Below are 57496 nucleotides of genomic sequence, written 5' to 3'. Positions count from 1 at the left end.
AGATATGGCAGACGCGGCATGCATCGCACCACGGAACACGTGCCGGGCGCCATCGGGGAAAACGCGGGAGGGGTATCGCCGCGGCGAACGCGCGGCGTTGAAAAATGGTCGGTACGGGCGGCATTGCGAGGCCGCCCGTCAGTTTGCAAACGGCTTACCGTTCTACCGGATGCGGCTCCTTGCGCTTATTGGCCACCCGGATCGCGTCGAAGTAAGCCGGATTCGGCGGGCGCTTCAGATAACGCCCTGCGCCACGCACTGCCCGCAGTTCGCCTTCGGTCCATGCGAGCGCGCCGCGCGTGAGCGTGTGCTTCGCCACGCCCTGCACCGTCATGCCTTCGAACACGTTGAAGTCGACCTTCTGGTGATGCGTCTTCACCGAAATCGTCTTGCTTGCCTGCGGATCCCACACGACCAGGTCTGCATCGGCCCCCACCTGAACCGCACCTTTCCGCGGATACAGGTTGAAAATCTGCGCGGCGTTAGTTGAGGTAATGCGCACGAATTCGTTCGGCGTGAGACGCCCCGAATTCACGCCGTGATGCCAGAGCACCGCCATACGATCTTCCACGCCGCCGCAGCCGTTCGGGATCTTCGTAAAGTCCTCACGACCCATGGCCTTCTGTGACGCGCAGAACACGCAGTGGTCGGTCGCGGTGGTGTGCAATTGGCCCGCTTGCAAACCCCGCCACAATGCTTCGCGATGCTCCGCGGAACGGAACGGCGGGCTCATCACGTGCGCCGCCGCGCGGGTCCAGTCGGGATCGCGATACACCGCTTCGTCGATCACCAGATGGCCCGGCAACACTTCGCCGAATACGCGAAGGCCTTCGCTGCGGGCACGCGCAATCGCGTCGACCGCATCCTTCGCGGACACGTGGACGATATACACCGGCACGCCTAACACTTGCGCAATGCGGATCGCCCGATTGGCGGCCTCTCCTTCTACTTCAGGCGGCCGTGACAACGGATGCGCCTCCGGACCCGTAAAGCCTTTCGCCAGCAATTGACGCTGTAACTGAAACACCAGTTCACCGTTCTCCGCATGCACGGTGGGCAGCGCGCCGAGTTCGAGCGAGCGCGAGAAGCTGTTTACCAGCACTTCGTCGTCGGCCATGATGGCGTTCTTGTAGGCCATGAAGTGCTTGAAACTCGACACGCCGTGTTCGTGCACCAGCGTACCCATGTCGCGATAGACCGAATCGTCCCACCACGTCACCGCAACGTGAAAGCCATAATCTGCCGATGCTTTCTCAGCCCAGCCGCGCCATTCCTTGAAGGCATCCATCAGCGATTGCTTCGGGCTCGGAATCACGAAGTCGATGATGCTGGTCGTGCCGCCGGATAGACCCGCGGCCGTACCGGTATAGAAATCGTCGCTGGCCGTGGTGCCCATGAACGGCAACTCCATATGCGTATGCGGATCGATGCCGCCGGGCATCACATACTGCCCGCCCGCATCGACGATCGTCGCGCCGGCCGGCGCCTCCAGGTCCACTCCGATCTGCAGGATCGTGCCGCCGTCCTGCGGGTCCGCACACAACACGTCCGCACGATACGTGTTCTCCGCGTCGATAATCGTGCCGCCGCGAATCAGGGTCGTCATGGTGCCGCCTCCTTATGAACTGCTGGTTTCGGTGCTACGTACTTCATCTGCTTCGTGCGTGGCTTATGGACACTCTCAGGCACTCGCCACGCGCGCACTCGGTCCTTTGCTCAACTTCATCCACGCGCTATATACGATCGACGCCAACGCGAGTCCGACAAACCATGCATACGTATAGAGCGTGTTGAAAATCGCCGGCACGTTCGGAAACGATGCCGGAAACGCGGTGTGCAGGAAGCCCGGCAGATTCGGCAGCACGCCGACCACGAGCGCCACCACCGCGCCGATATTCCAGCCGCCCGTGTAGCTGTACTCGCCATGCTCGTCGAACAGTTCGCGCGTGTCCAGCCGTGTGCCGCGAATCAGGAAGTAGTCGACCATCAGAATGCCCGCCACCGGACCGAGCAAAGCCGAGTAACCGACCAACCAAGTAAAGATATAACCCTGCGTGGTGGCGAGAATCTTCCACGGCATCATCACGATGGCAATGGTCGCGGTAATCATGCCACCGACGCGATACGAAATACCCTTCGGCCACAGGCTCGAAAAGTCATAAGCCGGGCCGACGAGATTCGCCGCCAGATTGCAGCACATCGTATCCAGCGTCAGGATGATCAGTGCAAGGCCGACGCCTATGCCCGTCATGCGGCTCGTCAGATCGATCGGGTCCCAGATCGCCTTGCCGTAGATCACCACGGTCGCCGATGTCACCACCACGGAGATCACCGAGAGCAAGGCCATCGGCACCGGCAAACCAATCGACTGGCCGATGATCTGGTCGCGCTGCGTTTTGGCAAAGCGCGTGAAGTCGGGAATGTTCAGCGCGAGCGTCGCCCAGAAGCCCACCATTGCCGTGAGGCCGGGCCAGAAAGTCGCCCAGAACATTCCTTCTTTCTTGCCGCCCGGCACGAATTGCGACGGCGCCGACAACATCGAGCCGAGACCGCCCGCCTTCGAGGTGGCCCACCACACCAGCGCAATACACATCACGATCTTGATCGGCGCGGACCAGCTTTCGAGCCAGCGAATCGAGTCAGTGCCGTGCACAATAAAATATATCTGCAGCGCCCAGAACACGAGGAAACACGCGAGCTGCGTGAGCGAGATGTCGAGGAACGGCAAGGCCGCGCCGTGCAGCGCGTTGCCGGTCAGAATGTTCAGCAGCGTGTAGATCGCGCTGCCGCCAAGCCATGTCTGAATGCCGTACCAGCCACACGCGACGATCGCCCGCAGCATCGCCGGCAATTTCGCACCCTGCGTGCCGAAGGAAGAACGCACGAGCACCGCGTACGGAATGCCGTGTTTCGCGCCCGCATGCCCGATCAACAGCATCGGCACCAGCACGATCAGATTGCCGAGCAACACGGTTGCCACCGCCTGCCACGGCGACATGCCCTCCTCCGTCAATCCGGCCGCGAGCATGTATGACGCGATGTTCATCACCATCCCCACCCACAACGCGGCGAAGTGATACCACCGCCACGTGCGCTGTGCGACGCCGGTCGGCGCAAGGTCATCGTTGTAAAGACTGCTGCCCTGCGCGCCGGCCGCAAACTGCGGATCGACGGGTTGCGCTGTCTGCTTCATCGAAAGATCTCCACTGATCGTTGAGGCCCGCGCGGCTTCTGATGGCGCGTCAGGCCCTAAGGGAAAATTACAGGTTCAGTACAAGCGCTTCGTTTCTTTTCCTACAGGTCGCCCACGTTTCAGGCTGCTTTTGCTGCGTGGGCATGGGCATGCTCGGTGGTTTCAGCCGCGTCTGACTTGTCGCTTTCACCGGCATTCACCCGTGCAGGGTTGTTCGGATGCGTAGTCCAGTTCGCGTACTCGCCGCTGTCCACGCGCTCCATCGTGATGCACTGCTCGACCGGGCACACATGCATGCACAGATTGCAGCCGACACATTCGGAGTCCATCACTTCAAAATGCCGGACGCCATCTTTTTCTTTCATGATCGCCTGGTGCGCAGTGTCTTCGCAGGCGATATGGCAGAGGCCGCACTGAATGCACTTGTCCTGATCGATGCGCGCCTTGATGTCGTATTTGAGGTTCAGGTACTTCCAGTCGGTGACGTTAGGTACGGCGCGGCCGCGAATATCGTCGAGCGTGGCGTAGCCTTTTTCGTCCATCCAGTTCGAGAGACCATCCGCGAGATCGGAGACGATGCGGAATCCATAGTGCATTGCCGCCGTGCAGACCTGCACGCTGCCTGCTCCGAGCACCATGAATTCGGCCGCATCGCGCCACGATGAAATGCCGCCGATGCCGGAGATCGGCAGTTTCGGCGTTTCGACGTCGCGCGCAATTTCAGCCACCATGTTCAGCGCGATCGGCTTCACCGCCGGACCGCAATAGCCACCATGTGTGCCTTTGCCGTCGACCATCGGCAGCGGCGACATCGCGTCGAGATCCACCGCGACGATCGAGTTGATCGTGTTGATCAGCGACACGCCGTCCGCGCCGCCTTTATAGGCCGCACGCGAACCGAGGCGGATGTCGCTGATATTCGGCGTGAGCTTGACGAGGCAAGGCAGCTTCGAGCCTTCCTTAACCCAGCGCGTGACCATCTCGATGTACTCGGGCACCTGACCGACCGCAGCACCCATGCCGCGCTCGCTCATGCCGTGCGGACAGCCGAAATTCAATTCCACCGCGTCGGCGCCGGTGTCTTCGACGAGCGGCAAAATCCACTTCCAGTCACGCTCGTTGCACGGCACCATCAGCGAGACGATCATCGCGCGGTCCGGCCAATCGCGTTTGACCTGGGCGATTTCCTTGAGGTTGACGTCGAGCGGACGGTCCGTGATCAGTTCGATGTTGTTCAGGCCCGCGATGCGCTGGCCGTTCCATTGCACTGCACCGTAGCGCGAGCTGACGTTCACTACATGCGGGTCGAGGCCCAGCGTCTTCCACACGACCCCGCCCCAGCCCGCTTCGAACGCGCGGTTCACGTTATAGGCTTTGTCGGTCGGCGGCGCGGAAGCGAGCCAGAAAGGATTCGGCGACGTAATTCCGGCAATCGTACAGCGCAGATCGGCCATGTTCGGCTCCTTGGGGACTGCTTGTTTTATCTTGGTGTGATACGCGGCTTAAGTGGCTCTGTCCTGTCTTACGCGGCTTTGACTGCCGTGCGGGCGAACTGGGCGTCGATCGCGGCGGCGGCAATCTTGCCGTCCTGCACCGCTTGGACTGTCAGATCGATCCCGCCAGTCGCTGCACAATCGCCACCCGCCCATACGCCTGGCAGCGAGGTTTGTCCGTTTGCATCGACCGCGATGCGGCTGCCGTCCAGCGTCAACAGTTCGCGCTCGATGCCGACCGGCACCAACGTCTGTCCGATTGCCTTGAGCACCATGTCGGCTTCGACCACGAAGCGCTCCTGACTGCCATCGCCTGACGTGCGCTCGAATTCGACGCCCGTCACCACGCCGCCTTCTCCGATCAAACGCACCGGCTTTGCATGCGTGACGAGCGTGACGCCGTTGGTCTGCGCGAAATCACGCTCGGCCCACGTCGCGCTCATCGACTCGACGCCGCGCCGATACACCATCGTCACCGAGGTCGCGCCGAGCTTGTGGCTTTGCACGGCGGCATCCACTGCCGTATTGCCGCCACCGATCACGACAACTCGCCGGCCCACCGGCACCGTTCCGAAGTCGCTCGCCGTGCGCACCTGTTCGATGAAATCCACTGCGTTCATCACGCCGCTCAGGTCCTCGCCTTCCATCGCCAATGCGCGCACGCCTGTGAGACCGATCGCGAGGAAGACCGCATCGTGCTGCTTGCGCAGCGCGTCGAGCTCCACGTCACGTCCAAGCGCGACACCGTTTTCGATCTCAATGCCGCCGATCGAGCACAACCACGCCACTTCACACTGCGCAAAATCATCGACGGTTTTATAGGCAGCGATGCCGTATTCGTTCAGGCCACCCGCTTTCTCGTGGGCGTCATAGATCGTCACGTTATGGCCGGCCAATGCAAGCCGATGCGCACAGGCAAGTCCGGCCGGTCCCGCACCGACCACTGCAACATGCCGACCCGTTTCAGCCGCGCGCTTGAACAGCACTTCACCGCGCGCCATCGCCCAATCGGTCGCATGACGTTGCAACGCGCCGATCGCCACCGGCTTCGCATCCTGATGGTTGCGCACGCAAGCACCCTCGCAAAGAATCTCGGTCGGGCAAACGCGCGAGCACATGCCGCCCAGCGGATTCGCCGACAGAATGTCGACGGCCGCGCCCTTCAGATTGCCGTTGCTGATCTTGCGAATGAAACTGGGAATGTCGATCTGTGTCGGACACGCGTTCACACACGGCGCGTCGTAACAGTAATGACAGCGGCTCGCTGCTGCGGCCGCGGCACTCGGGTCGAGCAACGGTGCGATATCGGAGAACTCGCACGAGAGTTGATCGGCCGATAGGCGCTGAGGCGCAATATCGCCGGTTTGCTTGATGGCCATACACGCTCCTTCTTCGATGTGAGGACGTAGCCGGTCCCGTCGGCTGCGCTGAAGCGAAGCCGGGGCGGCATGTTTTATAGGCACTACGGTGAGGCTAGGGAATAGCTAAAACCCGCCACAACTACCGCTAAAGCGTTATGAAACCGGCTCGCACGCTCGTCCGAGCATGGCGTGCAACAAGACGTTCGCGCCCGCTTCGATCCATTCGAAGGTCGCGTCCTCGATCTCGTTGTGACTGATCCCGTCGACGCACGGGACGAACACCATCGAAGTCGGCGCGACTTGCGACAGATAGCACGCGTCATGTCCCGCACCGGACACCATGTTGCGATGCGGATAGCCGAAGCGTTCGGCCGCGGCGCGCACTGACTTCACGCAGGCTTCGTCGAAAGCGACCGGCGCGTAGTAAAAGATCTGCTCGAGTTCGGTTTCCAGACCGATGGTGCTGGTGATTTTCTTCACGCCCTCACGTAACGCGGCATCCATCTTCGCGAGTACCGCGTCGTCCGGATGACGGAAGTCGACGGTGAAGAACACGCGGCCCGGAATCACATTGCGCGAGTTCGGATAGACCTGCATCATGCCGACCGTCGCGCAGCCGAACGGCGCGTTATCCAGCCCGATGCGATTGACCAGATCGACCACACGCGCGGCCCCGAGCAACGCATCGCGACGGCGCGGCATCGGCGTCGGACCCGCATGCGCCTCCTGCCCCGTCAGCGTGATCTCGTACCAGCGTTGACCTTGCGCATCGGTCACCACGCCAATGGTTTTGTGCTCGGCTTCGAGAATCGGCCCTTGTTCGATGTGCAATTCGAACGCGGCATGCAGGGGACGTCCACCGCAAGGCAGATCGCCCGCATAACCGATACGTTTGAGTTCCTCGCCGATGGTCTTGCCGTCCACATCCTTGCGCGAGAGGCCGTAGTCCAGTGTGAAGACGCCGGCGAACACCCCCGAGGCAACCATGGCGGGCGCAAAGCGCGAGCCCTCCTCGTTGGTCCAGATCACCACTTCAACCGGATGCTCGGTCTCGATGTCGTGATCGTTGAGACTGCGGATCACTTCGAGCCCGCCTAGCACGCCGTAGATACCGTCGAAGCGGCCGCCGGTCGGCTGCGAGTCCGCATGCGAACCGGTCATAACCGGCAACGCATCAGGGTTGCGCCCGGCACGGCGCATGAACACATTGCCCATCTGATCGACACTGACCGTGCAGCCCGCTTCTTTCGCCCAACTGACGATCAGGTCACGCCCCTGTTTGTCGAGGTCGGTCAGCGCCAGCCGGCAGACGCCGCCTTTGGGCGTCGCGCCGATCTTCGCCATCGTCATCAGGCTGTCCCACAGCCGCTTGCCGTCGACCTTGATCGACGTAGCGGGTTCTGCGTGCTTCAGCGCTTCGGATACCGCGTTCATTCGTCTCGCTCCTTTCGGTGAACCGACATGAAACTGGTGCATCGGCGGCGGGTTTTGGGGCGCGGCCGCACGGCGGCGGTGCACACTCGATGCCTTTGATCGCCTCTTATACAGAGGGCAAACCCTGGGGCATCTCCCGCTCTCTCAATCCTGTCCAGTTGGACAGGTTGTAGACGATTAAGCCCGCCAAATCAACACCTTTCGTACGGTGACAAACATAGCGAGAAGCGTGCCATTGCACTGCAGCACGCATTTTTCGACAACCTCGAATGCGCGTGTCCATCCGCGCTCAAACGACTAGAATGAAGCGCGACGCGGCACACATGCCGATGCAGGCCAACATGAGAGACGACAACGTGGCTGCCGACATCACGGAAAACGACGAGACACTGGACGAAACTCGCGCGCCTTTGCGGCGGCGCAAGGCGCACATTCGCGAGTCGAATGAAGCGCATTTGCTGGCGTGCGCCGAAGCGGTTTTCGCCGAGCGAGGACTCGATGGAACCAGCACGGCGATGATTGCGGAGCGTGCAGGCTTACCGAAAGCTAACCTGCATTACTACTTCCCGACAAAGCTCGCGTTGTACCGGCGTGTGCTGGAAGACCTGTTCGAAGACTGGCATCGCGCGGCGGATACCTTCGAATGCAGTGACGATCCGGTCGAAGCGATTGGCGGATACGTACGCGCGAAAATGGAGTTATCGCGCCGCCGGCCCTTAGGCTCGAAGGTGTGGGCGAGCGAGATCATTCACGGCGCAGAGCATATGGAGGACATTCTCACCGGGCGCGTGAAGCCGTGGCTGGATAGCCGGGTGAAGGTGATCGACAACTGGATTGCGCGCGGGCTGCTGGCGCCGGTGGATGCGCAAACGCTGATGTACATGATCTGGGCAACCACGCAGCATTACGCCGACTTCGACGCGCAGATTCGCGCGCTTAAAGGCAAACGCGCGCTGACACAGAAGGCGTTTGAGGTGACGACGGAGGAAGTCGTGCAGTTGGTGATTCGTGCGTGTGGGGCGGTGTCGCCGGCGCAAGGGAAAGGGTCAGCCGTTCAATGACTACTTCCATCTAGTCATTTTGGAGTACAATAGTGACTATAGGCAAATGACTATAGGAGCTACTGTGCAAGGCAATCTGGTATCGAAGTCTGAATTCAAGGCCAAGGCGCTCGAATTGTTCCGGCAAGTGGAGGCGTCCGGTGAAAGCTTGATTGTCACCGACCACGGCAAGCCAGCGCTTGAAGTCCGGCCCTATCGCGGTGTAGAACGCAGTCCGCTAGACGTGCTACGCGGCTCGGTCGTGCGTTACGACAATCCCACCGCTCCCGTTGGAGAGGATGACTGGGAGGCGACGCAGTGATCGTTCTGGATACCCATACTTTGGTCTGGTGGGTCACCGGCGATCCGACGTTAAGCAAGAAAGCAAAGACTGCCATCGCGCACGAAATGGCCGGCGGGGAAATCGTCGTGTCGGCCATTTCCGCATGGGAAATAGCCATGCTGGTGGAGCGCGAGAGGCTCCTACTCTCGATGGATGTCAGCAGTTGGCTCGCCACCGTCTCGGCAATCGAAGCTGTGCGCTTTATACCTGTCGATGTGGAAATCGCAACGAAGTCCGTCGATCTTCCCGGTGAGTTCCACAGAGACCCAGCCGACAGGATGATCGTCGCGACCGCTCGCAAGTTTGCCGTACCGCTAGTGACAAAAGACGAAAAAATTCGCGCGTATCCACACATCAAAACGATCTGGTAAAGACCATGAGGCCCGCAGGCATGCGGGCCAATTCATGGCCAGACATCAGTCAATCAATACGTCTCCAGATGCAACCGCCCTTCCCGCTTCAGCTTCATCCATAGCGCTTCCCAGTCGAGCTGGTGCTGTTCGCCGATTTCCTTGAGCGCTTGCAGCACGCCGTCTTCCATCCCCTTCAAGCCGCACACGTAGATATGCGTGTTGTCGTCCTTGAGCATCTGTGCGACATCGACCGCACGCTCACGCATCGCGTCCTGCACGTAGCGTTTGGGCTGCCCCGGCGTGCGCGAAAACGCCAGATTCGTGTCGATGAAATCCTTCGGCAGATTCGTCAATGGACCAAAGTACGGCAACTCTTCTTTTGTACGCGCGCCGAAGAACAACATCAGCTTGCCGGTCGCGCCTTTCAGACGACGCCGCCTACGATATTCGGTCATCGCGCGCATCGGCGCCGAGCCTGTGCCCGTGCAAATCATCAGCAGATGCGAGTTCGGATGGTTCGGCATCAGGAAGGTGCCGCCGAACGGGCCTATTACGCTGACCACGTCGCCCTTCTTCAGATCGCACAGATAATTCGAGCAGACTCCATCGAGCGCATCGCCGTGCTGCTGGGACACGCGCTTCACGGTGAGAGAAACATTGTTGTAGCCGGGCCGCTCGCCATCGCGCGGACTCGCAATCGAATACTGCCGCGCGTGATGTGTGCGGCCATCTGCGGTCGCGCCCGGTGGCAGGACGCCGATCGACTGGCCCTCAAGCACAGGGAAAGGCATCGAACCGAAATCGAGCACGATGTGGTGGATGTCGCTATCCGTCGAGCCGTCCGTGAGCCGGTAGTTGCCGACCACCGTCGCGGTAGTCGGCGCCTTGTGCGTATAGAGATTCACGTACGGTTTCGCCGCGGACCATGGCGGCACGACCGACCCACGCACGGTATCGACTTCAATACCGCTTGCGTCCGCTGGCGCATCGCCTGAGGCTCCGGCCGCGACCGATTCATCTTCCGCAGCAGGCACCGCCATTGTGTTCTGCTCGGGCAGCACGTCCCATTTGAACTGCTCGTCAATGGAATACGCATCGGCTTTCAGCACAGTGCGCCAGTTATCGATCGAGCCAGTCGGACACGGTGGCACGCACGCCATGCAGCCGTTGCAGACATCCGCCTTGACCACATAATTGTTCTCGTCGTGCGTGATCGCATCGACCGGGCAAGTCTCTTCGCAGGTATTGCAGCGAATGCAGATTTCCGGATCGATCAGATGTTGCCTGAGAACTTCGATCGATACTGGACCGTTCATGACTTCCTCCACCAGATATTCGTGCGAATACGACGCCGCACGTTTTCAATCGCCGTGCTCAGTTAAAGCGCACGTATTCGAAATCGACCGGCTGACGATTCACGCCCATTGCCGGCGGCGCAATCCAGTTCGCGAACTTGCCCGGTTCGACGACGCGACCCATCAGCGAGGCGACATACGCACGATCTTCCGGCGAGGCGAGCCACTTCGCTTCATTGGCGGCCCATTCGGTCTCGCTGATCACGCGCCCGTCCGGCGACACACGCGTACCTGCAAACGTGCCGATCTGCCGGTTGAACGCTTTATGCGGCACTGTCATGCGGAAATCGATGCCAGCCTTTTCGAGCACCTTGTTCCAGCGGCCGACACCCGCCACCGAATCTTTAATGTAGTCGTCGCGCAGCACTTCATTCATCGCGTTGAGCATCGGCACTTCGCGCTCGACCAGTTTGCCGTCCTGCACGTCGAGCAGCTTGTAGCTTTGACCGTTCAATTGATGATCGTCGTCGCGCTTGTTCTCTTCATAGCGGCCCTTCAGGCCCGAGCTGTAGAACGTAGCCGCATTAGACGAATGATCGGCGCCGAACAGATCGATCGTCACCGAGTAATGGAAGTTCAGATAACGCTGGATGGTCGGCAGATCGATCACACCCGCCGCGCGAATCTTCGCGACGTCGTCCGTGCCCAGTTCGTTCATCACTTGCGCCGTGCGCTGGATCACGCGCGACACACCCGATTCGCCGACGAACATGTGATGCGCTTCTTCGGTCAGCATGAACTTGGTGGTGCGTGCAAGCGGATCGAAACCCGACTCGGCGAGCGCCGACAACTGGAATTTGCCGTCGCGGTCGGTGAAGTACGTGAACATGTAAAACGCGAGCCAGTCCGGCGTTTTCTCATTGAAGGCGCCGAGAATACGCGGATTATCTTCGTCACCCGAACGGCGGCCGAGCAGTGCCTCTGCTTCCTCGCGACCATCGCGGCCGAAGTAACGGTGCAGCAGGTACACCATCGCCCACAGGTGGCGGCCTTCTTCCACATTCACCTGAAACAGGTTGCGCAGGTCGTACATCGACGGCGCGGTCAAACCCAGATGCCGTTGCTGCTCGACCGAAGCCGGCTCCGTATCACCTTGCGTGACGATAATTCGGCGCAGATTCGCACGATGCTCGCCAGGCACGTCCTGCCACGCAGCCTCACCCTTGTGCTCGCCGAAATGAATCTTGCGGTCCTGTTCGCCGGGCGTGAGGAAAATGCCCCAGCGATAGTCCGGCATCTTCACGTGATCGAAATGCGCCCAACCGCCCGCGTCGACACTCACCGCCGTGCGCAGATACACGTCATAGCCATGCGAGCCTTCAGGGCCCATATCGCCCCACCATGACAGAAAATTCGGCTGCCATTGCTCCAGCGCGCGTTGCAGTGCACGGTCGTCGGCGAGATTGACGTTGTTCGGAATCTTTTCGCTGTAGTTGATCGTAGACATGGTCGGTTCCTTGGTCGGAATACAGAGCTTGCGGATGAGAGGCGCGTATCAGGCAGGTGGCGTCGGTTTCAGTTACGTTGCGTCGCATCGAGAAGAATCAAACGCGCGAGACGTCGAATTGCGCCTTGCTGCCTTTGCCGTACACCTTGAGCGCGCCCTTCTCACCCACTGCGTTCGGCCGGTTAAAGATCCAGTTCTGCCATGCGGTGAGACGCCCGAAAATACGCGTCTCCATCGTTTCCGGGCCGTTGAAGCGCAGATTCGCTTCCAGTCCGGTCAATGCATCCGGCGACATCGCCGCGCGCTCTTCGAGCGCGATGCGGATTTCGTCGGCCCAATCTATATCGTCGGGCGACGCCGTCACGAGGCCAAGGCGCTCGGCTTCAACTGCTTTGATCGCCTGGCCGATCTTCGAACGCACCGCGTCGAGCGGTTCGGCTTCTTCATAGAAGCGACGAGCCAAACGTGATTGATGCGTGACCATCGGATAGAGACCGAAGTTGACTTCCGAGAGCGTGATCGCCGGCTCTTCGTCTTCGTTGCTCGTCAGTGCCGCCATATAGCTGCGGTCGCAGGCAAACGCGAGTTCGGCGAAGGTGCCGGCAAAACACGAACCCGGCTCGATCAGCGCGAACAGCGAACGCGACGACACGTCGATACGTGCCAGCGTGCGGCGCAAGAGGCCGATCGTCTCGCGCACGAACCAATGGTCCTTGTGCTGCATCAGGGTAGCGTCGGTGGCGAGCAGATTACGGGCATCGCCTTCGGTCTTGAAGACCCAGGTGCCAACCTCGAGCTCGTTGGTGCGCATCGAGAGGATCGCGTCGTCGAGTTCGCGGGCGAACTGCAATGGCCACCAGCTCGTGCCGGCGGCGACGATCGCGTCGATCTCGGTAGGTTGTCCGGCTTGTGGCGCTTTCGCCGTGAAGGTGGCGATGCGCTTCGCACGATCGATCGTAACGTCGAGTGTTTTATAAGTCAGGCCGTCTTCGCGGTTGGTGCGTTCGATACGCGTGAGCATGACGCCTGGTGCGTCCGACGGGCGATCGCTTTGTTCGGCGAGTTCAAGCGCGCGCGCCTGAATCGTCTGATCGAACTGATTCGGCTTCACGACTTCATCCACGAGACGCCATGCTTTCGCCCGCTCACCGCGAATGCCTTCGACCACAGTACAGAAGATGTCCGCACGATCGTGACGCACCTTGCGTTTGTCGGTAACACGCGTCAGGCCGCCCGTACCCGGCAGCACGCCCAGCAGCGGCACCTCCGGCAGCGAAACCGACGACGAGCGGTCATCCACGAGATAGATCTCGTCGCAAGCGAGCGCGAGTTCGTAACCACCGCCGGCGCATGCACCGTTCACGGCGGCGAGAAACTTCAGACCTGAATGACGCGATGAATCTTCGAGACCGTTGCGCGTTTCGTTGGTGAATTTGCAGAAGTTGACCTTCCAGGCGTGCGTGGACAAACCCAGCATGAAGATGTTCGCGCCCGAGCAGAACACGCGATCCTTCAAGCTCGTCAGCACCACCGTTTTGACTTCAGGATGCTCGAAGCGGATGCGTTGTATCGCGTCGTGCAGTTCGATGTCGACGCCAAGGTCGTATGAATTCAGCTTCAGCTTGTAGCCGTCCCGGATCCCGCCGTCCTCGGCGATGTCGATGCCAAGGGTCGCGACAGGACCGTTGAAACTCAGCTTCCAATGCTTGTACTGCGAAGGATCGGTGCGGTAGTCGACCGGCGCGATGGCGGTTTCTGCTGTGGACATGGGGCGTCTCCTGACTGGACGATGCAAAACTTGTTTTTTGAACAATAGTGCATCGTCATCCCCGAGTAAAGCATTTTAGTGCATGTTTGCTAGTAAACCCTAGGCTCGCACTGCATTTCAGCTCACCCGTACTTCATCCGGCGATTCTGCAGCGAGCCTTGCAGCCAGCCGGTCGCGCAGCTGCAAGTAGGCGTCGGCCAAGGTTTTTTCGCTGGTGTCGAAGGTCATGTCGGCGCGGCCGTACAGTTCGCTACGCCCGGCCAGGATGCGCTTCAGGTCATCCATCGCCTCCTTGTTACCGGACATCGGCCGCAGATCGCCCTGCGCGACGACGCGGCGCATATGCTCTTCCGGCGTGGCCTGCAGCCATACGGTAAAGCAGTGTGACAGGAGTGCATTGAAGGTGCCCGACTCCGACACCAGCCCACCCGGCGACGCGATCACAGCGCGCTCATGCTCGTGAATCACCGCCTCCAGCGCGCGGTGCTCATAACGCCGGTAAGCGCTCGCACCGTAAAGCGAATGAATCTCCGACGGCGGACAGCCGGCGAGTTGCTCGATCACCCGCGTCAGCTCGACGAACGGCACTTTGCGCTCCTGCGCCAGCATCCGGCCGAAGGTCGACTTGCCGGCCCCGCGCAGGCCGATCAGCGCGATCCGGTCCTTGCGATGCGGGTCACGCGGCGCCTGCGCGAACATCTCGGCAAGCGCCACGCGGGCGCGCTGCAGCGCCGCCTGGTCGCGACCCTGCAGCAGTTCACGGATCAGCAGCCATTCGGCGGAAGCCGTGGTTTCGTCGCCGATCACTTCGGCCAGCGGGCAGTTCAGCGTCGCCGCGATTTGCCGCAACACCAGCACCGATGCGTTGCCCATGCCCGACTCCAGATTCGCCAGATGACGCTCCGACAAGCCGGTTTCAGTCGCCAGCGTCTTGCGTGTCATGCCACGGCGCGCGCGCAGCAAACGCACGCGATCACCCATCGCGGTTAGAAAAGGATCGCGCTCCTCGCGCTCCGCCCCACGCTCAGCCCCGCTGTCGGCACCGCGGCTGGCCCCGGTGGCGCGGCTCGCGTCCTCATCGGCAGGATCGTCCAGTGGCGCGGAAGAGTAATTTTGGTTCATGTTTAACTGCCTATTGAATACGTTACATGTACTATAGTGCTTGACATGGCATTGGTGAACAGTTAATTTTCGCCAAATATTGATCCAATAACAAACGCTGTCGAGGTTTTTCGGCGGCGTCACGGAGACGGCGCAACGGCACGCATGAATTAAGGTGCGTGCGCGTGCTGATCTGGAGGCTTGCATGTCCCCACATGACTTTCAACGCCTGATTGCGGGCGTGACAGAGCAACTCGCCGGCCGCCCGCTCGACGGCACGCTGACCACGTGGCTCAACGACACGTATCCCGCAAACGGCGCGACCTTCCGCGAACTGGCGGATGCCTGCCGCACCGGCGTGGCCGAAGGCTGGCTGTGCAATCGCGAAGGCGGCGGCATTCGTTATGGCCGGATCTTCAAGGCCTTGCCAGAGACCCACGGCTTTTCCGTCGACGTGGTCGATATGAAGGATATTGCCGGTCCGCATCACGTGCATCCGAACGGCGAAATCGATCTGATCATGCCGCTCACCGAAGGCGCCACCTTCGACGGTCATCCGGCCGGTTGGTGCGTGTACGGTCCCGGCAGCGCGCATCGGCCGACCGTTGCGAATGGGCAGGCGCTGGTGCTGTATCTGCTGCCGCAAGGCGCGATCGAATTCACGCCCACCGCAGCGTAGCGGCACGAGACAAGCTTCACGCGATCAGACAGTAAGCATCGAGCGGATCAAGAGCACATAACCGCCAGACCGCCCCCACCCGATGGAGGAGACATATGGAAGCCCTGCTGGAAACGGCTGCGAGTCGGCCCGCGCCGACTGTCGAAGCGCCGCCCGCGATATTCAATTTCGCGGCCTACCTGTTTGGACTGAATGAAGCGCGCGCCGCCAAGACTGCCTATATCGACGACACCGGCACGACCACCTACGGCGAACTCGAAGAACGGGCCCGGCGCTTCGCAAGCGCACTGCGCACGCTTGGCGTGCATCCGGAAGAACGCGTGCTGCTGGTGATGCTCGATACCGTCGAACTGCCGATCGCCTTTCTCGGTGCGCTCTATGCAGGCGTCGTGCCGGTCGTCGCGAACACGTTGCTCACCACGGCCGACTATGTGTACATGCTGACGCATAGCCATGCGCGCGCCGTGATCGCATCGGGCGCATTGCTGCCGAGTGTCACGCAGGCGATGGATACCACCGAACACGACGGTTGCCAGTTGATCGTTTCACAGCCGCCTGAAGGCGAGCCTGTAACGGCGCCATTGCTTAAAGATCTGATCGACGCGGCCACACCGGCCACCAAGCCTTCTGCGACAGGTTGCGACGATATCGCGTTCTGGCTGTATTCGTCCGGCTCGACGGGCAAACCGAAAGGCACCGTCCATACGCACGCAAATCTGTACTGGACTGCCGAGTTGTACGCGAAGCCGATTCTTGGCATCGTCGAAAGCGATGTGGTTTTCTCGGCGGCCAAGTTGTTCTTTGCATATGGTTTGGGCAATGGCTTGACGTTCCCGCTTTCGGTTGGCGCCACGGCTGTATTGATGGCCGAGCGTCCCACCGCCGACGCGATTTTCACGCGCCTCGTGCGGTATCGCCCGACCATTTTTTACGGCGTACCGACGCTCTACGCGAGCATGCTCGTCTCGCCCAACCTGCCCGCGCGCGCCGATGTCGCGATGCGCGTGTGCACCTCGGCGGGCGAAGCGCTGCCGCGTGAAATTGGCGAGCGCTTCACCGCGCACTTCGGCTGCGAAATTCTCGACGGCATCGGTTCGACCGAGATGCTGCATATCTTCCTGTCGAATCGCGCGGGCGAAGTCGAGTACGGCACCACGGGCCGGCCCGTTCCCGGCTATGAAGTCGAATTACGCGACGAAGCCGGACATCCGGTGCCCGACGACGAAGTCGGCGATCTGTTTATCAAAGGACCGAGCGCGGCACTCATGTACTGGAGCAATCGCGAGAAGTCGCGCGCCACGTTCCTCGGCGAGTGGATCCGCAGCGGAGATAAGTACCGTCGTCTCGCGAACGGCTGTTACGTGTACGCGGGCCGCAGCGACGACATGCTGAAAGTGAGCGGCCAGTACGTATCGCCCGTCGAAGTGGAGATGGTTCTGGTGCAGCACGACGCGGTGCTGGAAGCCGCGGTGGTCGGTGTCGATCACGGCGGCCTCGTGAAGACCCGCGCGTTCGTGGTCCTGAAGCGTGAATTCACACCGTCTGAGATACTCGCGGATGAGTTGAAGAATTTCGTCAAAGGACGGCTCGCGCCGCACAAGTATCCGCGCGATATCCTCTTCGTCGACGATTTGCCGAAAACCGCTACCGGCAAGATTCAACGCTTCAAACTGCGCGAACAGTCATAAGGTGATCCATGCAGAACCCCGCAACCGCAACCCTTGCTAGCGAATTCGCAGAACTGCCCGCCACGGCATCGCATCGGCCGTTGCGCATCGAATATCGCTGGGTGAATGAAGCGGCGGCCAATGCACCGATCGCCGTCTTCCTGCACGAAGGACTCGGCTCGATCTCGATGTGGCGCGACTGGCCGCAGGCTTTGTGCGAGCGGCTCGGCATGCGTGGTCTCGTTTATTCGCGACCCGGTTATGGACTATCCACACCGCGTGCGCACGACGTCAAATGGCCGGTCGATTTCATGACCTCACAAGCGCGCGACATCCTGCCCGCGTTGCTCGATGCGCTCGATATCAGCACGCAGGAGCGCAAGCGCATGTGGGTGATCGGCCATAGCGACGGTGGCTCGATCGCGCTGCTCTACGCGGCGCAGCATCCGGATGAATTGGCCGGCGCGATAGCAATCGCACCGCATGTATTCGTCGAAGACATCTCTGTGGAAAGCATCGCGCAAACCAAGCAACTCTACGAGACCACCGATCTGCGCAGCAAACTAGCCCGCTATCACGCCGACGTCGATTCCGCGTTCTATGGCTGGAACGATATCTGGCTGAATCCGGCGTTCAGGGAATGGCGCATCGTGGATGAACTCGCCGCCATCCGGCAACCTTTACTCGCAGTGCAAGGCCACGACGACAACTACGGCACCATGGCGCAGATCGATACGATCGGCGAGCGCGTGCCGCATGCGCAATTGGTGAAGCTCGATGCTTGCGGACACTCGCCACATCGCGATGCACCGGATGCGTTGAATGACGCGATTGCGACGTTCGTTGCAAAACAGCGCTAGCCCGAAACGACCGCACCGAAACGCCGTACAACTGCGCCGCCCCCGGTGCAGTTTTTTATGCGACATAAATAGAAAAGCGTGCCACTTGCAAAGCACCTCCACGATCAAGCGCTTTAATCCTTCGCTCTAAAAGATACCGTTGCACAAGCATTCAATATGCTTGTAGACTTCGCCACAACTTCGCTGATTTCCTTAATCACCAGAAACATAAAAAACAACAAATTCGCTTAATGATTTCGCACCGCTTCAATGCAAACGAACAAACTGGCGTTCTTTGATAACACTCGGTCATACGGTCTATTGAGTGCGCTCATCGCGCTGCGCCGGGCGGCTCAGCCAGTTCGTTCCCATTTCAGATTCGCCAAACGCTCTTTCCGCTTTCCGTCTCACCTCCGCATGAGGCCGGTCGAACGACGTGTGTAACCAACCGGTCATTCTCTCCTTTTGTGTTCTCTCACCTGAAGATCATCGACATGGGCCAGATTATTGTTGTTCTTTTCTTCGCCGCCATTATCGGCGCGGCAGCTGTATTCGCTTCTAAATCGCTGCGCAAAGACCATGAGCCGCAAATGCGCTACGGCGTTATCACATTCGTCCTGGTTGTAGCTGTCGGCATGCTGTTTTCGTGCTTTACGCAGGTCTCGCAATCGCGCATCGGCGTAGTCACAACCTTCGGGCATATCGAATCGGACACGCTGTCCGAGGGCCCTCACCTCGTCAGCCCGGTATCGCGCGTGCATGAGGTATTCATTGGACTCGACGTCGCCAAGGTAGAAGGCGCGCAAGCTGCATCGAAAGACCTGCAGTCGGTGCATACCGACCTGACGATGAACTATCGCGTTGATCCCAACAAGGTTCGCGCACTGTTTGCGATGGCGCCGTCGCTCGAATATGAGGCGTCGTATGTGCAGCCTGCGATGTTCGAAGTGTTCAAGGCGGTCGCCGCGCGCTACACCGCGGAAGAACTCGTCACAAAGCGCCAGCAGGTATCGACCGACATCATGAGCGGCTTGATCACCAAGCTCAAAGGCTACGGCTTTCTGATTCAGGACATCAACATCACCAACTTCAAGTTCAGCGCCGCATTCGATCAGGCGATCGAGGCGAAGGTCACCGCCAGCCAGCGCGCCGAACAGGCCGAGCGCGAACTCGCGCGCGTGAAGTTCGAAGCGGATCAGCAGATTGCCAAGGCACGCGGTGAAGCGGAATCGATCGCGATTCAGGCGCAGGCCGTCAAGACCAACGGCGGACAGGAGTATCTGCAGTTGCAGGCGATCAATCGCTGGGACGGCAAGCTGCCGACCTATATGGGCGCCGGTGCGCCGCTGCCTTTTCTGAACATCGAGAAGTAAGGCGCAACGTGGCCGCTGCCCGATGGATGGGCAGCGGCGTTTCTACCTCTCCCCGCTCAAATCACGGTCGAAAGTCCCAACGTCAATACGAGCGCCGTGACCGAAATGATCGTTTCGCAAACGGTCCACGTCTTGAAGGTTTGCGGCACAGTCATCCCGAAGTACTCCTTCACCAGCCAGAACCCGCCGTCGTTCACGTGCGACAGAATCAGCGATCCCGCGCCGGTGGCCAGCACCAGCAACTCGGGCCGCACACCGCCCGCCGTACCCACCGCCGCTGCCGCGATCGGTGCAATGATGCCGGCCGCCGTTGCCATTGCCACAGTCGCCGAACCCGTCGCCACACGAATCAACGCCGCCACCAGCCACGCGAGAATCAGCAGCGGCACATGCGCGCCCGTCGCGACATCGACGATCGCCTTCGACGCGCCGCTATCGATCAGGATGCGCCCGAAGCCCGCGCCCGCTCCCACCACCAGCGTGATACTTGCCGTCGGCGCCAGACACTCGTTGGTGAACTTGAGGATCTGCTCGCGATTAAAGCCACGCGACTTGCCGAACGTGTAGAAGCTCAACAACACAGCCAGCAACAAAGCCATGTCCGGATGGCCGATCAGACGCAGCGCGTTGTTCATCGACGATTTGGCCGGCACAATCAAATCCGCCCAACTGCCGACCAGCATCAACAACACCGGCAACAGCACCGTCAACAACGTAATGCCGAAGCCCGGCAGTTCCTGATGCGAGCGCTTCGCGTCCTGTTCGATGAACTGCTGCGCCATCGGGTTAAAGCCGTCGAGCACGACAAAGCGCGCGATCAGCTTCGAGAACAGCGGGCCGGCCACAGCCGCGGTCGGAATGCCGACGATCAGCGCGTAGAAAATCGTGTGACCGATATCCGCGTTGTAGGCCGTGACCGCGAGCAACGCAGCCGGGTGCGGCGGAATCAGACCGTGGACGACGGACAAACCCGCCACCATCGGAATGCCGACGCGAATCATCGACGTGCCGGTCCGCTGGGCGACGTTGAATGCAATCGGAATCAGCAGCACGAAACCGACTTCAAAAAACACCGGCAGGCCGACGAGGAACGCGATGCACATCATCGCCCAATGCACGTTCTTCGGCCCGAACAGATCGATCAGCGTACGCGCGATACGTTCGGCGCCGCCCGATTCGGCCATCATCTTGCCGAGCATCGTACCGAGCCCAACCACGATGGCAATATGGCCGAGCGTGCCGCCCACGCCGGTTTCGAACGACTTGAGAATCGACGTCGCCGGCATGCCGACGGCGAGTGCCAGCGCCACCGAAACCATCATCAACGTGATGAACGGATTCATCTTGAAGCGCGCGATCAGCACGACCAGCGCGATGATGGCAATCAATGCATAGACGAGTAACAGACTTCCTTGAACGGTCGCCATAGGTGCTCCTGAAGAGAAAGAGCCGCGCCGCAGCTTCCGTTAAGCGGAATGTTGTACGCAGCGGCGCGGGCGGCAGACTTAGAACTTGTGGCGAATGCCGGCAACGGTCACGAACTGGCCGTTGTTGCTCGACGGATTCGAAATGCCTTCGACCCATGCGTGCGAACCGGACGCGCGTTGGTAGATGCCGTTCAGGTAGAGGTCCGTGGTCTTCGACAGGAAGTACTCGCCGCCCACGCTCAGCTGGTTGTAGTGAGCGTTGGTTGCCGTAGTGCCGCTGGTGTTCTGCGTCGTGTAGATGTAGCCGAGCGCGAGCAAGGTAGCCGGCGTGAACTGATACTTCAGGCTGGCTTCGTAGTTGGCGAAACGCAGGCTGCCGCCGCTCAACAACTGGAACTGCGAGTTCGTGTACAGCAGCGCGACGGTTGCCGGGCCGAACACGTACGAACCGCCCGCGCCCCACACCTGGTTGCGCTTCACGCCGCTGATGATCGACGAACTGGTGCTGTAGTAGTTGTCAGACGGCGCCGCGCCCGCGGTGCTGGTAGCCGGCTGATTGACCAGCGAGTATGCCGCGTCCAGGTGCAGGGGACCGTTCACGTAATCGGCGCCGACGCTCCATGCGCGGTTATTGGCGAACTCGCCCGCCGTATTCGAGAACGCGTACATCGCGTTCGCGGTGAAGCCGGCATAGGTCGGCGTGGTGTACTTGACCGCATTGTTGGTGCGGTACGTGTTGTTGATATCGTCGTTGTCGTAGATCGCGTTGCCGTACTGGCTCATCGCGCCGACGCCATTGATCTGCATGTTCGACAGATAGTCCTGCACGCTGTTGTACTGACGGCCGAGCGTGATCGTACCGGCCTTGCTGTTGGAGAGCGCCACCCATGCGCTACGGCCAAAGATGCGGCCGCCCTGACCGGCTGCGCCACTCTCCAGGCTGAAGCCGTTTTCGAGCTTGAACAGAACCTTGTTGCCGCCGCCCAGATCTTCGCTGCCGAGCAGGCCCCAACGCGAGCCCTGCACATTACCCTGCGTCGCCTGATAAGCCTTCTCACCCTTCTGATTATTGGTGAAGGTAAAGCCGGCATCGACAATGCCGTACAGCGTCACGCTGCTTTGTGCGTGGGCGGCCTGCGCGGCGAGTCCGGCGGCAGCGAAAGCGATGGCCGTACGAAGAATCTGCTTGTGCATCATGGTTTCCTCAAGTCGAAAGAAAAGCGAACGCCGGTCACACAATGGTGTTCCGGCGATATGAGTAGTACTAAGCGGGCAAGTCAAAGCGGCACCGGAATGAAATCCGGCGCTACGGTCAAACAACGGTCATCGATCAATCGATATGAACCGGGAGAGAATCAACCCGGCCAATTACGGCGCGCCGTAATGCGGCGCGCGTCGCGCTGGTAAAACGGCGTAACCACGGGTTCGGGCGACTGTCGTGCGCGCTCGAGCTCGGCAGTCAGCCGCGCCAGTACGATCTGCTCTTCGCCCGGGTGCAGATTGCACGGGTCGATGAAAAAGAAATGCAGTTCCGCTTCGTGATCGCGCACGATCACCGGCGCCTCGCCTTCGGGTGGCCGCGCGAGCGCATCGGCGAGATCCCATGCAGTGATACGGGCCTGCCGGGGATCGATATGCAGTTTCAGACGATCGAGCGGATTGCCGGTCGGATCGGCGTCGATCTCAGCCCAGACGCCGTGGCAACGATTCAAGGTCTCGCGCCACAGCGTGAGATAGCCGCGTTCGCGAGCGCGAACCGCGACATGGTCGCGCTGCTGCCATTGTTCGAGCGCGGTAATCGCGCCCACCATACCTTCCTTGCCGACTTTCATGCCGCGGCCAATGCCGCCGTTCTGGAAATACGCGGCACGTACCAGCGTTTTCTTACCCGCGACGATGCCGGCAGTCAGTCCACCGAGAAATTTGTGCGCCGAATAAAGCGCAAAATCGGCGCCGGCTTCAATAAAGCGTTTGAGGTCGTATTCGGAAGCCGCGTCGACGATCACAGGCACACCCTTCGCGTGCGCAACCGCAATGAATTCTTCGAGCGGGATCATGCCGAATTGCACCGTATGATGCGAGACCACGTAGAGTGCCGCAGCCGTGCGTTCGGTGATGGCGGTATTCAGCTGATAGCCGTGCGCTTCGGTTGCAGCGCCCACCGGCACGACGCGCGCGCCGGACAAACGGATCGCCTGGTCCACCGGTGCGCCATAATTGACGAGGTGACCGGTTTGAATCACGACTTCGTTGCGCTGCAGGGCGCTCGTATCGGGCAACCGTTCGATCAGGCCGTGGTCGTCGCCCGTCATGGTCGCGGCGATGCACAACGTGATCGCCGCCGAGCACGACGCGGTGATATACCCGGCTTCGCTGCCGCACGCCTCGGCAATCGCCGCTGAGGCTCTGCGTTGCAGATCGTCGATCTCGACGAATTGCGGCAGCACCTGCGCTACCGCGTCGATTACCGGCGCGCTAACGATGGACGCGCCCAGACTCGTCATCGTGCCTGAAGCATTGATGACAGGGCGTAAGCCAAAGCGAGAGCGAATGTCCATGAAGCGCCTCCGACCGGGTATTTCTTAATTATGGAATATATGTTGTAATTGCGGATCAGTCTAGCATACAATCACCCTGCGTCAACTGGACAAAAACATCTCGCGTCAGAGGAGCACGATGGCTCGCACGTCCCGACCTTCCGCGTCCGAAGCAGTACCCGCGGCGCCTTCAGCCAGCACCGAAGCACAGGCTGAAACTGCCGCGCCGCGCACGCGCACCAGCGCGATCGAGCGCGCCGTGCAGATTCTCGACGCGCTCCAGCAGGCAAACCGCCCGGCCACCGCGTATGAAGTCGCGCGCATGGTCGGCGCGCCGCTGTCCACCGTGTATTCGATCATCAACGATCTGGTCGAGAAGAACCTGTTGGCGCGGCGCATGGACGGCACGATCTGGCTCGGCTCGCGTCTGTACGGCTACGGTTTGACGTACGCCAGCTCGCTCGACTACCTCGCGGTCGCTCATGAAGAAATGCAGCGGCTCTCCGCCGAAGTCGAAGAAACCGTGCAGGTCTGCGGACTCGAAGACGGCATGATGGTCGTCCAGCAAATGGCCGAAGGGCCGGGGCATTTCCGCGTGACCTCGCGAGTGGGCAGCCGCGTGCCGCTCAACTGGACCGCGTCCGGACGCCTGCTCGTCGGGCATCTGCCGGATGCCGAACGGGTCGCGTTTTTTGCGCAGCACGCGCAAAGCTCGCCGACCGGTCGTGCGGAAACCCGGCCGCAAGTGCTCGCGCAGATTGCCCGCGAGGCGCTGGAGGCGCGGCTGTCGATTCAGATCGGCGAATCGGATGCGTCCGTGGCGTGTCTCGCGGCGCCCGTGCTCGACAACACCGGCGCGTGCGTTTTCACGATTTCGATCGTGATGCCCGAGGCGAAAGCCGAGCTTGGCACCGAACGGTTCGCACAGGCTGTGCAGGCGGTGGCCGCCCGGATCGAAGCACGTCTCGGCTGGCGGCATCGCGAGCAGGACCCGGCGGCGTAAGGCCGCCCCGGGCCCGAAGCACGAAGAAGCATTAAAGAAGCATTAACTCCAAACCCGCGCGCAACGCTGACTCCTTAAAGACCGCTCACCATCACTTCCCCACCGATGAACTGCTACGACCGGCTGCACACGCGCGGCCTCAAGCTCCCGCAAGTGCCGACGCCGATCGGCAATTTCACGCACTGCACGCGCGAGGGCAATCTGCTGTTCCTATCCGGCCAGGGTCCGCTCGACGAATCCGGCTCGCTGATGACCGGCAAGGTCGGCGCCACCGTCAGTGCGGACGAAGCGTACCGGCACGCTCAGATGGTCGGCCTGAATCTGCTTGCCGTGCTGCATAACGAACTGGGCGATTTACGGCGCGTGAAGCAGGTCGTCAAGCTGCTGGGCATGGTCAACGCGACGCCGGATTTCACCGAGCATCCACGCGTGATCAACGGCTGCTCGGATCTGTTCGTCGATGTATTCGGCGATGCCGGTCGGCATTCCCGCTCGGCGGTCGGCGTGGGCTCCCTGCCGGGCAATATTACCGTCGAGATCGAGGCGATCGTCGCGATCCAGGATTGACCGACGCCCAATTCTCAACAAATACCCAAATTTCCACATCTTCACAAAAGTTACACAGGTAAGCGACTATTCTTGCGCATCGCTGACCTGGGCGCGTGGATGCCCTGGCGCATCCTCCCCGTGCCGGAGACATTGCCATGTCCGTTGTGTCGAAGCCGTCCATTGCCCTCTATCGCAAACGTTTGGCGGGCGCACTGGCCGCCGCGTCGCTCTGCATGCTGCTCGGCGCTTGCGGCAACGACGATCACGCACCGGACACGAGCACCACCAGTTCTACCGACAGCGCCGGCGATAACGGCGGCGCTTCACAGGTTCTGTCAGCGAATCCTTCTTCCGCTTCACCAGCGTTACCCGCAGTCACGATTCAAACCCCAGCACTGCCCGCATCAAGCGCCGACGCGGCGCTGTCCGCTGCCGCTTCGACGCCGCTCGCTACACCCGTCATCCACACCGTAGATTGAGTTCCGCGCCCCATGCGGCGCGTGGCTCACACGCCGCATGGCTCGTTCCTCTTATGAAGATCGAAAGCCAAAACCATGACTTCAAAAAATCGCCGTGATTTTCTGCGCTCCGCCGCGCACGCCGCCGGTTCCGCCACCGCGTTGAGCATGTTGCCGCTGGGCATTCGCAACGCCCTCGCCATTCCAGCCAACAATAAGACCGGCACGATCCGCGACGTCGAGCATATCGTCGTGCTGATGCAGGAAAACCGCTCGTTCGACCACTACTTCGGCACGCTCAAGGGCGTACGCGGTTTCGGCGACACGCGCGCAATCAACCTGCCCAACGGCAAGCCGGTGTGGTACCAGCCGCTTGCCGCGGACGTCGGCTACGTGTTGCCGTTCCGCCCCACCGCGCCGAACCTCGGCCTGCAATTCCTGCAGGACCTCGCACACGACTGGACCAGCACACACGCTGCATGGAACGGTGGCCGCTACGATCAATGGGTGCCGTCCAAGGGCACCACGACGATGGCCTACCTCACGCGCGACGACATTCCGTTTCACTATCAACTCGCCGACGCCTTCACGATCTGCGACGCGTACCACTGCTCGCTGATGGGCCCGACCGACCCGAACCGTTACTACATGTGGAGCGGCTGGGTCGGCAACGACGGCAACGGTGGCGGCCCGGTGATCGACAACTCGGAACTCGGCTACGGCTGGTCAACATATCCGGAAGTGCTGCAGAACGCCGGCATCACCTGGAAGATCTATCAGGACATGGGTACAGGACTCAACGCCAGCGGCTCGTGGGGCTGGACGCAGAATCCGTACATCGGTAACTACGGCGACAACTCGCTGCTCTACTTCAACCAGTACCGCAACGCGCAACCGGGCAACCCGCTGTACGACAATGCCCGCACCGGTACGAACGTGGCGAACGGCGACGGCTACTTCGACATCCTCAAGCGCGACGTGCAGAACAACGCGCTGCCGCAAGTCTCGTGGATCGTCGCGCCGGAAGCGTATTCCGAGCACCCGAACTGGCCGTCGAACTACGGTGCGTGGTATGTCGATCAGGTTCTGCAGATTCTCACGTCGAATCCTGAGGTGTGGAGCAAGACGGTACTGCTGATCAATTACGACGAAAACGACGGCTTCTTCGATCATATGGCGCCGCCGTTCGCGCCGGCATCGAGCGCAAACGGTTTGTCGACCGTCGACACCAGCAATGAAAACTATGCGGGCAGCGGCAACACGCCGGCGGGTCCGTACGGACTCGGACCGCGTGTGCCGATGCTGGTGGTCTCGCCGTGGTCGAAAGGCGGCTACGTGTGCTCGGAACTGTTCGACCATACGTCGGTGATCCGCTTTATCGAAAAGCGCTTCGGCCAGCAGCACAATCTCGGCGAATCGAACATCACACCGTGGCGTCGTGCAGTGTGCGGCGATCTGATGTCGGCGTTCAACTTCAGCACCCCGAACGACGCGTTCCCGACTCTGCCGAGCACGGCCGGCTATGTGCCGCCCGATCAGAATCGTCATCCGGACTATGTACCGCTGCCGCCGCTCGTACAAGCCGTGCCGAAGCAGGAACCCGGCGTGCGCCCGGCGCGCGCGCTGCCGTACGAACTGTTCGTACGCGTGCACGGTGAAGGCGCGGAGAACAAGCTGACGATGCGTTTCGTCAATTCGGGCCGCGCGGGCGCCGTGTTTCTCGTCTATGCAGCCAATGGTCTCGCTGCGCCGCTGACCTACACGGTTGAAGCCGGCAAGCGGTTGCAGGATCAACTGCCGTTGAATATCGACGGCACGTACGATTACACGGTGTACGGCCCGAACGGTTTTCTGCGCCGCTTCGCGGGCAAGCCGGTCGCAAGAAGCTGGTGGCACGGCTCCGACATTGCACGGCCGGAAGTCGCCGAAGGCTACGACGTCGCCAACGGCAATCTGCAATTGCGACTGGAAAATGTGGGCAGCGCGCGCTGCCAGTTCACCATCGTCAATGCCTATGACGCGCACAACGTGGTCAAGCATTCGGTGCGCGGCGGCGATACTGAACAGCTGTACCTCGATCTGCGTAACGCATACGGCTGGTACGACCTTGTGATCACCGTCGACACGGATCCGTCGTTCGCACGACGCTTCGCCGGACACGTGGAAACCGGCCGGAGCAGCATGAGCGATCCGGCACTGGGGAGCTAAGCTTCAGTTCGGTTTCGATTCAGTCCGTACGAAAAGAAGCGGCCGCTGCGATAAAAAGCAGCGGCCGTTTTTTTGCCTTCACGTCTTGATGTGTAAGCCTTAATCTCAAGCCGCCACAGCCGACCTCACCGACTCACGCTCGCGCATTTTCTCTCGAATCGCCTGTACGACGAACTCCGCGTCGCGCGCGACGCCCGAGAAGCGCCCCGATCCCCATGTATGCAGCCACGGCAAACCGACGAAATACAAACCGTCGATCGGCGTAATGCCACGGGTATGCGCTGGATAACCACGACCATTGAACACCGGCGCGTCGAGCCAGCTAAAGTCGGGAGTAAAACCGATGCACCAGATAATTGCCGAAATGCCGCTAGTGTGGAGATCAAGTGTCGTACGTTCTTCGGCTGGTCTCCAGACGGGTTCGTAGACTTCACCCACCGGTGCGTCGATGCCATGCTTTTCAATGAAACCGTCAATGCTCGCGTTGATCCGGTTGTACGTGTCATCCGCGGCGTCGAGATTGGCGGCGAGCGTCGGGGCGAAATGGAATTGCCCGTCGCACAGGTCGTCGAGCCTGCCGTATAGCTCCATGCCTTCAGCGGCGAACTTGCGCAGATCGATGTCACGTCCGCCGTCGCGGCCGGTCACATAGTGATTGGTGTTGTCCCGCACGCCTTCGCGCAGGGGATGCTTTTCCACCGGCATGTCGTAATACTGCATGTCGGCGAGCCAATCGACCACGTCACGTCCCCGATAGAAACGCGCACAGCGTGGCGCCTCGCCGACCGCGAGCACAACCTTGCGTCCGGCCAAATGCAGGTCTTCCGCGATCTGCGCGCCGGATTGCCCCGTGCCCACTACCATGACCGCGCCGTCGGGCAAGGTCTCTGGATTCCGATACGCTGACGATTGCAACTGCACGATGCTTGCGGGCAAGCGCTCGGCGAGACGCGGCACGATCGGCGTGTGATAGCCACCCGAGGCGACCACGACCTGATCCGCTGTGAAATCGCCTTGCGTGGTCACGATCGCATAGACGCCGTCGTCGCGCTGCTTCACGCGTTTGACTTCCGCGTGCTCGATCACCGGTGCTTCGACGTGCGCGATGAAACCGTCGAGATAGCCGATGATCTCGTCCTTCTTCATGAACCCGTGCGGATCGTCTCCCAGGTAGGGGTAACCGGGCAACGCACACTGCCAGTTCGGCGTCACGAGACAGAACGCGTCCCAGCGTTGCTGCCGCCACGTATGCGTCACCGTGTTCTTTTCCACAACCAGATGGTCGATGCCGGCCTGCTTGAGGTAATAGCTGACCGACAGGCCCGCCTGCCCGCCGCCGATGACGAGCACGCTGTAATGCCCGTCAGCGCGCCCAGGATGGGTTGGATTCGACATGATGCGTCCTCTGCAAAAATAAGCGCCTAACTGAATTCGATAACCTTGACGGTCGCTTCGGGTCGATCGCGAAAACGCTCGGCTTCGCGTTCGATCTGCGCGAGCTGATCCATCGCCGCCGAGCAGGCAAAGCCGTACTTCTCGCGCACGCGCTCCGAAGCGATACCCAACGCCTGCCGCGAACGTTCGACGAAGTCGTCCAGCGCATAGGCCTCGCCAGGTTTGAAGAAATCACCAATGACGAGCGACGGCGAATAACAGTTCGCTTCATCGCCATCGGGCCACTGAATCCGAAAGTGCATGACAGGCATCGCAAATCCTCAATTGATCAATGAATAGCTAATGCGCGCGCTGCCAGCAATTGGCGGTACACGTCGACGTGACGCCGCGCGCTTGCGGCCCAACTAAAGCGTGCGAGTAACCTGGGCACGGCCTGCTCGAAATCAATTCGACTACCGCTGCCGCCGAGAGCACGTAGCAACGCCGCCGCTATCGACTCGACATCGGTCGGATTCGCCCAGTAACACGTGGAGTCGTCGAGATACTCGGTGAACGGCGCGATTGCCGAGGCAACCACCGGCGTGCCACTAGCAAGCGCCTCCAGCACCACCAGACCGAAGCCCTCGCGCAACGACACCATCGACAACACGTCTGCGCTGCGAAAGAGTGCGGGCATGGCGGCGTCTTCGAGCGGCCCGGTCACGACCACGCTTTCGCCCGGGCCAATTGACAGCCCCAACTCCGCAGCTCGCTTAATCACGCCACGGGCGTAGACGTCGTGGTCGAGCAGGCTCGCGCCGCCGGCAATCACAAGTTGCGCGCCCGGCAACGTGCGCAGCACCAACGCAAATGCTTCCAGCAGCGCGAGGGTGTTCTTGCGCGCTTCGATACCGCCCACTGAAAGTACGATCGGGCCACTATCAATACCCAAGCGCCGCGTGATCTGCGCGTCGTGCTCGTCTTGGTCAGGCGTGAAGCGCGCGATGTCGACACCGTTCGGCACCGTCAGCGCCGCAATACCGAGTGTCGAACGCATCTCTCGCGTCCATGTATCGCTGACACACAACACTTGCTCCGCATCCTCGTACGCCCGCCGCTGCCATGCAGCAAGACGGGGATCGTCGAAATGATCCAGGTGATGAACGGTGCGCATGAAACCACGAATGAGTCCTTGCGCTCTCAGTTCCGCGAGTGCGTTGCCGCTGATACTGTCCTGCGCGTGCAAGACATCAAACGACCACGCGTCGTGTTCCATCAAGGTCTGCTTGAATGCATGGATACGCGCCTCCACCATGGCAACCGTGCTGGTCTGCGATAGCGTGATCGGCGCATAGACCACGCGGCATGGCGGCAGGCGAAACAGCGTCTCGCCCGGCGCAGCCGGCGCAAACACGGTCACCTCATGACCGAGCGCGGTCAACGCGGTCGCCAGTTCAAGCGTATGCACAACCCCGCCACGCGGATTGACAGAATGCGTCAGCAACGCGATACGCAACGGGTTCATCGCAAACCGTCCTTCGCGATCATGAACGGCTCGCGATTAAAATCCCACAACACCGCCGGCTCATCGTGGTGACGCAAAACCACCTCACACGTCGCATCGACCGAACCGATCACCGCGCAAGCGAGCGAACGCGAATCGAACTGCGCCTGCACTGCGTCCACCTGCTCTTCCCGAACCGATAGCAGATAGCCGAAGCTCGGAAATGCGGTGACCCAACGCTCCAAGGGGACGTCCGCAGGCTTCGGAATACGCTCAAGATCGATCCGTGCACCCACTCTCGAGCACTCGAGCAGCATCAGCGCCGTGCCGAGTGTGCCGGCCATACTGATGTCCTTCGCCGCGTCGCATAAGCCACTTTCCGCTAACTGCGCAAGCAGCTCGAGATCCGCTCTCAAACGTTCAGGCGGCGCACCCACCGACGCATTCCAGAACGGATACGGTTCCTCGAAGTGCCCGCGCAGATCGACGGCCATCATCAAGCGGTCACCAGGCTTCGCATTGAAGCTCGACAAGAGCGCTTTCGCGCGCCCCACGATCGACACCGCCAGTTGCGCCGCATCGCTGCGCGTATTCGTATGACCGCCGACTAGCGGTACGCCATAAGCAACGGAGGCCGCCGCCATGCCGGCGAGCACCTCCTCGGCGGCGCCGATGCCTCGACTCCATAGCGCATCGACCACCGCCAGCGGCCGTCCGCCCATCGCGTAGATATCGCTGATGTTGACCATCACGCTGCTGTAGCCGGCGAACCACGGCATAGCGCTCACGAAATCGCTGACCATGCCTTCGATCGCGAACAACAGGTAGCCATCGCCATCGGCAATGGCCGCGCAATCGTCGCCAAGTGCAACAGCCTGAGCGAGGTCCTGCGTGCCACCAGGCAAACGCCGGGCGAGTGAGCCGACCACGTCGACGATATCTGTCTTGTGCCGAAACCCGCGACTCTCGCGCAGGCTGGCGACGAGATCGCCCACGCTTGTCATGCCGCGCTCCGTGCGGACGCTGCGCTATGCGGTTGAGTATGAGTCACGAAGCCGCTATACGGCGTCACGCACGGCGGATACCAATCGAGTTGCGCCTGCATCAGATGATGCGGCCGGCCCAACAACATTTCCTCTGCAAGCACGTCCCAATGCCTCGCGCAAAAGAGCGGCACGTTCTGGCTCTGCACGTGGGCGAGAAAAGTCTCGCAGCCGAGCGCATGGGCGCTGCTCACCGCGAGGCGAATCAGCGTCGCACCGATTTTTCCATGGCGGCGAAACGCAGCATGTACGGCAAGACGTGAACCGAACCACACGTTGCCCTCATCGCGATGAATCCGCACCGTGCCGACCACCTGCTCCGGCATGCCGGCGACACAGCTCACTGCCACCAGTTGCTGCGCGTGCGTGTCGATATCGTCGCGATCGTCGCCAACAAAAATGCCCTGCTCGATGCAGAACACCGCGCGCCGCAACTTGTACGCTTCATCGGCCTCCCAATCCAGCGTCGTCCACTTGATGCGGAATTCGCTCGGCGCATAGGGTGCGAAACCCACGTCGCCTTCCAGTGCCTCGCCTGCGATCGCCTCACCGAACATGATCACTCCTCGTACGACGACAACGACGAACACGCGCCGCATTTTCCGCAGCCGGCTTTGATATCGCTTGAGCGCATCGCGGCCACGTTCAGCATTGCGCCGAGCGGTTGCAGAACGGACTTCATGAATTCAGGCGTGGGTGCGGGATGATCTTCGAGCGGCGTCCCACTGATCGGCACGAAGGGCACAACGAACGGATAGACACCGAGCTCGATCAACTCGCGCGACATGGACAGAATGGCCTCCGCGCTATCACCAAGACCGGCGAGTATGTACGTACTCACCTGACCGCGTCCGAACACAGCAACTGCCGCCTTGAACGCTTCCATGTAGCGCGCCAGCGGCACGCTCGCCTTGCCCGGCATGATGCGTTCGCGCAACGCGGGCGTCACCACTTCGAGATGCATGCCGAGCGTATCGATGCCGCTCGCTTTCATGCGCGCGAACCAGCGGTCGTCGTCGGGTGGTTCGCATTGCGCCTGGATCGGCAGATCGACCGCCGCTTTGATAGCGAAGGCGCTTTCGCACAGAATCTGCGCGCCGCGATCGGACGTGGGCGGCGTGCCGGTGGTCAGCACCATATGCTTGACGCCGTCGAGCAATACGGCCGCGCGCGCCACTTCGGCCAATTGCTCCGGCGTCTTGCGCGCAATCGTGCGGCCTGCTGCGAGCGATTGCCCGATCGCACAGAACTTGCAACTCTTGCGACGACTCTCGTAGCGGATGCAGGTTTGTAGCACCGTCGTGGCCAACACGTCCGCACTATGCAGTGCGGCAATGTGCGAGTAAGGCACGCCGTCGAGCGTCTGCATGCCGTAAAAGCGCGGGGCTTTAGGAAAGCTGATATTGGCAATCGGGATCGTGCCGCGCAGCAAGGCGCTCGAGCCGTTTGCGTCCGGCGTCTGTGCGACGAACGGCGAGTGCCAGGCGGTGCTCGTAAGCACCGGCACCATGATCGTCACGCCGTCCACCGTCACAGCCTTGTGGTCCGATGGTCCTGCGCCGCCGCGCCGGCTCGCCGCGCCCGCATCCGGAGACACGAGCCGCAAACCAGCCGACTGCAATTCAGTCATCAATTGCCGGCTCGCTGCCGACAGTGTCTCGCTGGAGCTCATCGCGCCATCCCTCGTTTGAATTGAAACCCGTGCTCGAAGCACTGGACCAGGCCGGCATCGGCGCGACGGTTTCCGCCGGCCGCCGGTTGATCGCAAGACTCAGCAATTCCGGCCGCGCGTAGTGGCCGACCGAATCCATCATGCGTTTGCGCTTGGTGATCAAGGCCATGTCGAGATCGGCGATCACCATGCCTTCGCCTTCACGAAGCGGCTGCGCCAGATGCTGTCCTTCCGGCGACACGATCGCGGTGTTGCAGCCGCCACGCAGCGCCTTCTGCAAATTCGTATCGGGTGTGACCGAGGCAATCTGCACTTCGCTCAGCCAGCCCGTTGCATTGACCACGAAACAGCCCGACTCCAGTGCGTGATGCCGGATCGTCACTTCGATCTGATCGGCGAAGATCGGTCCCACCAGTGACCCGGGAAACTGGCTGCAATGAATCTCCTCGTGCTGCGTCATCAACGCATAGCGCGCGAGCGGGTTGTAATGCTCCCAGCACGCGAGCGCGCCGACACGCGCCACCGCCGTTTGCGCGACCTTCAGGCCGGCCGCATCGCCCTGCCCCCAGATCATCCGTTCATGAAACGTCGGCGTGATCTTGCGACGTTTGAGCACCAGTTGGCCGTCCACGTCGAAGATCAACTGCGTGTTGTAGAGGCTGCCGTGATCGCGCTCATTGACGCCGAGCACCACCACCATCCGATGCAAACGCGCCTGCTCGGCCACCGCTTGCGTCACCGGGCCCGGCACGATCACGGCTTCCTCGTAGAGCTTCATGTGATCGGCGCCGGAAGCAACCGGTGGACGCACGAAAGAAAAGTACGGGTAGTACGGCACGAAGGTTTCGGGGAATACGATCAGTTGCACGCCTTCGCGCGCAGCTTTCTCGATGGCCTCGCATACCTTCTCGAGGGTGCCGCCGCTGCGCTCGAAGTCCGGTGCGATCTGGACCGCGGCGGCACGCACGATGCGTTTGTCGGACATAGTGGTCACCCGCCTCTCGTCAAACCGTCCACGTGTGGATGATCAGCGCGTTGTCCTTGCGATGAAGCAGCTGGATATCGAGCACGTCGAGCGGACTGATCGGGCGAATACCTTCGATCAGCGACGCTTCGCCGTGCCCGTACAAGGCTTGCAGTGCGAAGCGGCAGGCGTACACCTTGCCGCCCTCTTCCATGAACTTCATCAGTTGCTTGTTGAAGTTAAGGTGGCCGGGGAACGCTTCGTCGCCGAGCGTTGGAAAGCCGCGTTGCAGACCGAGCGTGACGCCCGGCCCGTAAAGCAGCACCGACGTCTCGAAGCCCTTGCGTTGCAAGCGCGTAGCCTGCAACAGATTGACGAAACCGATCGACCCCTCGAACGCGACCGTATGAAACGTGACGAGTGCCTTCTCGCCTGGTTCGGCCTTCACGTCTTCGAAGACTTTCTCTTCGTAGTCGACAAGGTAATCGCCTTTCTGATGCAGCGGTTTATTGACGGCTGGCATGACACTCTCCGATCAGGGTTGCTAAGTGAAAGATGGCACGCTCAATCCGTGCGCGCTTCTCTCAATGCAACGGCCGTGCCATTGATCGATTACGCAAATGCGATCAATCAACAATCAATTCCGCCTCGATTCGACATGCGACTCGAAAAATTTTTAGGCGTGAAGCTTGCATATAGCCGGGACGTCGCGGGCAGGAGCCCTCGACCCCGCGATATCGCACCAGCCAAGTGCGATTTGCCTGCCGGGACGAGTCGGCGTGGTGCACTCATTCACCACGGACGATCAATCCGATCATTGATCGCATCTGGATGCGATCAATGACCTTCACCCCCAGCCGAAGGCTACAAATGAGCAGCCCGACACATCACTGGATCAAACGCCTCGCCGACACCCGCAAGCCGGCTTACCTCGCGATTCCCGATCTGATCGAAGAAGATCTGGCCACCGGCCGCCTGCGTCCACGCGACCGCTTGCCGGGGCTGCGTGATCTGGCCGAGGAACTCGCGCTGAACTACACGACGGTGGCGCGCGCATATGCGGAGGCGCGCAAGCGCGGCCTGCTCGATTCGCGCGCGGGCAGCGGCACCTTCGTGCGTGGTCGAACCGCCACCTTGCCGCTCGCCGGCGGCAGCAGCATCGAGATGTCGATGAATACGCCACCCGAGCCGCCCGATTTCGCGGCCCGTTTGCGCGATTCGGCAGCGCGCCTGATGAGCGGCAGCGATCCGTATCAGTTGCTGCGCTATCAGGACTTCGGCGGCTCGGCTGCCGACAAGGATGCGGGCGCAGAATGGCTGAAGCGGCGCGTGCCGCATTGCGACGCGCAGAACGTACTGGTGTGCCCCGGCATTCATAGCGCGCTGGTGGCGCTCGTCTCGCAGTTGGCGCGGCCCGGCGGCACGATCTGTCTCGACACGCTGGCTTACCCCGGCATCAAGGCCATTGCCGCGCAACTCGGCGTGCGTCTGCAGGCCCTGCCGCGCGACGACGAAGGCCCACTCGCACACGCCTTCGAAGCGCTCTGCAAGACCGACAAGCCGAGCGCGTTCTATTGCAATCCGACGCTGCAGAATCCGAGCACACTCACGCTCACGCACAAACGGCGCGAGGCGCTCGCCGACGTCGCGTTGCGCTACAGCGTTCCGATCATCGAAGACGATGCGTATGCGATGCTGCCGCAGAGTGCGCCCGATGCACTCGCGAGCTTCGCTCCCGAACTGACCTACTACGTAACGGGTTTATCGAAGAGTCTCGGCGCCGGTCTGCGAGTGGCGCATCTGCACGCACCGACTGCCAGGCAAACGCAGCGTCTCGCCGGCGCATTGCGCGCGACAACGGTGATGGCGAGTCCGTTCACCGTCACGCTCGCAACACAATGGATCGTCGACGGCACCGCGCTCGATATGCTCAACGCGATCCGCAACGAATCGCGCGCACGCCAGGCGATTGCATCGCGCATGCTCGAAGCGTGGCCTTACGAAGCGCACGCGGATGGCTTTCATTTGTGGTTGCCGGTGCCGGCCGAAAGCGGCTGGAGTGCATCCGAACTCGCATTGCAACTGCGCAACCAGGGCATCGCTGCCGTTGCAGGAGCGGCGTTTTCCACCGACGGCAATCCGCCGAACGCAATGCGTGTGTGCCTCGGTGGTTCAAAGACGCGCGACGAATGCGAAGAGGCACTGCGTATCGTGGGCGAGACACTCGACCACCCGCATCATCTGCATTCTCCGGTGATGTGAAACCATCTGTGCGCATCGGTATATAGCGTCATCTCCGGCGTTATCGTCATACGAATACAGCACCCTGCAACTCACTGCCAGGGCGCTGTTTCGGCATCCATTGAAAACCCCGCAGCGCGCGAAAAAGTGTGTAGCATCGCGCCGCGCCGCCACGAGCGGCGTTGCCGGCCGCCGTCAGAAACTGAAAGCATTACCTGCTCAAGTCCCCACTGCCGGCGCCGTATACCGCGTATGAGGCCCCCGCCTCACCGACTACGGTTCACTGCTTACTCCGAAAGACTCCCAACATGTTCTCCTCCATTCGCGCGCGCATCGTCGCCCTGTGCGTCGCCATCGTTGTGGTCGCGCTCGCTGCTAACGCGGTTCTCAACTATGTCGTCGCCAACTCATACAACGCCGATGCGATCGAAAGCAGTTTGAACGCTGTCGAAAGCGGTCATGCAGACGGTATCGAAGATTGGATCGCCTCCAATAGTCAGATGATCAACTCGCTGCAGGACGCAGTGCTGCAACCCGATCCATCCGCCGCGTTGAAGCAGATCGCCGCAGCCGGCAAGTTCACCAACGTGTACGTCGGCTACGCGGACAAGACCGCGAAGTTTTCGGACCCGACCGGCATTCCGCCCGACTACGATCCGACCGGCCGTCCCTGGTACAAGCAGGCCGCCGCAGCGGGCAAGCCGGTAGTAACGCCGCCCTATGTGGACGTGGGCACGGGCAAGCTGGTGGTCGCATTCGCCGCGCCCGTGGTGCGCGACGGCGTGGTGAAAGGCGTGGTGTCCGGAGACGTCGCGATGGACAGCGTGATTGCCAACGTCAAAGCGATTCATCCGACGCCCGCGAGCTTCGGCATGTTGATCGACGCGAGCGGCCATATCGTCGCGCATCCGGATGCCAAGCTGACCTTGAAGCCGGTATCGGACCTCGCCCCCGCACTGACTAGCGACAAGGTGACTGCGCTTTTCAGCGCCGAGCACCCTGTCGAAGTCGACGTGAACGGCAGCACGAAGCTGCTGCGCGCCGAGGCCATTCCCGGCACCGACTGGTACGCGGTCGTCGCACTCGACAAATCGGAAGCGACGGCGGGCATGCGATCGCTGTTGACTGCTTCGGTGATTGCCTTAATCGTGATCGCCGCGATCGCCGCCGCCATCGTGGCCGCGGTCACCGCTGTATCGTTCCAGCGCCTGTCGAAAGTACGCGATGCGATGGACGCGATCGGCTCGGGCGAAGGCGATCTGACACAACGTCTGCCAGCGGTCGGCAACGACGAAGTCGCGCAGATCGCGCGCTCGTTCAACACCTTCATCGACAAACTCAGCCACGTGATGCGCCAGATTCGCGATGCCAGCGAATCGGTGCGCGTGGCCGCCAATGAAATCGCCGCCGGCAACGTCGATCTGTCGGGCCGCACCGAATCAGCGGCAGCTAGCCTGCAACAGACGGCGGCGTCGATGGAAGAAATCACCTCGACGGTTACGCAATCGGCGAGCGCCGCGAAGCAGGCCGACGATACGGCCGTGTCCGCGTCGCAGGTCGCCTCGCGCGGCGGCGTAGTGATCTCCGAAGTGATTACGACGATGGGCGAGATCGAACATGCGTCCGTGAAGATCTCGGACATCATCGGCGTAATCGACGGCATCGCATTCCAGACCAACATTCTCGCGTTGAACGCAGCGGTGGAGGCCGCACGCGCCGGCGAACAGGGCCGCGGTTTCGCGGTGGTCGCCGGCGAAGTGCGCAGCCTCGCGCAACGCAGTGCGCAGGCCGCGAAGGAGATCAAGGGGCTGATCGAAGCAACCGTGGCGAGCGTGACCTCCGGGTCGGGCCAGGTGCGCCAGGCCGGCGAGACGATGACAGAGATCGTCAGCAACGTCGCCAACGTGACCACCATCATTTCCGAAATCACCCAGGCGGCCAACGAGCAAACGCGCGGCATTCAGGAAGTAAACCGCGCAGTCAGCCAACTCGATGAAATGGTTCAGCAGAACGCCGCGCTGGTGGAGGAATCCACAGCGGCCGCTGCCGCCTTGCAAAGCCAGGCCGTGAGTCTTGCCGGTGCCGTGACGCAATTCAAGCTGGACTAAGATCCACCAAAGGAAATCGCAGTGACGTTCTATAGAAATCTGAAGATCGCCGTCAAGTTGGCGCTGCTCGGCGCGGTGCTGCTCGCCGCGACCATAGTGGTGGGCCTGGAAGGATGGCACGCGCTGTCGAATACGCATGCTCTGCAAATCCAGTCCGCGCAAACGCTCAGTCAATACGCGCAAGCCGCCGACACAGCGCGCGTCGCACAGGTCGAATTCAAGAAACAGGTGCAGGAATGGAAAGACCTGTTGCTGCGCGGCGCGGATCCGGCTGCGTTCGCCAAGTACCGTGACGCCTTCAGCAAGGAAAGCGGCACGACGCACGCCGCGCTGTTGCGTCTGAAGGATCAACTGAGTGCATTGGGCGCCAACGTCGACGGCGTTGACAAGGCGCTCGCCACGCACGCCTCGTTGCAGGACAGTTACCTCGACGCGCTCAAACACTACGATGCGGCCGATCCGAATACGGCGCACATCGTCGACGGACTGGTCAAAGGCATCGACCGCGCGCCGACCGCCGCTATCGACGACATCGTCGCCCTGGTGATGCAGCAGGCGCAAGACTCCAGCGTGCGCACGGGCGATGCCGCGGAACATGCGTACACGCTCGCCTGCGTGCTGCTGTTGTCGGTCGTGATCTGCTCGCTCGGCGTGGGCACCTTCGCGGTCTGGTTCCTGAGCCGTAGCATCACGGTGCCGGTCAGGCAAGCGGTAGGCGTCGCGCAGGCGGTTGCGGCAGGCGATCTGCGTGCCGATGTCGCCGTGGTGAGTCGAGACGAAACCGGTCAGCTGCTAATCGCGCTCAACGAAATGAATCAACGCCTGCGGCACATCGTCAGCGAGATTCGTGAAGGCGCACACACGATTTCCTCGGCGACGCGGGAGATCGCCGCGGGTAACCTCGATCTGTCGGCGCGCACGGAGCAGCAGGCCGCCTCGCTCGAGGAAACCGCCGCGTCGATGCAGCATTTCACCGACTCGGTTCAGCGCAACGCCAGCAACGCACGCGAGGCCACCACGCTCGCTCAAACCGCAGCGCAAGCGGCACGCGACGGCGGTGTGGTGATGACCGATGCCGTGCGCACCATGGGCCAGATCGATGCGGCATCCAAGCGCATCGTCGATATCATCGCGGTGGTTGAAGCGATCGCTGCGCAGACCAATATTCTGGCGCTTAACGCAGCGGTTGAAGCGGCGCGGGCCGGCACGCAGGGACGCGGTTTCGCGGTGGTCGCGAGTGAAGTGCGCAGTCTCGCTCAACGCTCGGCCGATGCCGCGCGTGAGATCAAGGCGTTGATTCGTGAGTCGGTGGCCACGATCGACGCCGGTACGCAGTTGATCAATCACGCAAGCAATACGATGGACGGCGTGGTGCAAAGCGCGGGCAGCGTGACGCGTATCGTTGAGGCGATCGCGACGGCCAGCGTCGATCAGGCTGCAGGTATTGCGGAAGTGAACGATGCGGTCACGCAGATGGATCAGGTGACGCAGAGTAATGCGGCTTTGGTGGAGCAGGCGGCTGCGGCGGCCGATGCGGTGCAGAGTACGGCTTCAGGGTTGGTGCAAAGTGTGAGTTTCTTTCGGATTGGTGCTGTAGCTTCTTAATCAAGACTCAAAGTCGAGGCCGCCGAGTAAGACCGTCGGCTCGGCCTGGGTGTGCGAGATGAAGTCCAGTTCGCGGACGTGGCGCCAGGCTTCGAGCTTGCGGGGTAACGCGGCCAGGTAGCCGGCGAAGCGGGATGGGCCTTCTGGGCCCATCAGGCGTTCTATTTCGTCGCTGTCCCAGGTTAGGAACAGGTTCAACGGATGCGCGTAGTGGCGTAGGTCTTCGATCGGGGTTGCGTGGATTCGTACTCGGGTGGGGTGGCCGTGGCCGCCGTAGGGGAGTACTTCTGTGTGCACTGTCGTGGCAAAACAGGCGGCGATTGCTTCCGCGATGCGAGGGGCGAATTGTTCGTCGAAACGGGTTGCACTCTCTGGACGCATCTATGTCTCCGGTGTTCTGTGCGATGAACGGAGCATCGTAGCATGTGAGACGGCCGCGATCGCCGAGGCGATGGGTGTCAAAGAATCGACGGTTGAAACTTACGCCAAGCGCGCATTCGCGAAGCTTGGCGTGAATTCGCGCCGCGGGTTGTTGTCGCTGGTGCATGGGCATCAGGCGACCACGGCGGCGTAATCAGATCGGGCGCTGCGTTTCACGTTCGGGCAAGCGACCCACCACAGCCTCGCCCTCCTCCGCGGCAACCGTGCCGGACGTGACAACCGGTCTCGCCAACGCCGCCTTCAGCTTGTCGCGATCCAGCTCCTTCTCCCACGCCGCAATCACGATCGACGCCACACCGTTACCCATCGTATTGGTCAGCGCACGGCACTCAGACATGAAACGGTCGATGCCGAGAATCAGCACCATCGCCGTCACCGGCACGGTCGGCACGACCGAAAGACTCGCCGCCAACGTGATAAAGCCTGCCCCTGTCACGCCGGTCGAACCTTTCGACGTCAGCATCGTCACCGCCAGCAACGTGATCTCCTGAGCAATCGTCAAATGGGTATTGGTGGCCTGGGCGAGAAAAAGCACCGCGAGCGTCATGTAGATATTGGTGCCGTCGAGATTGAACGAGTAACCCGTCGGCACAACCAGCCCGACAATCCCGCGCGAGCATCCGAGCCGTTCGAGCTTCTCCATCAACTGCGGCAACGCTGCTTCCGATGTCGACGTGCCGAGCACGATCAGCAGTTCGTCCTTGATGTACACGACGAAGCGCCACAAGCTGAAACCGCATGCCCGCGCAATCAGGCCGAGCCCGCACGAGACGAACAGGAATGCGGTCAGATAGAACGTGCCGATCAGTTTCATCATCGGCAGCAAGGAAACGATCCCATATTTGCCGATCGTGAACGCGATGGCGCCGAACGCGCCGATTGGCGCGAGGCTCGTAATCATGCGCACAATACGGAAGAAGGTTTTCGACAGCAGTTCGATCAAACCGATAACGGGTTTCGCGGGTTCGCCCATCACCGCGAGCGCGGTGCCGAACAACATGGCGATCAGCAGCACTGGCAGAATATCGCCCTGGGTGAACGCACCGATGAACGTCTCCGGGATGATGTGCATGAAGAACCCCGCGAGCCCTTCGCCGTGCGCGGCTTGTGCGGCGTAACTGGATATCGCTCCCGCATCGAGGGTAGCGGGATCGACGTTAAAGCCCACACCGGGTTTCAAAACGTGCGCGGCCAGCAAACCGATGGCAAGCGCGAGTGTCGACACCACTTCGAAATACAGCAGCGCTTTGCCACCCACGCGGCCGACCTTGCGCATGTCGTGCATGCTGGCGATGCCGGTCACGACCGTGCAGAAGATCACCGGACTGATGATCATGCGCACGAGTTTGATGAAAGCGTCGCCGAGCGGTTTCATCGCCACCGCATTCGCCGGCAAGAAGTGGCCGACGATCACACCGACAACGATCGCCACGATCACCTGCACGTACAGCACCTTATAAAGCGGTTTACGCTTCATGTCTCCTCCGTTTTTTAAAGGCAAAGCGCGTCCCTTCCCTTCTGCCGGGGAATCGGTCACACGCGTTTCGGTTGAATGGCGGCGCAAGGGCCGCCAGGGGATTTACAGCACGGCGGCCCAGGGATGCCGTTTGAAATGGGTCCGCTCAAACGCTTCAATAGCGGGGAGTGAAGCGAGCGTGAGATCGATGATGTCCATGCCTTCAATCACCATCTGTTTGTGACGCGCGCCGAGCGGGAACGTGAACACGCGGCCACTGGCGGCCGTCACCGTTTGCTGCTCGATGTCGATATGCATTCGTGCAGCCGGATGTGTCACTGCGTCCTGCATTAGAACATCGACTGCTTCGCGATCCAGTTGCACCAGCAACAAGCGGTTATTCATCGCGTTCGAATAGAAGATCTCCGCGAAACTCGGCGCGATCACGGCTTCGAAACCGAATTGCTGAAGCCCCCACACAGCATGCTCACGACTCGAGCCGCAGCCGAAATTCGAGCCGCCGATCAGGATGCGTGCGCCGCGATACGCCGTCTGATTCAACACGCAATCCGGGCGCGGCTCGCCTGCTGCGTCGAAACGCAGGTCATACAGCAAGCCCTCCCTCAACCCGGCCTTGTCAATGATGCGAAGAAACTGCTTCGGCATGATCTGATCGGTGTCGAGGTTTTCGATCGGCAATGGCGTGGCATTCCCGTCGATTTCGGTGAGTCTCGTTAGCATGATTGCGTCTCCAGGGTGCGGACGTCGGTGATGCGCCCGGTTAGCGCGGCGGCTGCGGCCATCGCGGGACTCATCAGATGGGTGCGGCCGCCGCGTCCCTGACGTCCTTCGAAGTTGCGGTTGGTCGTGGATGCGCAGCGTTCGCCTACCGCGAGAAAATCGTCGTTCATCGCGAGACACATCGAACAGCCCGGCTCTCGCCATTCGAAGCCGGCATCGCGCAGCAGGGTCGCTATGCCCTCGGCTTCGGCCTGGCGGCGCACGCTGCCCGAGCCCGGTACGACCATCGCGCGCACCCCTTGCGCGACGTGGCGCCCTCGCACAATCGCAGCGACCACGCGCAGATCTTCGATACGTCCATTGGTGCACGAACCGATGAACACGCGATCGATCGGCGTGCCTGCAATCGGTTGGTCTGAATCGAGCCCGATATAGTCGAGCGCGCGCCGCAGTGCGGCAGCGGCCTCAGGCGTCTTTTGCGCGGCCGCACTGGGAATGCGCTGATCGACCGCAATCGCCTGATCGGGGCTCGTGCCCCACGTGACGAACGGCGCGATATCGTGTGCGTCGAAATGGTGTTCCGTATCGAAACTCGCGCCGACATCCGATTTCAGTTCGCGCCAGTCGTTCATGGCAGCAGCCCACTGGGCATCGTCCAGTGATGTTGCGTGCGCGCGGACATAGTCGAACGTGGTCGCATCGGGTGCGATCAACGCCGCTCGCGCGCCGGCTTCGACAGTCATGTTGCATAAGGTCATGCGCGCTTCCGCAGACAGCGAGGCGGTCGTAGACCCTGCGAACTCCACCGCGTAACCGCGCGCACCCTGTGCGCCAATGCGGCTGATGATCCACAAAATCACATCCTTCGACGACGTGCCGTAAGGCAACGTCCCGTCGATCGTGATACGCATGGTTTGCGCAACGCGATAGACCAGCGTTTGCGTGGCAAGCACGTGCTCGACCTCCGAGGTGCCGATGCCGAAGCCCAACGCGCCGAGCGCGCCGTACGTAGTCGTGTGACTATCGCCGCATAGCACGACCATGCCTGGGCGAATCAAACCGCGTTCTGGCGCGACGATATGTTCGATGCCTTGCAGGGGATCGTTCGCCGCATGCAGTTCGATACCGGCCTGATCGCAGTTGCGTGCGAGGTTGTTCGCCTGCAACAGCGAAGCGGCATCGCGAATCACGCGCGGCGATTCCGCATGCGTGGGAATGATGTGGCTGACCACCGCCAACTGCTGCCGCGGACGACGCACGGGCCGCACTTTCGCAGCGAGCGCGCTGAACGCCTGCGGGCTAGTGTATTCGTTCATCAGATGCAGATCGACATACAGCAGCACGTTTTGCACATCGATACGCGTGACGACGTGCGAATCGACGAGCTTCTGGTAAAGGGTTCGTTTTGACATGATGGGTCGACCAGCGACTAGGACTGCAAGAACGGCAGGACGCGTTCGAGCAACAACTCGGGCGCTTCCTCGGGAATGTAGTGGCCGCACGGCAAGGCCTCGCCGCTCACGTGCGCCGACCACTGACGCCATTCGGCAAGCGGCTCGAAACATTGCTCGATGACACCCTGTGCGCCCCACAACGCCAGGAAATCGCACTCGATCTTCTGCCCCTCAGCGAGCGACGCACGGTCGTGATCGAGGTCGATCGTGATGCTCGCGCGGTAGTCTTCGCAGATGCCGTGCGCGGTGGCAGGGTCCGACAGACAGCGCAAATACTCGGCGTAGGCGGCATCGGTGAACGGCGCCAGCCCGGCGCTGCGTGCACCTATGGTCTGCTTCAGATAGAGATCCGGATTGGATCGAATCAGCGTTTCGGGAAACGGCGCGGGACGCACGAGGAAAAACCAGTGCCAGTAAGCGCGCGCAAACGCGAACGACGTTTGCTCATACATCGCGAGTGTCGGTGCGACGTCCAGCGCAACCAGCTTCGTCACGGCTTGCGGATGATCGAGCGCCATGCGCGCAGCAACGCGTCCACCCCGGTCGTGACCGACCACGGCAAATTGTGTGAAGCCATGGGCGCGCATCAACGACACCTGATCTGCGGCCATGCGGCGTTTCGAATAGTTGCTATGGTCGGGCTCGCCTTGCGGTTTGCCGCTGTCGCCGTAGCCGCGCAGGTCCGCGGCAATGACCGTGAAGTGTTGGGCCAGCGTGGGCGCAACCTTATGCCAGATCGCGTGGGTCTGCGGATGGCCGTGCAGCAGCAGTAAGGCGGGGCCGTTACCGCCGCGGATTGCGTGGATCTGAATGCCGTCGACGTGGATCGACGCGTCGGTGAAACCTGTAAACATCGTTGCCTCCCGTATCTGAATGCAGTCTAGTTGAAGCCTGCAGCGACGGGGTTTCCAGTGAGGCAATCCGAAATTAACTTTCAGGAACGAATCGACGGGCGGCTTTCGCCTTGCGACGCGGAGTCAGGGTCGCCAGGGCGGCCGTGGACGAAACTCCCGTTGCAGATGTTGCAGAAAGGTCTTGATTCGTGCCGGCATGCCCGTCCTTTGGTGAACAAGCGCGATGACGTCAGCATCCGGTAACTTCCAGCCTGGCAGCAGCCGGATCAGCGAGCCATTTTGTAGTTCCTCCGCTACGTCCCATTCCGACCGAAGCATCACCCCTCGCCCTTCGCGAGCCCACTGGTGAATCACATCGCCGTCGTTCGAACTCAGGCCAGAGGAAACACGAACGCCCCGTGAAGTACGCCCCTTCGAAAAATGCCACAACGTCACGTCCTCGTTGTTTTGACGAAGGGCGATGCATGGAACGTTCGCGAGGTCTTCCGGGCTGGCGGGGGAACCGTATCTTTCCAGGAACGCGCGAGACGCGCAGACGTAGCGAGCGTTAGGCGCAATCACGTACCTGACAAGGTTCGAAGGGCCCAACTCGCCGATATGAACGACGATGTCGTAGCGGTCATATTCTTCAATGAGCGGGCGGTCGGACAGTGTCAAGGAGACGTCCACATCCGGATGGGCATCCTTGAATGCAGATGCGATGCGGGCTACGTATCGCCGCCCGAAACCTAACGGCGCGTTGACTTTCAAGCCACCGACCAATTGCCCTCTTCGCCTACCCAACTCTGCGAGCAATGAATCAAAGTCACGAAGAAGCTCAGCGCCTTTAGAACAAAGCAGTTCGCCCTCTTCCGTGAAGCGCAATTGTCTCGTCGAGCGGTCCAGCAAATGGACGTCAAGCTTCGTCTCGATCTGCTGCAATCTCTTCGTTACCGCCGACGGCGTGACGCCCAACTTGCGAGCTGCGCCCGCAAGGCTGCCGGCTTCGCGAATGCTGAGCAGGAATCTTATGTCGACGGCATCATTCATGAAGAAACGAGCTTACTGCTTCTCGGTTTTATGAGGCGGAGTAGTAGTCAAAACGGAGCGTATCGCGGCCGTCTTGTGAGAAGCATTGTAGCAGCGGCGAAATGCGCCTCACGGACATCATCACAAATCCAGACGCAACCGTGGCCCAACTTCAACAAAACCCGCGGACAGATAGAACGCAAGCGTCCTGGCCCACCGTGGCTGATCTGGCGCGCCGACGTCGAGTCGCTTCCATCCTCGCTCCTTGCCGAACTTCGTGGCCTCGCGGACCAGCGCTGCAGCTACTCCACCCGACCGGCATTCCGGCCGGACGTATAGCTCCGTGATCTGTCCGAAGGGTCCTCCCGCGTATATCGCCACGCCTTCTGTCATTAGAATTACGCCTACCGGACTCTCGCCTTCGAGCGCCACATATCCGAAGCAGCGATTCGTTTGGCTCAGAACGGCTTCGGCGATAGACACTCGGCCCGCAGGTTCAAGTTCACCATTGAGAAGCTCCCTCAGAAGCTCATCCACAAGATGCGCAACAGAATGTGCATCGGTCGGTGCAACAGGACGGATATGCGTCATGGTGATCCCCTTTTACTATCTCGCGCGGTGCGGTCAAAAAGCTGTTGGCCTGACACTCATCCACGGCAATGCCTCATATAATGGCAACACGTAGTCATCTTTGAACTGTTCCTTCACTGAAGGCGCCATGCCAAAATCTCAGAACCAGCCGCCCGCTGGAGAATCTCCGGACATTGAGGTAGCAGAGAAGCAGATCGACCCAGCAGTAGAAAAAGTGTCCCGTGCTTTGTCTGCGCAGATTCATGCCTTTCGAACGTCAGCAGGAATCGCTTCAGGCACGCTCGCGAAAATGGCCGGCATTTCGCATTCGATGCTCTCGAGAATCGAAAAAGGAACGGCGACGCCATCGATAGAAACGCTCACGCGGCTTGCGAATGCTTTGGGCAAACCGGTGTCGCGTTTTTTCGTCGACCAGAGCGAACGCCACGACTGCTCGTTCGTACCCGCTGGACAAGGCGTGACTGTCGACCGGGAAGGTTCGTCGTACGGCCACATCTATCGGCTCGTTGGCCACGTATTGTCAGGCAATCTTTCCGTGGAACCGTATGTCGTTACGCTCGACGAGAAGTCCCAACCCTGGTCAACCCACCAGACAACTGGAATCCAGTTCCTTCACGTGCTTGAAGGCAAGATGAAATACCGGTACGCCAATCGGCTCTACGATCTGAAACCCGGTGATAGTTTGCTGTTCGACCCGAATGCGGCGCATGGTCCGGAAGACATCGAGAGCGTGCCGGTCAAATTTCTCGCCGTATTCTTCAACATCCGGGAATACAGCTAGAAAATTGAGGCCACCGCTCCTGCACTGGCCTCTCGCACATGTCGGTTTACCGCTGTGACCGCTGCAGTTCTGCGAATTGCTTTGCTACGACGCTCTCCCGACTGGCGACAATCTCTCCTGCCCCAACACGCTCCCGGCCGTACACAATCCACGCGTCATCGGGCGAACCGATCGTTGCATCCACCCGCAGCTTCTCCGGTTGCGAATCAAAATAGTATCGATAGACGAGTGCGGAATCGCACTCTCCTTTCATCAGCCGCTCGAAGGCCACTGGAATTGAGACCGCCGGAATCAGCTTCGAATACGAACTGAGGTCTGCATACTCATCGGTTGCGGGGGAAACAAGCGAGATTGTTTCCGGCTTGCTCACATCTTTACGTGTGAGAATCGCCAATGTCTGACTCGGCGAGATGAAAGTGTCGACAACGAATCGCTCGCGGAAATTACTGCCCATCACACGCGGCGTATCTGGATGAACCGCGCACTGAACGAGATAGTCAATTTCGTCCGCGTCAAACGCAGCCAGGGCGTCGTCGAAATTGCCGAAGAGTTTGACTTCAGCCTCGAGCCCGTGGAACTCAATGTAACGACGAGTCACGTACTCGTGGTTCGTCCCGGATGGGCCGAGCGTGCCAAACCTGATTGTGGCCATGCTTTACTCCTGAAAATTCGCGCGCATCTTCAACGTGGCGCATTCATTTTTGAATCATCTGACTGAGGAAGCGCTTCGCGCGCTCAGTCTTCGGTGCGTCGAAGAAATCGGCGGGCTCGCTGTCTTCCACGATTTCGCCCTGGTCCATGAACAGAATGCGGTCGGCCACCGCTCTTGCGAATCCCATTTCGTGCGTGACGCAAAGCATAGTCATGCCGTCTTGTGCGAGCAACGTAAGCGTATCGAGCACCTCTCTGACCATCTCCGGGTCAAGCGCCGATGTCGGTTCGTCGAGAAGCATGATAGTGGGCGACATGCAAAGCGCTCTTGCGATAGCGACTCGTTGCTGTTGACCACCGGAAAGCTGCGCGGGGTATTTCGTGGCATGGCTCGCAACGCGAACACGTTCAAGCATTTCAAGCGCCCGCGCTTCCGCCTCCTTCCGCTTCAGTCCGCGAACGCGCATCGGCGCCAAGGTGCAGTTTTCCAGCACCGTCATGTGCGGGAACAGATTGAAATGCTGAAACACCATGCCAACGTCGGCACGCACCATGCGCACGTGTTTCGCATCGTCGGTGACCTCGATTCCGTCGACGTGGACATCTCCCGAATCATGCTTCTCAAGTCGATTCACGCAGCGAATCAGGGTCGATTTTCCAGAACCGGACGGCCCGCACAGAACAATCTTTTCACCTCGTCGGACACGCAGCGAAATTGAGTTGAGTACATTGAACGCGCCGAAACTCTTTGAGAGTCCCTTGATCGATATCGCGAGTTCGTTGTTCGGTACCGTGTTCATAGCGGAAATCCTGTGCATTTCGTGCAGCTCAGCTATCGAGCCGCGTAGGTGTCTGGGCGTGGAATGCCCGAGCTGCCGGGCTCTCCTTCCAGGCTACAACCTGGCCATCGGACAATCGCTCACGGCCATAGACAATCCACGGATCGTCAACGGTACCGATTCGCTCGTCGATTCTGAACCGCGTGGGGTTTTCGATTGCAAGAGACGAGTACGTCAGGCCACTTTCGTATTTGCCCGAGAGAAGTCCATCCGCAACCGACGCCGTCGACGTCTCCGGAATGAGCGTCAGTCCATCTGTATTGACATAGTCACGCGTGGCCGGTTGAAGTGCGAGCGTTCGTGGCGTACCGATATCAACTCGGGTCACCACCGCCATGTCTTTGCTGGAAGAGACGAAGGCATCGATGACGAACAATTGCTTGCGGTACTTCGCGACGATGTCGGCCGTTGAAGGATGCACTGCAACCTGAACGATATAGTCGGCCTCGCCGTCGATCACCATGCGCGCGGCCTCGTCAAAGCTCAACACCAGAGTCATCGATGCTTTTTCTTCCAGACCGTGATGTTGAATGTATCGGGCAGTCACAAACTCGTGATTGCTACCACTGGGCCCAAGTGTCAGAAACCGAAGCAATTTGCGTTTCTCCATTAACTTTGTGTAGGGGACTCGGGAACATGAGTCCGCCTATAAAGATGTGCTGCAAGAAGACTAGGCTATGTGGGTGTCGCCAGAATCTGAAGACTTCAGCATTGCGGGTTGCTTAGGTTTTCGAGGATTGGCGACGTTGGTGTCCTTGCCTGTTCTGCGTGCGATGTTCTGCTCGAGGATCCGGAACGCATGCGACAGAAAGAACGTCATCGCGAGATAAATCAATCCCGCTCCGACGAAAATCTCATAGGGCGCATAGGTCTCACTCACCAATAGCTTCGACGTTCCCGTCAATTCCATGATGGTCACCGTCGATGCCAGCGACGTCGCCTTCAGATTCAGAATCGTTTCGTTGGCGTACGCGGGGATTGCAATACGAATGGCGATCGGTGCTTTAACGCGACTGAGTATCGAAGCTCGACTTAGCCCGAGTGCCTCGGCAGCTTCCACGATGCCTTTGGGCACCGCAGACAGTGCCCCCATCAAAATGCGCGCCGTGTACGCGCCCGAATTCAACCCCAGCGCAATGACGGCGCAGGTGAACGGGTCACGCAGAAGCGGCCAGAACACGGAGTGTCGAATAAAAGAGAACTGTCCAAATCCATAGTAGAGAAAGAACAGTTGCACGAGCGCCGGCGTGCCGCGAAATGCGCCGATATAAAACTTGACGCAAGCGCTCAGAACCTTCGACGAACTCAATCCCATGAGCGCTGTGGGCACACCCACAATGAGACCCACAACCACGATGCAGACAAACAACTCAAGCGTGACGGGCAACGCAGCAAGCAGACGCGGAAGACTCGAAATGAGCAATGAGAAATCAAACATGGCTCACCTCGCCAATGCGGTCGACGTCTTGCGTCGAACCGTACTAAAGACATTTGTCAGGGCGAAGCTGAGAACGAAGTACAGCACGCCGGCAACAAGGTAAAAGAAGAATGGGCGATTGGTTGCCTCAACGGCGAAGCCTGTTCTTCGCATCAAGTCTTCCAGGCCAACCAGCGAAACCAGCGCCGTTTCTTTCAGGAGTACGGTCAGTTGATTCCCGAAAGCCGGGACTGCGAGGCGCCACGCCTGGGGTGCAATAACGTGGACAAAACTCCCCGTACCCGTCAACCCCAGCGCTGCGGCGGCTTCAAACTGCCCGCGCGGAACCTCCAGAATCGCACCCCGGAAGATCTCCGTTGCATAGGCGCCAAACACCAGTCCAAGCGACACCGCACCCGCACCGAACGCATTGATTTCAATGGATCGGCCGAGGACATGAGAAAGGGTTGCGCTGCCGCCGTAGTACACCAGGAAGATGACCAGCAGGTCCGGAACACCTCGTATCGTGGTTGTGTAGGCCCCGGCGAAATGACTGAGAATCCGCATGGGAGACAACTTGGCAGCGGCCATCAGGATCCCGATGACCGAGCCGATCGCTGTGGCCGCGAGTGCGACCAGCAACGTCGTCACGGCCCCGAGCAGGATGAGCCCGCCATAACCATTCAAAGTGAAATCGACCATGCTGGCTCCCGCATTACATCAGAGAGAAAGGGAAGTACTTCTTTCTGATCTGATCGTAGGTGCCGTTCGCCATGATTGCGGCCAACGCAGCGTTAATCCGATTACAGAGTTCGGCGTTGTCGAGACGAACGGCAATTGCGTTTCCGTCTCCGAGTACGCCGCCTTTGAATTCGGGTCCGACAAACGCAAAGTCTTTCGAGTCAGGCCGTTTGAAGAAGTCTGAGTAAAAGGTTGCCTTGTTGCCGATGATGAGGTCGACACGACCTGCAACGAGGTCCAATTCCGGCTGACGCGTATCGTCATACAGAACAAGTGACGCCGTCTTGTCGTAGCCGTTGGCGACCAACCACTGGTGTTGCGAGGCGCCGCGTTGAACGCCGATGCGTTTGCCTTTCAGACCCGCAGGCGACACGTCCTTGATCCCGCTGTCTTTCGCCGCGATAAAACTGGACGTCGTGTCCTTGTACTTGTTGGTGAACAGTACCTGTTTGCGGCGCGCGGGCGTTGTCGACATCGACGCAACGATTGCGTCATACCGATTGGCCTGAAGACCGGGAATGATGCCGTCCCATGCCTGCGCAACGATCTGGCATTTCACCTTCATCTGTGCGCAGAGGGCATTCGCAATGTCCACATCGAAACCCTGTAGCTGGCCGGAGGCATCTTTAAAGCTCCACGGAGGATAGGTGCCCTCTGTGGCGACTCTCAGCGTGTCGCCCTCGGAAAAAGCGGGCACCGACATGACCAACGCTGTCGCCGCCAGGGCGCAGGTGACCAATCCTCGAAAACGTTGAAACAGGCTGTGTGACATGGCAACTCTCTCGTCGCGATTGCTGCGCCCCGGATGTTCCGTCGCATTAGAAGTAAAGGTAGCCCGTCGTTAATTTAACGTCAATATTTTAATTTTATGCAAATTCCCTAATCGGGTTTACGCTTGGTTGGGTGCCGTGGGATGGGTCGAAGGTCGTGCCACAGACGAAACTCGGGACGTGCGTCGACCTTCCCGGAGACGGGATGGAAGCAGGTGTTCGATGGGTTTAGCGAGCGTGCGGGAAGCGAGGCGCTGCAGGGCTGTCACGCGGGTCGGGTGAATACCCGGCGCGTGTGATCATGTTCAGCCAGCGCGATTGTTTCGTTGAGCGCGATTTGCTCGCCAGCGAATCAGGAAGCCGACCAATGCGGCGAAAGCCGCAGTGGCCGCGTAGCCGGCGAGGCGAATGGCATCCTCACTCGGGAGACGCGAGACCAACACAATGACGATGGCGATTGCAAGTAGCGCGATACATGCGATTGCCCATTTCATCTCCCTCTCCCCTGAAGTTTGATGTGCTGCCAGATGCACGGCTATCTCGCCGTTTTGTTAAGCATACCCGCGAGTGAGGCACCAGCGCTTCGTTCCGACTCAAGCAGCCACCCCTCTGCCACTTCCGTGCGCCTGCTCAAGGATGAACTCGATAAAACTCGCTGCCGCCCGCGTGTGATGCCGATTCGGCATGTAGAGCAGGTACATGTTCGTACCGAAGATGCTTAGACGCCATTCATCGAGCGCCGTCACCACGTCGCCGCGGCGCAGGTCGTCCTGCACCACGTAGTCCGGCACCAGACCGACGCCTAGACCAGCCAGCACCGCCTGGCGCAAGAACAGGAAGTTCTCGGAAATAATCGTCGGCTCAAGCAGTACTTCGTGGCGTTCGTCGCGCAGATACGCCGCCACCCGCAACTGCCTGCCGACCACCGCCGCCGTAATCAAGGGCGCTGTGCGCAATTCGTCGAGACGCACCGGCATACCGCGGCTTGCAGCAAATTCCGGCGACGCACACGCAACGTATCGCACCGGCCCCATGTCTCGTGCGACGAGATTCTGCGGCGGCTCCGACATCACCCGAACCGCGATGTCGACCTCGTCGCGCATCAGGTCCTCGACCCGATTCTCGAACATCACGTCCAGCACGATGCCCGGATACAGACGCTTGAACGCGATCAGCCAGTCCGACATCACCAGTTGCCCGTAACCGCTCGGCACACTCAACCGCACCCGCCCCTGCAAGCTCTGCCCGAGCGTGGTGACCGATTCGCGCGCCGCCAGCAACGCATTCTGAATGGTGCGGCCATGCTCGTATAACTGCAGACCGATTTCAGTCGCTTCGACCCGGCGCGTGGTGCGCCTGACCAGTTGCAGCCCGATCGAGCGCTCCAACTGGTTCAGGTGGTAACTCACATTCGCGCGGCTCATTTTCAGCCGGCGCGCGGCTTCGCTCAGGTTGCCCGCATCGAGGATATCGACCAGCAAGGTCAGCGAATTGACGTCCATAGCAAGGCCTTTGTCAAAATATCTTTGACAGTCTGTCAACCGTCTATGCAATTGTCAATAAACCTTGACCAACCCACAATCGGAGAATTCGCCAGGCCCGGTATGCCCACTCTGCCCCGATATCAATCAGGAGACGACACGATGACCCTCAACCCTTCCGCCGACGTTGTAACGCGCGAATTGCGCGGCAAAGTCCTGCTGGTGACCATCGACCACGCACCGGTCAACGCCTTGTCCGCCGACGTGCGGCGCGGCCTGCTCGCCGCCATCGAAGCCGCGGATGCCGACAAGGCGGTCGAAGCCGTGCTGATCGTCGGCGCCGGGCGCAACTTCATCGCGGGTGCGGACATTCGCGAGTTCGGCAAGCCGCCGGTGCCGCCGTCACTGCCGGACGTGTGCAACCGTATCGAGGCATGTTCGAAGCCGGTGGTGGCCGCTATTCACGGCGCTGCGCTCGGCGGCGGCCTGGAAGTGGCGCTCGCAGCGCACTACCGTCTCGCCGTGAATGGCGCGAAGCTCGGTTTGCCTGAAGTGCAACTGGGCCTGCTGCCGGGCGCAGGCGGCACACAGCGTACGCCGCGTCTGATCGGCGCGCAGGCCGCCCTCGATCTGATCCTGAGCGGTCGCCACGCCAGCGCGAAAGAAGCGCTCGCGCTTGGCCTCATCGACCGGTTCGGCAGCAGTGACGACATCCTCGCTGAAGGACTCGCCTACGCGCAAGAACTGCTGGCCGCTCATGCGCCGGTGCGCCGCACGCGCGATGCCGCGGCGCTCAGCGACCGCGCAGCGAGCCTCGCCGCCGTCACCGCAGCACGCGCAGAAACAGCGAAGAAATCGCGCGGCCTGTTTTCCCCGTTAAAGATCGTCGACGCCGTGGAAGCCGCTATCGAACAGCCTTTCGAAGAAGGCCTGCGACTCGAACGCAAACTGTTCCTCGAATGCATCGACAGCCCGCAGCGCGCCGGCCTGATTCACGCGTTCTTCGCCGAACGCGAAGTGCTCAAAGCCCCGGAAACACGCGATACCAAACCACGCGCGCTGAACAAGATCGGCGTGGTGGGTGGCGGCACGATGGGCGCGGGCATTGCCGTCGCCGTGCTCGATGCCGGCCTGCCGGTGACGATGATCGAACGCGACGACGCGTCGCTCGCACGCGGTCGCGCGCACATCGAAAAGGTCTACGACGGCCTGATCGCCAAAGGCCGCATGAGCGCGGAAAAGAAAGCCGACGTGATGACACGCTGGCAAGGCAGCACGTCATACGACGCGCTCGCCGACGCCGATCTGGTGATCGAAGCCGTATTCGAAGACCTATCGGTGAAAAAAGCCGTGTTTGCCGAACTCGATCGCGTTTGCAAAGCGGGCGCGGTGCTCGCCACCAACACGTCGTATCTCGACATCGACGCGATTGCAGCCAGCATTTCCCGCCCCGCGGATGTGATCGGCCTGCACTTCTTCTCCCCCGCCAACATCATGAAGCTGCTGGAAGTGGTGGTGCCGAAGCAGGTCAGCGCCGACGTGGTGGCCACCGCGTTCGAACTCGCCAAGAAGCTGCGCAAGACGCCGGTGCGGGCCGGCGTGTGCGACGGTTTCATCGGCAATCGCGTGCTGGCGGTGTATCGCAGCGCGGCCGACGCGATGATGGAAGACGGCGCGTCGCCGTACCAGATCGACGCGGCCGTGCGTGCGTTCGGCTTCCCGATGGGCCCGTTCCAGGTGGTCGATCTGGCAGGCGGCGACATCGGTTGGGCCGCGCGCAAGCGGCGCGCGGCCACACGGAACCCCAACGCGCGCTACGTGCAGATCGCCGACCGTCTTTGCGAACGTGGCTGGTTTGGCCAGAAGACCGGCCGTGGTTTTTATCTGTACCCCGAAGGTTCGCGCAGCGGCGCACCCGACCCTGAAGTCGAGGCCATCATCGACGCCGAACGCGAGCGCGCCGGCATCACGCCGCGCACGTTCACCGACGAAGAAATCATGCGCCGCTACATGGCCGCGATGATCAACGAAGGCGCCAATGTCGTGCACGAAGGCATCGCGCTGCGGCCGCTCGATGTCGACGTGACCTTCCTCTATGGCTACGGCTTTCCGCGCTATCGCGGCGGTCCGATGAAATACGCCGATAGCGTAGGCCTCGCCACGGTTCTCGCGGACATTCGTGAATTCGCCAAAGAAGACCCGCTGTTCTGGCGTGCGTCGCCGCTGCTGGTCGATCTGGTCGAGCGCGGCGAGGATTTCGCGAGCCTCAACCAGTCAGCTTGAGACAGCACGTTATTTGGAGCATTCTCGACCGACAGGGGGCGCGCCCGCCTGCCCGCTCACTCGCCGGTCCGGTAAATATCTAGGGGAAGAACCCGCTATGGATCTGAACTTCACGCCTGAAGAAGAGGCTTTTCGCACTGACGTGCAGCGGTTTTTGCGTGACAAACTCCCGCAACGTCTCGCCGACAAAGTACACGGCGGCCGCCGCCTCACGCGCGACGACATGGCCGAGTGGCACGCGATTCTCAACGCGCAGGGCTGGCTCGCCAATCATTGGCCGAAGGAGTACGGTGGCCCAGGCTGGAACGCCGTGCAGAAATTTATCTTCGAGAATGAATGCGCATTGGCGGGCGCACCGCGCATCGTGCCGTTCGGCGTCAACATGCTCGGCCCGGTGTTGATCAAATACGGCAACGAAGCGCAAAAGCGCCACTGGTTGCCGCGCATTCTCGATGGTTCGGACTGGTGGTGCCAGGGCTACTCAGAACCGGGCGCGGGCTCAGACCTCGCATCGGTCAAGACCACCGCGGTACGCGGCAGCGATGCGCAAGGCGAACACTACATCGTCAACGGTCAGAAGACGTGGACCACGCTTGGCCACTACGCGAACATGATCTTCTGTCTCGTGCGCAGCGCCACCGACGTGCGCAAGCAGGAAGGCATCAGCTTTCTGCTGATCGACATGAACACGCCAGGCGTCGAAGTGCGGCCGATCATCACGCTCGACGGCGAGCATGAAGTCAACGAAGTCTTCTTCACGGATGTGCGTGTACCGGCTGAGAACCTCGTGGGCGAAGAGAATAAAGGCTGGACCTACGCCAAGTACCTTCTCACGTATGAGCGCACCAATATCGCGGGCGTTGGCTTCTCGGTCGCTGCGTTCAACCGGCTGCGCAAGATCGCCGCGAAGCAGCAACGCAACGGACGGCCGCTCGCTGAAGATCCGTCGTTTGCCGCACGCATGGCGCGCGTCGAGATCGATCTGGAGAACATGAAGACCACCAATCTGCGCGTGATCGCGGCGGTGGCCGGCTGCGGCGTGCCGGGCGCCGAGAGTTCGATGCTGAAGATTCGTGGCACCGAGATTCGCCAGGAGATCTCCTCGCTCACGCGCCGTGCGATGGGGCCGTATGCGCAACCGTTCGTCGAGGAAGCCTTGCACGATGGCTTCGAGGGTACGCCAGTCGGTCCAGACGAAGCCGCGAGCGCTGCCTCGCTCTACTTCAACAACCGCAAGCTGTCGATCTTCGGCGGCTCCAACGAAATCCAGAAGAACATCATTTCCAAAATGATCCTGGGACTGTAAGGGGCGGACGTCATGAATTTCCAGCACACCGAAGACCGCCGCATGCTGGCGGATACGCTCAACCGTTTTGTCACCGAGCAATACGCCTTCGAAACGCGCGACCGCATCGCAGGCTCGCCCGAAGGCTTCAACACCGACCTGTGGAATCGCTTCGCGGAACTCGGCATTATCGGCGCGTTGTTCGATGAATCGCAGGGCGGATTTGGCGGTGGCGGCTTCGATATCGCCGTCGTATTCGAGAGCCTGGGTCGCGGCCTCGTGGTCGAGCCGTTTCTCGATACGCTGATCGTCGGCCAGGCGATCGCGCGGGGCGGCAATGAAGCGCAAAAGGCCGCGCTTGGCGAATTGATCGACGGATCCCGGATCGTTGCGCTCGGGCATGGTGAGCCGGACGGCCACTACGAACTGTCGCGCGTCACAACACGTGCTCAGCGTGTTGGCGACGCATGGCAGTTGAATGGCGCGAAGGCGGTGGTTCAGCTCGGCGAGCACGCTTCCGTTTTTCTGGTCTCCGCACGCACCGCAGGTGCTGATGACGCCGAA

54 protein-coding genes (1 of these 54 cut by a window edge) are annotated in these 57496 nt (G+C 60.8%); 19 read left to right on the top strand and 35 right to left on the bottom strand.

What is annotated here, in order from left to right; all coding sequences use genetic code 11:
* Window positions 1-154 precede the first annotated feature (154 nt).
* The 5 genes from hydA to M0D66_RS27395 form a co-directional block, all read right to left on the bottom strand.
* Window positions 155-1606 carry a dihydropyrimidinase gene (gene hydA, locus M0D66_RS27415; RefSeq protein ID WP_266212128.1) on the bottom strand — a complete coding sequence of 484 codons (1452 nt, stop codon included), beginning with the start codon at window positions 1604-1606 and terminating at the stop codon, window positions 155-157.
* 75 nt (window positions 1607-1681) lie between these two features.
* Window positions 1682-3193, bottom strand: a complete 1512-nt coding sequence (locus tag M0D66_RS27410) for an NCS1 family nucleobase:cation symporter-1 (protein ID WP_200651113.1) — start codon at window positions 3191-3193, stop codon at window positions 1682-1684.
* Between the two features lie 119 nt (window positions 3194-3312).
* Window positions 3313-4647, bottom strand: a complete 1335-nt coding sequence (preA, locus tag M0D66_RS27405) for an NAD-dependent dihydropyrimidine dehydrogenase subunit PreA (protein WP_266212127.1) — start codon at window positions 4645-4647, stop codon at window positions 3313-3315.
* Between the two features lie 68 nt (window positions 4648-4715).
* Window positions 4716-6065, bottom strand: coding sequence for an NAD(P)-dependent oxidoreductase (locus M0D66_RS27400; RefSeq protein ID WP_266212126.1), 1350 nt, complete (start codon window positions 6063-6065; stop codon window positions 4716-4718).
* Window positions 6066-6200: 135 nt separating this feature from the next.
* On the bottom strand, window positions 6201-7481 hold the full coding sequence (locus tag M0D66_RS27395; protein WP_093643107.1) for a Zn-dependent hydrolase: 1281 nt from the start codon (window positions 7479-7481) through the stop codon (window positions 6201-6203).
* 302 nt (window positions 7482-7783) lie between these two features.
* Here M0D66_RS27395 and M0D66_RS27390 point away from each other — a divergent pair, with 302 nt between their 5' ends.
* Genes M0D66_RS27390 through M0D66_RS27380 form a run of 3 tightly spaced genes read left to right on the top strand, consistent with a single transcriptional unit; the run spans window position 7784 to window position 9235 of the window.
* The gene (locus tag M0D66_RS27390; protein ID WP_211702403.1) at window positions 7784-8542 is read left to right on the top strand and encodes a TetR/AcrR family transcriptional regulator; all 759 of its coding nucleotides are present in this window, start codon (window positions 7784-7786) and stop codon (window positions 8540-8542) included.
* A gap of 46 nt (window positions 8543-8588) precedes the next feature.
* On the top strand, window positions 8589-8843 hold the full coding sequence (locus M0D66_RS27385; protein WP_200622331.1) for a type II toxin-antitoxin system Phd/YefM family antitoxin: 255 nt from the start codon (window positions 8589-8591) through the stop codon (window positions 8841-8843).
* The gene (locus tag M0D66_RS27380; RefSeq protein WP_266212125.1) at window positions 8840-9235 is read left to right on the top strand and encodes a type II toxin-antitoxin system VapC family toxin; all 396 of its coding nucleotides are present in this window, start codon (window positions 8840-8842) and stop codon (window positions 9233-9235) included. Before M0D66_RS27385 ends, M0D66_RS27380 begins: the two co-directional genes overlap by 4 nt.
* Window positions 9236-9288: 53 nt before the next feature.
* On the opposite strand, the gene boxA is transcribed toward M0D66_RS27380, so the two are convergent.
* The 4 genes from boxA to M0D66_RS27360 form a co-directional block, all read right to left on the bottom strand.
* A complete protein-coding gene (boxA, locus tag M0D66_RS27375; protein WP_211702402.1) occupies window positions 9289-10533 on the bottom strand; it encodes a benzoyl-CoA 2,3-epoxidase subunit BoxA in 1245 nt (414 codons plus the stop codon).
* 58 nt (window positions 10534-10591) lie between these two features.
* Complete coding sequence (gene boxB / locus M0D66_RS27370) at window positions 10592-12019, bottom strand: benzoyl-CoA 2,3-epoxidase subunit BoxB (protein ID WP_093643119.1); 1428 nt, start codon at window positions 12017-12019, stop codon at window positions 10592-10594.
* Window positions 12020-12116: 97 nt separating this feature from the next.
* Window positions 12117-13787 carry a 2,3-epoxybenzoyl-CoA dihydrolase gene (gene boxC, locus M0D66_RS27365; protein ID WP_093643122.1) on the bottom strand — a complete coding sequence of 557 codons (1671 nt, stop codon included), beginning with the start codon at window positions 13785-13787 and terminating at the stop codon, window positions 12117-12119.
* 117 nt (window positions 13788-13904) lie between these two features.
* Complete coding sequence (locus M0D66_RS27360) at window positions 13905-14909, bottom strand: helix-turn-helix transcriptional regulator (RefSeq protein WP_266212145.1); 1005 nt, start codon at window positions 14907-14909, stop codon at window positions 13905-13907.
* 184 nt (window positions 14910-15093) lie between these two features.
* Between M0D66_RS27360 and M0D66_RS27355 the strand changes: the two genes are divergently transcribed.
* The 4 genes from M0D66_RS27355 (at window position 15094) to M0D66_RS27340 (ending at window position 19446) form a co-directional block, all read left to right on the top strand.
* On the top strand, window positions 15094-15567 hold the full coding sequence (locus tag M0D66_RS27355; protein ID WP_093643128.1) for a DUF4863 family protein: 474 nt from the start codon (window positions 15094-15096) through the stop codon (window positions 15565-15567).
* A 95-nt stretch (window positions 15568-15662) separates the two neighbouring features.
* On the top strand, window positions 15663-17255 hold the full coding sequence (locus M0D66_RS27350; RefSeq protein WP_256455327.1) for a benzoate-CoA ligase family protein: 1593 nt from the start codon (window positions 15663-15665) through the stop codon (window positions 17253-17255).
* 8 nt (window positions 17256-17263) lie between these two features.
* Window positions 17264-18094 (top strand): alpha/beta fold hydrolase, encoded by an 831-nt coding sequence (locus M0D66_RS27345; RefSeq protein ID WP_266212124.1) that lies wholly within the window; start codon window positions 17264-17266, stop codon window positions 18092-18094.
* 473 nt (window positions 18095-18567) lie between these two features.
* Window positions 18568-19446: a prohibitin family protein gene (locus M0D66_RS27340; protein ID WP_093643137.1), complete on the top strand. Its 879-nt coding sequence runs from the start codon at window positions 18568-18570 to the stop codon at window positions 19444-19446.
* A 56-nt stretch (window positions 19447-19502) separates the two neighbouring features.
* On the opposite strand, the gene M0D66_RS27335 is transcribed toward M0D66_RS27340, so the two are convergent.
* From M0D66_RS27335 to M0D66_RS27325, 3 genes are all read right to left on the bottom strand, one after another.
* Window positions 19503-20873, bottom strand: coding sequence for a gluconate:H+ symporter (locus tag M0D66_RS27335; RefSeq protein ID WP_093643140.1), 1371 nt, complete (start codon window positions 20871-20873; stop codon window positions 19503-19505).
* Between the two features lie 78 nt (window positions 20874-20951).
* On the bottom strand, window positions 20952-22067 hold the full coding sequence (locus M0D66_RS27330) for a porin (protein WP_200651138.1): 1116 nt from the start codon (window positions 22065-22067) through the stop codon (window positions 20952-20954).
* Between the two features lie 161 nt (window positions 22068-22228).
* The gene (locus tag M0D66_RS27325; protein ID WP_266212122.1) at window positions 22229-23431 is read right to left on the bottom strand and encodes an aminotransferase class V-fold PLP-dependent enzyme; all 1203 of its coding nucleotides are present in this window, start codon (window positions 23429-23431) and stop codon (window positions 22229-22231) included.
* Window positions 23432-23549: 118 nt separating this feature from the next.
* On the opposite strand from M0D66_RS27325, the gene M0D66_RS27320 reads away from it, so the two are divergent.
* From M0D66_RS27320 to M0D66_RS27305, 4 genes are all read left to right on the top strand, one after another.
* A complete protein-coding gene (locus M0D66_RS27320; RefSeq protein WP_200618887.1) occupies window positions 23550-24413 on the top strand; it encodes an IclR family transcriptional regulator in 864 nt (287 codons plus the stop codon).
* A gap of 105 nt (window positions 24414-24518) precedes the next feature.
* The gene (locus M0D66_RS27315) at window positions 24519-24980 is read left to right on the top strand and encodes a RidA family protein (RefSeq protein ID WP_266212121.1); all 462 of its coding nucleotides are present in this window, start codon (window positions 24519-24521) and stop codon (window positions 24978-24980) included.
* Between the two features lie 137 nt (window positions 24981-25117).
* On the top strand, window positions 25118-25441 hold the full coding sequence (locus tag M0D66_RS27310; RefSeq protein ID WP_266212120.1) for a hypothetical protein: 324 nt from the start codon (window positions 25118-25120) through the stop codon (window positions 25439-25441).
* Window positions 25442-25516: 75 nt separating this feature from the next.
* A complete protein-coding gene (locus M0D66_RS27305; RefSeq protein ID WP_211707851.1) occupies window positions 25517-27628 on the top strand; it encodes a phosphocholine-specific phospholipase C in 2112 nt (703 codons plus the stop codon).
* Window positions 27629-27733: 105 nt separating this feature from the next.
* On the opposite strand, the gene M0D66_RS27300 is transcribed toward M0D66_RS27305, so the two are convergent.
* From M0D66_RS27300 to M0D66_RS27265, 8 genes are read right to left on the bottom strand one after another with little or no spacing between them, the layout of a single operon-like run.
* Window positions 27734-29023: an MSMEG_0569 family flavin-dependent oxidoreductase gene (locus M0D66_RS27300; protein WP_266212119.1), complete on the bottom strand. Its 1290-nt coding sequence runs from the start codon at window positions 29021-29023 to the stop codon at window positions 27734-27736.
* A gap of 26 nt (window positions 29024-29049) precedes the next feature.
* Window positions 29050-29334 (bottom strand): MSMEG_0570 family nitrogen starvation response protein, encoded by a 285-nt coding sequence (locus tag M0D66_RS27295; protein ID WP_093643161.1) that lies wholly within the window; start codon window positions 29332-29334, stop codon window positions 29050-29052.
* Between the two features lie 17 nt (window positions 29335-29351).
* Entirely contained in the window at window positions 29352-30527 is a 1176-nt protein-coding gene (locus M0D66_RS27290; RefSeq protein WP_266212118.1) for an MSMEG_0565 family glycosyltransferase, read from the bottom strand.
* Window positions 30524-31510 carry a sll0787 family AIR synthase-like protein gene (locus M0D66_RS27285; RefSeq protein WP_266212117.1) on the bottom strand — a complete coding sequence of 329 codons (987 nt, stop codon included), beginning with the start codon at window positions 31508-31510 and terminating at the stop codon, window positions 30524-30526. Before M0D66_RS27285 ends, M0D66_RS27290 begins: the two co-directional genes overlap by 4 nt.
* Entirely contained in the window at window positions 31507-32106 is a 600-nt protein-coding gene (locus M0D66_RS27280) for an MSMEG_0567/Sll0786 family nitrogen starvation N-acetyltransferase (RefSeq protein WP_266212116.1), read from the bottom strand. Before M0D66_RS27280 ends, M0D66_RS27285 begins: the two co-directional genes overlap by 4 nt.
* 2 nt (window positions 32107-32108) lie before the next feature.
* Window positions 32109-33179: an MSMEG_0568 family radical SAM protein gene (locus M0D66_RS27275; RefSeq protein WP_266212143.1), complete on the bottom strand. Its 1071-nt coding sequence runs from the start codon at window positions 33177-33179 to the stop codon at window positions 32109-32111.
* Window positions 33172-34206, bottom strand: a complete 1035-nt coding sequence (locus tag M0D66_RS27270) for a Nit6803 family nitrilase (protein ID WP_211702422.1) — start codon at window positions 34204-34206, stop codon at window positions 33172-33174. Before M0D66_RS27270 ends, M0D66_RS27275 begins: the two co-directional genes overlap by 8 nt.
* Before the next feature lie 19 nt (window positions 34207-34225).
* Entirely contained in the window at window positions 34226-34708 is a 483-nt protein-coding gene (locus tag M0D66_RS27265) for an MSMEG_0572/Sll0783 family nitrogen starvation response protein (RefSeq protein WP_054040483.1), read from the bottom strand.
* 347 nt (window positions 34709-35055) lie between these two features.
* Between M0D66_RS27265 and M0D66_RS27260 the strand changes: the two genes are divergently transcribed.
* From M0D66_RS27260 to M0D66_RS27250, 3 genes are all read left to right on the top strand, one after another.
* Complete coding sequence (locus M0D66_RS27260; protein ID WP_093643179.1) at window positions 35056-36447, top strand: PLP-dependent aminotransferase family protein; 1392 nt, start codon at window positions 35056-35058, stop codon at window positions 36445-36447.
* 287 nt (window positions 36448-36734) lie between these two features.
* Complete coding sequence (locus tag M0D66_RS27255) at window positions 36735-38534, top strand: methyl-accepting chemotaxis protein (protein WP_200618894.1); 1800 nt, start codon at window positions 36735-36737, stop codon at window positions 38532-38534.
* A gap of 21 nt (window positions 38535-38555) precedes the next feature.
* Window positions 38556-40139: a methyl-accepting chemotaxis protein gene (locus M0D66_RS27250; RefSeq protein ID WP_266212115.1), complete on the top strand. Its 1584-nt coding sequence runs from the start codon at window positions 38556-38558 to the stop codon at window positions 40137-40139.
* On the opposite strand, the gene M0D66_RS27245 is transcribed toward M0D66_RS27250, so the two are convergent.
* Window positions 40140-40520, bottom strand: a complete 381-nt coding sequence (locus M0D66_RS27245; RefSeq protein WP_266212114.1) for a DUF5594 family protein — start codon at window positions 40518-40520, stop codon at window positions 40140-40142.
* On the opposite strand from M0D66_RS27245, the gene M0D66_RS27240 reads away from it, so the two are divergent.
* A complete protein-coding gene (locus M0D66_RS27240; protein WP_266212113.1) occupies window positions 40471-40713 on the top strand; it encodes a LuxR C-terminal-related transcriptional regulator in 243 nt (80 codons plus the stop codon). The two genes, M0D66_RS27245 and M0D66_RS27240, sit on opposite strands and share 50 nt — an antisense overlap.
* On the opposite strand, the gene M0D66_RS27235 is transcribed toward M0D66_RS27240, so the two are convergent.
* The 6 genes from M0D66_RS27235 to M0D66_RS27210 form a co-directional block, all read right to left on the bottom strand.
* Window positions 40714-42057, bottom strand: a complete 1344-nt coding sequence (locus tag M0D66_RS27235; RefSeq protein ID WP_256455339.1) for a dicarboxylate/amino acid:cation symporter — start codon at window positions 42055-42057, stop codon at window positions 40714-40716. It abuts the gene before it with no gap.
* Between the two features lie 102 nt (window positions 42058-42159).
* Window positions 42160-42777: a 3-isopropylmalate dehydratase small subunit gene (leuD, locus tag M0D66_RS27230; protein ID WP_200618899.1), complete on the bottom strand. Its 618-nt coding sequence runs from the start codon at window positions 42775-42777 to the stop codon at window positions 42160-42162.
* The gene (leuC, locus tag M0D66_RS27225) at window positions 42771-44189 is read right to left on the bottom strand and encodes a 3-isopropylmalate dehydratase large subunit (protein ID WP_200651091.1); all 1419 of its coding nucleotides are present in this window, start codon (window positions 44187-44189) and stop codon (window positions 42771-42773) included. Before leuC ends, leuD begins: the two co-directional genes overlap by 7 nt.
* Window positions 44190-44206: 17 nt before the next feature.
* A complete protein-coding gene (locus M0D66_RS27220; protein ID WP_200651090.1) occupies window positions 44207-45085 on the bottom strand; it encodes an alpha/beta fold hydrolase in 879 nt (292 codons plus the stop codon).
* A 123-nt stretch (window positions 45086-45208) separates the two neighbouring features.
* On the bottom strand, window positions 45209-46114 hold the full coding sequence (locus tag M0D66_RS27215; protein WP_200618902.1) for a LysR family transcriptional regulator: 906 nt from the start codon (window positions 46112-46114) through the stop codon (window positions 45209-45211).
* Window positions 46115-46234: 120 nt separating this feature from the next.
* Window positions 46235-46684 (bottom strand): GNAT family N-acetyltransferase, encoded by a 450-nt coding sequence (locus M0D66_RS27210; protein WP_266212112.1) that lies wholly within the window; start codon window positions 46682-46684, stop codon window positions 46235-46237.
* Between the two features lie 127 nt (window positions 46685-46811).
* Between M0D66_RS27210 and M0D66_RS27205 the strand changes: the two genes are divergently transcribed.
* Window positions 46812-47465, top strand: coding sequence for an XRE family transcriptional regulator (locus tag M0D66_RS27205; RefSeq protein ID WP_200618904.1), 654 nt, complete (start codon window positions 46812-46814; stop codon window positions 47463-47465).
* Between the two features lie 46 nt (window positions 47466-47511).
* Here the strand turns inward: M0D66_RS27205 and M0D66_RS27200 are convergent, their stop codons facing one another.
* The 8 genes from M0D66_RS27200 to M0D66_RS27165 all read right to left on the bottom strand — a co-directional run bounded on the left by M0D66_RS27200 (window position 47512) and on the right by M0D66_RS27165 (window position 53385).
* Window positions 47512-48117, bottom strand: a complete 606-nt coding sequence (locus M0D66_RS27200; protein ID WP_266212110.1) for a hypothetical protein — start codon at window positions 48115-48117, stop codon at window positions 47512-47514.
* Window positions 48118-48160: 43 nt separating this feature from the next.
* Window positions 48161-48916 (bottom strand): amino acid ABC transporter ATP-binding protein, encoded by a 756-nt coding sequence (locus tag M0D66_RS27195; protein WP_211707838.1) that lies wholly within the window; start codon window positions 48914-48916, stop codon window positions 48161-48163.
* 28 nt (window positions 48917-48944) lie between these two features.
* On the bottom strand, window positions 48945-49550 hold the full coding sequence (locus M0D66_RS27190) for a hypothetical protein (RefSeq protein ID WP_301773109.1): 606 nt from the start codon (window positions 49548-49550) through the stop codon (window positions 48945-48947).
* A gap of 75 nt (window positions 49551-49625) precedes the next feature.
* Entirely contained in the window at window positions 49626-50393 is a 768-nt protein-coding gene (locus M0D66_RS27185; protein ID WP_093643213.1) for an ABC transporter permease, read from the bottom strand.
* A 3-nt stretch (window positions 50394-50396) separates the two neighbouring features.
* Window positions 50397-51074, bottom strand: coding sequence for an ABC transporter permease (locus tag M0D66_RS27180; RefSeq protein WP_093643216.1), 678 nt, complete (start codon window positions 51072-51074; stop codon window positions 50397-50399).
* Window positions 51075-51087: 13 nt separating this feature from the next.
* Window positions 51088-51885: a transporter substrate-binding domain-containing protein gene (locus M0D66_RS27175; RefSeq protein ID WP_301773108.1), complete on the bottom strand. Its 798-nt coding sequence runs from the start codon at window positions 51883-51885 to the stop codon at window positions 51088-51090.
* A 303-nt stretch (window positions 51886-52188) separates the two neighbouring features.
* Window positions 52189-52377: a hypothetical protein gene (locus M0D66_RS27170; RefSeq protein WP_266212106.1), complete on the bottom strand. Its 189-nt coding sequence runs from the start codon at window positions 52375-52377 to the stop codon at window positions 52189-52191.
* Window positions 52378-52476: 99 nt separating this feature from the next.
* Window positions 52477-53385 (bottom strand): LysR family transcriptional regulator, encoded by a 909-nt coding sequence (locus M0D66_RS27165; protein ID WP_093643226.1) that lies wholly within the window; start codon window positions 53383-53385, stop codon window positions 52477-52479.
* 141 nt (window positions 53386-53526) lie between these two features.
* On the opposite strand from M0D66_RS27165, the gene M0D66_RS27160 reads away from it, so the two are divergent.
* The 3 genes from M0D66_RS27160 to M0D66_RS27150 all read left to right on the top strand — a co-directional run.
* Window positions 53527-55647, top strand: coding sequence for a 3-hydroxyacyl-CoA dehydrogenase NAD-binding domain-containing protein (locus M0D66_RS27160; protein ID WP_266212104.1), 2121 nt, complete (start codon window positions 53527-53529; stop codon window positions 55645-55647).
* A gap of 97 nt (window positions 55648-55744) precedes the next feature.
* Complete coding sequence (locus M0D66_RS27155) at window positions 55745-56953, top strand: acyl-CoA dehydrogenase family protein (protein ID WP_266212103.1); 1209 nt, start codon at window positions 55745-55747, stop codon at window positions 56951-56953.
* Between the two features lie 12 nt (window positions 56954-56965).
* On the top strand, window positions 56966-57496 hold the 5' end (the start) of the coding sequence (locus M0D66_RS27150; protein ID WP_211702370.1) for an acyl-CoA dehydrogenase family protein. Its footprint extends 600 nt past the window's final position; the window shows 531 of its 1131 coding nt (coding positions 1-531); it begins with the start codon at window positions 56966-56968; the stop codon falls past the right edge of the window.

The organism is Paraburkholderia sp. SECH2 (assembly GCF_030464795.1).
Classification (GTDB): Bacteria; Pseudomonadota; Gammaproteobacteria; order Burkholderiales; family Burkholderiaceae; genus Paraburkholderia; species Paraburkholderia aspalathi.
The sequence above is the reverse complement of the archived record's forward strand: the minus strand, read 5'-3'. Positions and strand labels throughout refer to the sequence as shown.

Coding starts and splice junctions, on each gene's coding strand:
- M0D66_RS27390 (WP_211702403.1), top strand. CDS start 7,784: ATGAAGCGCGACGCGGCACACATGCCGATGCAGGCCAACATGAGAGAC.
- boxC (WP_093643122.1), bottom strand. CDS start 13,787: ATGTCCACAGCAGAAACCGCCATCGCGCCGGTCGACTACCGCACCGAT.
- M0D66_RS27175 (WP_301773108.1), bottom strand. CDS start 51,885: ATGTCACACAGCCTGTTTCAACGTTTTCGAGGATTGGTCACCTGCGCC.
- boxB (WP_093643119.1), bottom strand. CDS start 12,019: ATGTCTACGATCAACTACAGCGAAAAGATTCCGAACAACGTCAATCTC.
- M0D66_RS27270 (WP_211702422.1), bottom strand. CDS start 34,206: ATGTCCGACAAACGCATCGTGCGTGCCGCCGCGGTCCAGATCGCACCG.
- M0D66_RS27165 (WP_093643226.1), bottom strand. CDS start 53,385: ATGGACGTCAATTCGCTGACCTTGCTGGTCGATATCCTCGATGCGGGC.
- M0D66_RS27255 (WP_200618894.1), top strand. CDS start 36,735: ATGTTCTCCTCCATTCGCGCGCGCATCGTCGCCCTGTGCGTCGCCATC.
- M0D66_RS27410 (WP_200651113.1), bottom strand. CDS start 3,193: ATGAAGCAGACAGCGCAACCCGTCGATCCGCAGTTTGCGGCCGGCGCG.
- M0D66_RS27400 (WP_266212126.1), bottom strand. CDS start 6,065: ATGGCCATCAAGCAAACCGGCGATATTGCGCCTCAGCGCCTATCGGCC.
- M0D66_RS27330 (WP_200651138.1), bottom strand. CDS start 22,067: ATGCACAAGCAGATTCTTCGTACGGCCATCGCTTTCGCTGCCGCCGGA.
- M0D66_RS27295 (WP_093643161.1), bottom strand. CDS start 29,334: ATGCCTGTCATGCACTTTCGGATTCAGTGGCCCGATGGCGATGAAGCG.
- M0D66_RS27215 (WP_200618902.1), bottom strand. CDS start 46,114: ATGAATGATGCCGTCGACATAAGATTCCTGCTCAGCATTCGCGAAGCC.
- M0D66_RS27195 (WP_211707838.1), bottom strand. CDS start 48,916: ATGAACACGGTACCGAACAACGAACTCGCGATATCGATCAAGGGACTC.
- M0D66_RS27310 (WP_266212120.1), top strand. CDS start 25,118: ATGTCCGTTGTGTCGAAGCCGTCCATTGCCCTCTATCGCAAACGTTTG.
- leuD (WP_200618899.1), bottom strand. CDS start 42,777: ATGCTAACGAGACTCACCGAAATCGACGGGAATGCCACGCCATTGCCG.
- M0D66_RS27285 (WP_266212117.1), bottom strand. CDS start 31,510: ATGACAAGCGTGGGCGATCTCGTCGCCAGCCTGCGCGAGAGTCGCGGG.
- M0D66_RS27355 (WP_093643128.1), top strand. CDS start 15,094: ATGTCCCCACATGACTTTCAACGCCTGATTGCGGGCGTGACAGAGCAA.
- M0D66_RS27220 (WP_200651090.1), bottom strand. CDS start 45,085: ATGTTTACAGGTTTCACCGACGCGTCGATCCACGTCGACGGCATTCAG.
- M0D66_RS27345 (WP_266212124.1), top strand. CDS start 17,264: ATGCAGAACCCCGCAACCGCAACCCTTGCTAGCGAATTCGCAGAACTG.
- M0D66_RS27395 (WP_093643107.1), bottom strand. CDS start 7,481: ATGAACGCGGTATCCGAAGCGCTGAAGCACGCAGAACCCGCTACGTCG.
- M0D66_RS27245 (WP_266212114.1), bottom strand. CDS start 40,520: ATGCGTCCAGAGAGTGCAACCCGTTTCGACGAACAATTCGCCCCTCGC.
- M0D66_RS27210 (WP_266212112.1), bottom strand. CDS start 46,684: ATGACGCATATCCGTCCTGTTGCACCGACCGATGCACATTCTGTTGCG.
- M0D66_RS27205 (WP_200618904.1), top strand. CDS start 46,812: ATGCCAAAATCTCAGAACCAGCCGCCCGCTGGAGAATCTCCGGACATT.
- hydA (WP_266212128.1), bottom strand. CDS start 1,606: ATGACGACCCTGATTCGCGGCGGCACGATTATCGACGCGGAGAACACG.
- M0D66_RS27235 (WP_256455339.1), bottom strand. CDS start 42,057: ATGAAGCGTAAACCGCTTTATAAGGTGCTGTACGTGCAGGTGATCGTG.
- M0D66_RS27185 (WP_093643213.1), bottom strand. CDS start 50,393: ATGTTTGATTTCTCATTGCTCATTTCGAGTCTTCCGCGTCTGCTTGCT.
- M0D66_RS27155 (WP_266212103.1), top strand. CDS start 55,745: ATGGATCTGAACTTCACGCCTGAAGAAGAGGCTTTTCGCACTGACGTG.
- M0D66_RS27280 (WP_266212116.1), bottom strand. CDS start 32,106: ATGTTCGGTGAGGCGATCGCAGGCGAGGCACTGGAAGGCGACGTGGGT.
- boxA (WP_211702402.1), bottom strand. CDS start 10,533: ATGAACGGTCCAGTATCGATCGAAGTTCTCAGGCAACATCTGATCGAT.
- M0D66_RS27360 (WP_266212145.1), bottom strand. CDS start 14,909: ATGAACCAAAATTACTCTTCCGCGCCACTGGACGATCCTGCCGATGAG.
- M0D66_RS27290 (WP_266212118.1), bottom strand. CDS start 30,527: ATGAACCCGTTGCGTATCGCGTTGCTGACGCATTCTGTCAATCCGCGT.
- M0D66_RS27180 (WP_093643216.1), bottom strand. CDS start 51,074: ATGGTCGATTTCACTTTGAATGGTTATGGCGGGCTCATCCTGCTCGGG.
- M0D66_RS27325 (WP_266212122.1), bottom strand. CDS start 23,431: ATGGACATTCGCTCTCGCTTTGGCTTACGCCCTGTCATCAATGCTTCA.
- M0D66_RS27275 (WP_266212143.1), bottom strand. CDS start 33,179: ATGACTGAATTGCAGTCGGCTGGTTTGCGGCTCGTGTCTCCGGATGCG.
- M0D66_RS27300 (WP_266212119.1), bottom strand. CDS start 29,023: ATGTCGAATCCAACCCATCCTGGGCGCGCTGACGGGCATTACAGCGTG.
- M0D66_RS27265 (WP_054040483.1), bottom strand. CDS start 34,708: ATGCCAGCCGTCAATAAACCGCTGCATCAGAAAGGCGATTACCTTGTC.
- M0D66_RS27315 (WP_266212121.1), top strand. CDS start 24,519: ATGAACTGCTACGACCGGCTGCACACGCGCGGCCTCAAGCTCCCGCAA.
- preA (WP_266212127.1), bottom strand. CDS start 4,647: ATGGCCGATCTGCGCTGTACGATTGCCGGAATTACGTCGCCGAATCCT.
- M0D66_RS27240 (WP_266212113.1), top strand. CDS start 40,471: ATGCGAGGGGCGAATTGTTCGTCGAAACGGGTTGCACTCTCTGGACGC.
- M0D66_RS27320 (WP_200618887.1), top strand. CDS start 23,550: ATGGCTCGCACGTCCCGACCTTCCGCGTCCGAAGCAGTACCCGCGGCG.
- M0D66_RS27335 (WP_093643140.1), bottom strand. CDS start 20,873: ATGGCGACCGTTCAAGGAAGTCTGTTACTCGTCTATGCATTGATTGCC.
- M0D66_RS27350 (WP_256455327.1), top strand. CDS start 15,663: ATGGAAGCCCTGCTGGAAACGGCTGCGAGTCGGCCCGCGCCGACTGTC.
- M0D66_RS27260 (WP_093643179.1), top strand. CDS start 35,056: ATGAGCAGCCCGACACATCACTGGATCAAACGCCTCGCCGACACCCGC.
- M0D66_RS27305 (WP_211707851.1), top strand. CDS start 25,517: ATGACTTCAAAAAATCGCCGTGATTTTCTGCGCTCCGCCGCGCACGCC.
- leuC (WP_200651091.1), bottom strand. CDS start 44,189: ATGTCAAAACGAACCCTTTACCAGAAGCTCGTCGATTCGCACGTCGTC.
- M0D66_RS27340 (WP_093643137.1), top strand. CDS start 18,568: ATGGGCCAGATTATTGTTGTTCTTTTCTTCGCCGCCATTATCGGCGCG.
- M0D66_RS27200 (WP_266212110.1), bottom strand. CDS start 48,117: ATGGCCACAATCAGGTTTGGCACGCTCGGCCCATCCGGGACGAACCAC.
- M0D66_RS27170 (WP_266212106.1), bottom strand. CDS start 52,377: ATGAAATGGGCAATCGCATGTATCGCGCTACTTGCAATCGCCATCGTC.
- M0D66_RS27385 (WP_200622331.1), top strand. CDS start 8,589: ATGACTATAGGAGCTACTGTGCAAGGCAATCTGGTATCGAAGTCTGAA.
- M0D66_RS27160 (WP_266212104.1), top strand. CDS start 53,527: ATGACCCTCAACCCTTCCGCCGACGTTGTAACGCGCGAATTGCGCGGC.